The sequence below is a fragment of the Pseudomonas sp. B14-6 genome (assembly GCF_013260315.1).
In the GTDB taxonomy this organism is placed as follows: Bacteria; Pseudomonadota; Gammaproteobacteria; order Pseudomonadales; family Pseudomonadaceae; genus Aquipseudomonas; species Aquipseudomonas mandelii.
On record NZ_CP053929.1, the window covers coordinates 6,557,056 to 6,614,726 of the forward strand.

At 60.7% G+C, this 57,671-nt stretch carries 49 protein-coding genes (2 of these 49 only partly in view); 19 read left to right on the forward strand and 30 right to left on the reverse strand.

Features of this window, described 5'->3' with window-relative positions; all coding sequences use genetic code 11:
• The 5 genes from HP062_RS29955 to HP062_RS29975 form a co-directional block, all read right to left on the reverse strand.
• Nucleotides 1-359, reverse strand: partial view of a deoxyguanosinetriphosphate triphosphohydrolase gene (locus HP062_RS29955; protein WP_172792460.1) — the beginning only. Its footprint begins 973 nt before the window's first position; the window shows 359 of its 1,332 coding nt (coding positions 1-359); its start codon is at nt 357-359; its stop codon lies beyond the left edge, outside the window.
• Nucleotides 360-426: 67 nt separating this feature from the next.
• Nucleotides 427-1,590 carry an EAL domain-containing protein gene (locus HP062_RS29960; RefSeq protein ID WP_077747909.1) on the reverse strand — a complete coding sequence of 388 codons (1,164 nt, stop codon included), beginning with the start codon at nt 1,588-1,590 and terminating at the stop codon, nt 427-429.
• A gap of 126 nt (nt 1,591-1,716) precedes the next feature.
• Nucleotides 1,717-2,058 carry a hypothetical protein gene (locus HP062_RS29965; RefSeq protein ID WP_010461265.1) on the reverse strand — a complete coding sequence of 114 codons (342 nt, stop codon included), beginning with the start codon at nt 2,056-2,058 and terminating at the stop codon, nt 1,717-1,719.
• Complete coding sequence (locus HP062_RS29970; RefSeq protein ID WP_042932237.1) at nt 2,055-2,444, reverse strand: phage holin family protein; 390 nt, start codon at nt 2,442-2,444, stop codon at nt 2,055-2,057. Before HP062_RS29970 ends, HP062_RS29965 begins: the two co-directional genes overlap by 4 nt.
• Before the next feature lies 1 nt (nt 2,445).
• Complete coding sequence (locus HP062_RS29975) at nt 2,446-2,760, reverse strand: YqjD family protein (RefSeq protein ID WP_010461262.1); 315 nt, start codon at nt 2,758-2,760, stop codon at nt 2,446-2,448.
• Nucleotides 2,761-3,062: 302 nt separating this feature from the next.
• On the opposite strand from HP062_RS29975, the gene HP062_RS29980 reads away from it, so the two are divergent.
• Complete coding sequence (locus HP062_RS29980) at nt 3,063-4,271, forward strand: ammonium transporter (RefSeq protein ID WP_010461260.1); 1,209 nt, start codon at nt 3,063-3,065, stop codon at nt 4,269-4,271.
• Nucleotide 4,272: 1 nt separating this feature from the next.
• Here the strand turns inward: HP062_RS29980 and HP062_RS29985 are convergent, their stop codons facing one another.
• Nucleotides 4,273-5,985 (reverse strand): monovalent cation:proton antiporter-2 (CPA2) family protein, encoded by a 1,713-nt coding sequence (locus tag HP062_RS29985; protein ID WP_010461257.1) that lies wholly within the window; start codon nt 5,983-5,985, stop codon nt 4,273-4,275.
• Between the two features lie 206 nt (nt 5,986-6,191).
• Here HP062_RS29985 and HP062_RS29990 point away from each other — a divergent pair, with 206 nt between their 5' ends.
• The 3 genes from HP062_RS29990 to HP062_RS30000 all read left to right on the forward strand — a co-directional run bounded on the left by HP062_RS29990 (nt 6,192) and on the right by HP062_RS30000 (nt 7,876).
• Entirely contained in the window at nt 6,192-6,428 is a 237-nt protein-coding gene (locus HP062_RS29990; RefSeq protein WP_010461255.1) for a glutaredoxin family protein, read from the forward strand.
• A 168-nt stretch (nt 6,429-6,596) separates the two neighbouring features.
• Nucleotides 6,597-6,914, forward strand: a complete 318-nt coding sequence (locus tag HP062_RS29995; protein WP_010461253.1) for a transcriptional regulator — start codon at nt 6,597-6,599, stop codon at nt 6,912-6,914.
• A gap of 71 nt (nt 6,915-6,985) precedes the next feature.
• Nucleotides 6,986-7,876 carry a pseudouridine synthase gene (locus HP062_RS30000; protein WP_154503888.1) on the forward strand — a complete coding sequence of 297 codons (891 nt, stop codon included), beginning with the start codon at nt 6,986-6,988 and terminating at the stop codon, nt 7,874-7,876.
• Between the two features lie 69 nt (nt 7,877-7,945).
• Here HP062_RS30000 and HP062_RS30005 read toward each other — a convergent pair whose 3' ends face one another.
• Nucleotides 7,946-8,167: a YgdI/YgdR family lipoprotein gene (locus HP062_RS30005; RefSeq protein ID WP_010461249.1), complete on the reverse strand. Its 222-nt coding sequence runs from the start codon at nt 8,165-8,167 to the stop codon at nt 7,946-7,948.
• Nucleotides 8,168-8,243: 76 nt separating this feature from the next.
• Nucleotides 8,244-8,846: a molybdenum cofactor guanylyltransferase MobA gene (gene mobA, locus HP062_RS30010; protein WP_010461248.1), complete on the reverse strand. Its 603-nt coding sequence runs from the start codon at nt 8,844-8,846 to the stop codon at nt 8,244-8,246.
• 81 nt (nt 8,847-8,927) lie between these two features.
• Between mobA and moaB the strand changes: the two genes are divergently transcribed.
• A complete protein-coding gene (moaB, locus tag HP062_RS30015; protein ID WP_010461247.1) occupies nt 8,928-9,467 on the forward strand; it encodes a molybdenum cofactor biosynthesis protein B in 540 nt (179 codons plus the stop codon).
• A complete protein-coding gene (gene glp / locus HP062_RS30020) occupies nt 9,451-10,677 on the forward strand; it encodes a gephyrin-like molybdotransferase Glp (RefSeq protein ID WP_172792629.1) in 1,227 nt (408 codons plus the stop codon). Before moaB ends, glp begins: the two co-directional genes overlap by 17 nt.
• Nucleotides 10,678-10,743: 66 nt before the next feature.
• Here glp and HP062_RS30025 read toward each other — a convergent pair whose 3' ends face one another.
• The gene (locus HP062_RS30025; protein WP_010461243.1) at nt 10,744-11,052 is read right to left on the reverse strand and encodes a hypothetical protein; all 309 of its coding nucleotides are present in this window, start codon (nt 11,050-11,052) and stop codon (nt 10,744-10,746) included.
• 323 nt (nt 11,053-11,375) lie between these two features.
• Between HP062_RS30025 and yegS the strand changes: the two genes are divergently transcribed.
• Complete coding sequence (gene yegS, locus HP062_RS30030) at nt 11,376-12,293, forward strand: lipid kinase YegS (RefSeq protein ID WP_010461241.1); 918 nt, start codon at nt 11,376-11,378, stop codon at nt 12,291-12,293.
• On the opposite strand, the gene HP062_RS30035 is transcribed toward yegS, so the two are convergent.
• The 3 genes from HP062_RS30035 to HP062_RS30045 all read right to left on the reverse strand — a co-directional run bounded on the left by HP062_RS30035 (nt 12,277) and on the right by HP062_RS30045 (nt 14,696).
• Entirely contained in the window at nt 12,277-12,936 is a 660-nt protein-coding gene (locus tag HP062_RS30035) for a response regulator transcription factor (protein WP_010461240.1), read from the reverse strand. The genes yegS and HP062_RS30035 overlap by 17 nt on opposite strands.
• Nucleotides 12,933-13,826 (reverse strand): sensor histidine kinase, encoded by an 894-nt coding sequence (locus HP062_RS30040; RefSeq protein WP_077747904.1) that lies wholly within the window; start codon nt 13,824-13,826, stop codon nt 12,933-12,935. Before HP062_RS30040 ends, HP062_RS30035 begins: the two co-directional genes overlap by 4 nt.
• Nucleotides 13,827-14,225: 399 nt before the next feature.
• A complete protein-coding gene (locus HP062_RS30045; protein WP_010461234.1) occupies nt 14,226-14,696 on the reverse strand; it encodes a hypothetical protein in 471 nt (156 codons plus the stop codon).
• 462 nt (nt 14,697-15,158) lie between these two features.
• Here HP062_RS30045 and HP062_RS30050 point away from each other — a divergent pair, with 462 nt between their 5' ends.
• Together HP062_RS30050 and HP062_RS30055 are read left to right on the forward strand one after the other, a co-directional pair.
• Complete coding sequence (locus HP062_RS30050) at nt 15,159-16,094, forward strand: chemotaxis protein CheV (RefSeq protein WP_010461233.1); 936 nt, start codon at nt 15,159-15,161, stop codon at nt 16,092-16,094.
• 198 nt (nt 16,095-16,292) lie between these two features.
• Nucleotides 16,293-17,099, forward strand: coding sequence for an MOSC domain-containing protein (locus HP062_RS30055; protein ID WP_077747902.1), 807 nt, complete (start codon nt 16,293-16,295; stop codon nt 17,097-17,099).
• A gap of 71 nt (nt 17,100-17,170) precedes the next feature.
• Here HP062_RS30055 and HP062_RS30060 read toward each other — a convergent pair whose 3' ends face one another.
• The 8 genes from HP062_RS30060 to HP062_RS30095 all read right to left on the reverse strand — a co-directional run bounded on the left by HP062_RS30060 (nt 17,171) and on the right by HP062_RS30095 (nt 26,514).
• The gene (locus HP062_RS30060; RefSeq protein WP_010461229.1) at nt 17,171-17,455 is read right to left on the reverse strand and encodes a pyrimidine/purine nucleoside phosphorylase; all 285 of its coding nucleotides are present in this window, start codon (nt 17,453-17,455) and stop codon (nt 17,171-17,173) included.
• Between the two features lie 61 nt (nt 17,456-17,516).
• Entirely contained in the window at nt 17,517-18,065 is a 549-nt protein-coding gene (locus HP062_RS30065) for an exonuclease domain-containing protein (protein ID WP_172792461.1), read from the reverse strand.
• Nucleotides 18,066-18,136: 71 nt separating this feature from the next.
• A complete protein-coding gene (locus HP062_RS30070) occupies nt 18,137-20,098 on the reverse strand; it encodes an acetyl/propionyl/methylcrotonyl-CoA carboxylase subunit alpha (RefSeq protein WP_083374691.1) in 1,962 nt (653 codons plus the stop codon).
• 133 nt (nt 20,099-20,231) lie between these two features.
• Complete coding sequence (locus HP062_RS30075; RefSeq protein ID WP_010461220.1) at nt 20,232-21,029, reverse strand: enoyl-CoA hydratase/isomerase family protein; 798 nt, start codon at nt 21,027-21,029, stop codon at nt 20,232-20,234.
• Nucleotides 21,026-22,183, reverse strand: coding sequence for a citronellyl-CoA dehydrogenase (atuD, locus tag HP062_RS30080; RefSeq protein WP_083374689.1), 1,158 nt, complete (start codon nt 22,181-22,183; stop codon nt 21,026-21,028). Before atuD ends, HP062_RS30075 begins: the two co-directional genes overlap by 4 nt.
• A gap of 26 nt (nt 22,184-22,209) precedes the next feature.
• Nucleotides 22,210-23,826: a geranyl-CoA carboxylase subunit beta gene (atuC, locus tag HP062_RS30085; RefSeq protein WP_077747898.1), complete on the reverse strand. Its 1,617-nt coding sequence runs from the start codon at nt 23,824-23,826 to the stop codon at nt 22,210-22,212.
• 3 nt (nt 23,827-23,829) lie between these two features.
• On the reverse strand, nt 23,830-24,699 hold the full coding sequence (locus tag HP062_RS30090) for an SDR family oxidoreductase (RefSeq protein WP_083374688.1): 870 nt from the start codon (nt 24,697-24,699) through the stop codon (nt 23,830-23,832).
• 12 nt (nt 24,700-24,711) lie between these two features.
• On the reverse strand, nt 24,712-26,514 hold the full coding sequence (locus HP062_RS30095; protein WP_172792462.1) for an acyclic terpene utilization AtuA family protein: 1,803 nt from the start codon (nt 26,512-26,514) through the stop codon (nt 24,712-24,714).
• Nucleotides 26,515-26,692: 178 nt separating this feature from the next.
• Here HP062_RS30095 and HP062_RS30100 point away from each other — a divergent pair, with 178 nt between their 5' ends.
• The 3 genes from HP062_RS30100 (at nt 26,693) to HP062_RS30110 (ending at nt 29,320) form a co-directional block, all read left to right on the forward strand.
• Nucleotides 26,693-27,316 carry a TetR/AcrR family transcriptional regulator gene (locus HP062_RS30100; protein ID WP_010461210.1) on the forward strand — a complete coding sequence of 208 codons (624 nt, stop codon included), beginning with the start codon at nt 26,693-26,695 and terminating at the stop codon, nt 27,314-27,316.
• 95 nt (nt 27,317-27,411) lie between these two features.
• Nucleotides 27,412-28,206 (forward strand): ABC transporter substrate-binding protein, encoded by a 795-nt coding sequence (locus HP062_RS30105; RefSeq protein ID WP_172792463.1) that lies wholly within the window; start codon nt 27,412-27,414, stop codon nt 28,204-28,206.
• 100 nt (nt 28,207-28,306) lie between these two features.
• Nucleotides 28,307-29,320, forward strand: coding sequence for a GNAT family N-acetyltransferase (locus HP062_RS30110; protein WP_172792464.1), 1,014 nt, complete (start codon nt 28,307-28,309; stop codon nt 29,318-29,320).
• A gap of 156 nt (nt 29,321-29,476) precedes the next feature.
• Here the strand turns inward: HP062_RS30110 and HP062_RS30115 are convergent, their stop codons facing one another.
• Nucleotides 29,477-30,025, reverse strand: coding sequence for an RNA polymerase factor sigma-70 (locus HP062_RS30115; protein WP_010461205.1), 549 nt, complete (start codon nt 30,023-30,025; stop codon nt 29,477-29,479).
• Between the two features lie 378 nt (nt 30,026-30,403).
• Between HP062_RS30115 and HP062_RS30120 the strand changes: the two genes are divergently transcribed.
• Together HP062_RS30120 and HP062_RS30125 are read left to right on the forward strand one after the other, a co-directional pair.
• Nucleotides 30,404-43,387, forward strand: a complete 12,984-nt coding sequence (locus HP062_RS30120; RefSeq protein WP_172792465.1) for a non-ribosomal peptide synthetase — start codon at nt 30,404-30,406, stop codon at nt 43,385-43,387.
• Between the two features lie 218 nt (nt 43,388-43,605).
• Nucleotides 43,606-44,418: an alpha/beta fold hydrolase gene (locus tag HP062_RS30125; RefSeq protein ID WP_172792466.1), complete on the forward strand. Its 813-nt coding sequence runs from the start codon at nt 43,606-43,608 to the stop codon at nt 44,416-44,418.
• A gap of 115 nt (nt 44,419-44,533) precedes the next feature.
• Here the strand turns inward: HP062_RS30125 and dsbG are convergent, their stop codons facing one another.
• From dsbG to HP062_RS30145, 4 genes are all read right to left on the reverse strand, one after another.
• Entirely contained in the window at nt 44,534-45,304 is a 771-nt protein-coding gene (gene dsbG, locus HP062_RS30130) for a thiol:disulfide interchange protein DsbG (RefSeq protein WP_010461199.1), read from the reverse strand.
• A complete protein-coding gene (locus HP062_RS30135; protein WP_010461196.1) occupies nt 45,280-46,146 on the reverse strand; it encodes a TlpA disulfide reductase family protein in 867 nt (288 codons plus the stop codon). Before HP062_RS30135 ends, dsbG begins: the two co-directional genes overlap by 25 nt.
• The gene (gene dsbD / locus HP062_RS30140; RefSeq protein ID WP_172792467.1) at nt 46,146-47,882 is read right to left on the reverse strand and encodes a protein-disulfide reductase DsbD; all 1,737 of its coding nucleotides are present in this window, start codon (nt 47,880-47,882) and stop codon (nt 46,146-46,148) included. The genes HP062_RS30135 and dsbD overlap by 1 nt, the downstream gene beginning before the upstream one ends.
• A gap of 82 nt (nt 47,883-47,964) precedes the next feature.
• On the reverse strand, nt 47,965-48,663 hold the full coding sequence (locus HP062_RS30145; RefSeq protein WP_172792468.1) for a hypothetical protein: 699 nt from the start codon (nt 48,661-48,663) through the stop codon (nt 47,965-47,967).
• A 291-nt stretch (nt 48,664-48,954) separates the two neighbouring features.
• On the opposite strand from HP062_RS30145, the gene HP062_RS30150 reads away from it, so the two are divergent.
• The 5 genes from HP062_RS30150 to HP062_RS30170 all read left to right on the forward strand — a co-directional run bounded on the left by HP062_RS30150 (nt 48,955) and on the right by HP062_RS30170 (nt 53,452).
• Nucleotides 48,955-49,638: a response regulator gene (locus HP062_RS30150; RefSeq protein ID WP_010461191.1), complete on the forward strand. Its 684-nt coding sequence runs from the start codon at nt 48,955-48,957 to the stop codon at nt 49,636-49,638.
• Nucleotides 49,635-50,960 (forward strand): ATP-binding protein, encoded by a 1,326-nt coding sequence (locus tag HP062_RS30155; protein WP_077747886.1) that lies wholly within the window; start codon nt 49,635-49,637, stop codon nt 50,958-50,960. The genes HP062_RS30150 and HP062_RS30155 overlap by 4 nt, the downstream gene beginning before the upstream one ends.
• A gap of 207 nt (nt 50,961-51,167) precedes the next feature.
• The gene (locus HP062_RS30160; RefSeq protein WP_172792469.1) at nt 51,168-51,653 is read left to right on the forward strand and encodes a GNAT family N-acetyltransferase; all 486 of its coding nucleotides are present in this window, start codon (nt 51,168-51,170) and stop codon (nt 51,651-51,653) included.
• A gap of 77 nt (nt 51,654-51,730) precedes the next feature.
• On the forward strand, nt 51,731-53,143 hold the full coding sequence (locus HP062_RS30165; RefSeq protein ID WP_083374681.1) for an aspartate aminotransferase family protein: 1,413 nt from the start codon (nt 51,731-51,733) through the stop codon (nt 53,141-53,143).
• Between the two features lie 81 nt (nt 53,144-53,224).
• Nucleotides 53,225-53,452 carry an MbtH family protein gene (locus HP062_RS30170; protein ID WP_010461182.1) on the forward strand — a complete coding sequence of 76 codons (228 nt, stop codon included), beginning with the start codon at nt 53,225-53,227 and terminating at the stop codon, nt 53,450-53,452.
• Between the two features lie 187 nt (nt 53,453-53,639).
• On the opposite strand, the gene HP062_RS30175 is transcribed toward HP062_RS30170, so the two are convergent.
• The 5 genes in view from HP062_RS30175 to HP062_RS30195 are tightly spaced (at most 35 nt apart) and all read right to left on the reverse strand, a layout consistent with a single transcriptional unit that may run on beyond the window.
• Entirely contained in the window at nt 53,640-54,539 is a 900-nt protein-coding gene (locus HP062_RS30175; RefSeq protein WP_172792470.1) for a metal ABC transporter solute-binding protein, Zn/Mn family, read from the reverse strand.
• A complete protein-coding gene (locus tag HP062_RS30180; RefSeq protein WP_172792471.1) occupies nt 54,540-55,439 on the reverse strand; it encodes a metal ABC transporter permease in 900 nt (299 codons plus the stop codon).
• The gene (locus HP062_RS30185; RefSeq protein WP_145308593.1) at nt 55,439-56,296 is read right to left on the reverse strand and encodes a metal ABC transporter ATP-binding protein; all 858 of its coding nucleotides are present in this window, start codon (nt 56,294-56,296) and stop codon (nt 55,439-55,441) included. The genes HP062_RS30180 and HP062_RS30185 overlap by 1 nt, the downstream gene beginning before the upstream one ends.
• Nucleotides 56,293-57,219, reverse strand: a complete 927-nt coding sequence (locus HP062_RS30190) for a metal ABC transporter substrate-binding protein (RefSeq protein ID WP_077747882.1) — start codon at nt 57,217-57,219, stop codon at nt 56,293-56,295. The genes HP062_RS30185 and HP062_RS30190 overlap by 4 nt, the downstream gene beginning before the upstream one ends.
• A 35-nt stretch (nt 57,220-57,254) precedes the next feature.
• On the reverse strand, nt 57,255-57,671 hold the 3' portion of the coding sequence (locus HP062_RS30195) for a DUF6162 family protein (protein WP_154503909.1). Its footprint extends 156 nt past the window's final position; the window shows 417 of its 573 coding nt (coding positions 157-573); the start codon falls outside the window, past its right edge — the gene reads right to left on this strand; it ends in the stop codon at nt 57,255-57,257.

Genomic DNA, 57,671 nt, shown 5'->3' on the forward strand with positions numbered 1-57,671 from the left:
TCCTCGCCGGAATGCCCGAAGGGTGGATTGCCGATGTCATGGGCCAGGCAAGCCGATTGCACCACCATCCCCAGGTCGCTCGGTTCGCACCAGTCGGGCAAGGCGCTGCGAATGGTCTCACCGACGCGCATGCCCAGCGATCGACCCACACAGCTGACTTCCAGCGAGTGGGTCAGGCGTGTGTGGATGTGATCGTTGCTGGTGACCGGGTGGACCTGAGTCTTGCGCCCGAGGCGGCGAAAGGCACCCGAGAAGATGATGCGATCGTGGTCTTTGTGAAAAGGGCTGCGGCCGAGTTCTTCCGGGCTGTGCAGAGGCTTTCCGAGGCGTTCGCGGGTAAGCAGGGTTTGCCAATCCAAGGCTGGACTCTCCGTCAGGTGACTGAGCCTCTAGCTTCCGGGTTCGTGCCTGCGCCTGCAAGCAGTACTAGAGCCCGGCGGCGTCGATGTCGATGAGCAGCAGTCGCTCGCCGTTGTCGAAAAATTGCCCGGCGGTGAGGCAATACTGATTGCTGGTGGCATCGCGGTAGGTCGTGGACAATGTCAGGCGCCGCTCTTCCCAGCCCTCGGCCAGCAACTGATAGAAATAGGGTCGCCACGACCAGTTATGACCCAGGTAGCGGTTATCGGCCTCCCAGCCGTTGTTGCGCCATTCCAGATTGGGCGTCAACTGGGTGCCGTGACGGTCGCATTGATAGAAGCGCAATAGCCATGGAAACGCCTGCAGCTGTGGCAAGGCGCTCAGCGGCGCACGGGCCAGGGCCCAGGCTTGCAGGATCGCCATCAATTCGCAGAGTTGCTGGCGCATGATCATCAGTCGACCGCGTTCGCCCAGTTTCTGCTGAACATAACGCTGGCGCAGTTGCGCGAAACGTTCGACAAAGGCGTCGGTGGCGAAGAAGTCCTCCTGCGCCCGGGCAAAGAGAAATCCTTGTACGTAACGCGAGCCGCACTCCAGGGCGAAATTGAGCTGATCTTCGGTTTCCACCCCTTCGGCAATGATCCAGCACCCGGTTTTCTCGGCCATTTGCGCCAGGGCTTTCACCACGTCGCTACTGGGGCCGCCCAATGCCGCGGCCTGGAACAGTCGCATATCGAGCTTGAGAATGTCCGGTTGCAGGGCCAGCACGCGATCAAGTTGCGAGTAACCGGCACCAAAATCATCGATGGCGATCCGTGCCCCGGCGTGTCGATAGCGTGCCACGACGTCGGCCAGGCGCTGGATGTCGCCCCCCAGTTCGGTGATCTCGAAGACGATGCGTTGCGGATCGACGTTGTGTCGGCTCAATTGCTTGAGGCTCGGTAGAGCCTGGTCCGGCCGTAAGCGGTTGATCCAGCGCGGTGATATGTTCAGGCTCAGAAACCAGTCCGATGGCGCTTCATGCAAACGGCTCAGCGCGTTATCGCGGATCTGCCGGTCAAGGCGCCGAAGGGCGATGGCGGGTGTTCGCGGGTCGGCGAACAACGGCCCCACCGAAGCCAGTTGACCGTCGGCCTGTCGCAGTCGACCCAGCGCTTCCACACCCGCGATACGGCCCGTGGCGGTATCGATAAATGGCTGAAAGCAGGCGAGCGGTTGCCCGTCGATCACGAGGCCTCCTTAGTAAGGTCTTGTTTTTGGATTGAGCTGTTCGCCGGGTAGGCACACAGGATTGAACCTCTCGATAAAGAGGTTAATCCCGGTGGTGTTGCAAGAATGCAGCCAGATAGTGGCTATTCAGTCTTTGCGCGAAGAACCCTGCATGACCAATTTGATCAGGGGGCCCAGCGTTGTGCCCAGGCGAACCAGCCGGGTCAGGCTGCCGGTACCGCCGTTCTTGGCACCTTTACCGGTCAGAAAACCGAGCAGCGTCACGGCGGCCATGCCCCAGAGCGGGGCGTGCTTGATGCCGAAGCCATCGTGCAGGTTTTTCGTCATCCCGCGTACCCGCTGCAGGGGTTGCAGCAATTGCGCGGATTCGTGACGGATTTCCTGGCGATGCATTTCCATGCGCAGGCGTATCAGCGCCTTGCGCATTTCGGTGCGAGAGCTGTTATGGGGCAATTCAGGCAGGCTCATGGCAGCAGGCGCTCCCTATCGTTGGCCAATTCTTCCAGGGTGCCGTGGAAGGGTGAGGACTCATCGAAAATCGCTGCTTTCAGGCGCATGGCGCAGAAAACTGCAGCCAGGGTGTAGAACACACAGAGTCCGATGATCGCTGGCAGACGGTAGGTGTCCCAGAACAGAATCAGCACCAGCGTCGACAAGCCCACCAGCAACAGCAACGCAAAGACCAGCGCCAGGCCTGCAAACAGCAACAGGCTTACGGTGCGCGCTTTCTGTTCCTGCAACTCGATGCCGAACAGTTCGACATGGCTGTGCAACAGTCCAAGAAAAGCGGCACCCAGGCGCCGCGATGAAGAGCTTGTGCCCGTCGCGGACGAGCTGGATTCACCGATAGACATATCAGCGCCGAGTGGCCAGCAGGCCAATCAGAAAACCGACACCCGCCGCAATCCCGACCGATTGCCATGGATTGGTCTGTACGTAATCTTCGGCAGCGGTAACGGCAGCCTGGCCGCGTTCGCGCAGGGAGTCTTCGGTCAGCTTCAACGTTTCGCGGGCACGCAGCAGGCTGTCGTGGATCTGGGCGCGCAGCTCATCGGCCTGATCGCCAGCCAGGGTTGCGGTGTGTTCCAGCAACCGCTCGGTGTCGTTGACCAGAGTCTGAAAGTCGTTCATCAGGATATCTTGAGCAGTCTTTGCTTTGATGCGGGCCATTGGTGATCTCCGTAATTGGCTTCTGAAGCGTTCGAGTATGAGCGTTATGTGAAGGTTCAGTACAAATGACTGGTACAACTTTTGCTATGTCATGGTGCATCAGCCCGCGCCGTTGCGCTGTTGCCGGGCATGATTTCAGGAAAACCCTGATTCAAACAATTAAAACTCGCGTCTAGGTTTCAGCCTTGTGCGCCAAAGCGGTTCATGGGGATCAATGCCTTGATCCTGCGAGCCGCAACTTGGTGCACAAATTCTCTGCGCGAACCGCTTTGGTGCCTTTTAGCCTTCAGGTCTGCCAACCCATGGAAAATCTGCAAAGCGCTGTGGACAGTCTGGTCCATAGCTCCAATACGTTGTTCATTCTTATCGGTGCGGTCATGGTTCTGGCCATGCACGCCGGTTTTGCCTTTCTTGAAGTCGGCACAGTTCGACAAAAGAATCAGGTCAACGCCTTGTCGAAGATCCTCAGCGACTTCGCCATTTCGACCCTGGCCTACTTCTTTATAGGCTATTGGATTTCCTACGGGGTTACCTTCATGCAACCAGCGGCGGTGATCAATGCGGATCATGGCTACGGGCTGGTTAAGTTTTTCTTTCTGCTGACCTTCGCGGCGGCGATTCCGGCGATCATTTCCGGAGGCATTGCCGAGCGCGCCAGATTCGTTCCGCAGTTGTGTGCGACGGCGCTGATCGTGGCGTTCATCTACCCGTTCTTTGAAGGCATGATCTGGAACGGCAACTTCGGGCTGCAAGCCTGGTTGCTGGAACAATTTGGCGCCAGCTTCCATGACTTCGCGGGCTCGGTCGTGGTCCACGCCATGGGCGGATGGCTGGCCCTCGCGGCGGTGTTGTTGCTCGGCCCCAGGCAAGGGCGTTATCGCGAAGGGCGGCTGGTGGCGTTCGCACCGTCGAGCATTCCCTTCCTGGCATTGGGTTCGTGGATCCTGATCGTCGGTTGGTTTGGCTTCAACGTCATGAGCGCCCAAACGCTGCAAGGCGTCAGCGGATTGGTCGCGGTGAACTCGCTGATGGCCATGGTCGGCGGCACCGTGGCGGCACTGATCGTCGGACGCAACGACCCGGGGTTTCTGCATAACGGTCCACTGGCCGGGTTGGTGGCGATCTGCGCAGGTTCCGATCTGATGCACCCGGTGGGCGCGCTGGTCACCGGTGTGATCGCCGGGACCCTGTTCGTCTGGTGCTTCACCGCGGCTCAAGTCAAATGGCGCATCGACGATGTGCTGGGTGTCTGGCCGTTGCATGGTTTGTGTGGTGTCTGGGGAGGACTCGCCTGCGGCATCTTCGGTCAGAGTGCATTGGGTGGTCTGGGTGGGGTGAGCCTGATCAGCCAGTTGATCGGCACCTCGTTGGGTGTGATCGTCGCGTTGCTCGGTGGTTTTGTGGTGTACGGCGGGATCAAGGCGTTGCATGGTCTGCGCCTGAGCCAGGAAGAGGAGTATTACGGTGCGGACTTGTCGGTGCACAAGATCGGCGCCGTGAGCCAGGACTGATTCACTTTTCTTCATCGTCGCTCCCGGGATAAAAACCGTGCAGCAGACGATAACGGTCATGCCGTATCTGGTCGGCCCGCTCCTGTACCTGATGCGCGGGTAAACCCAGCATGATCAGGGCGTGGGAGGCGAGCATCAGGCTCGATTCCAACAGCTCGGGCACGACTTCGCTGGCGCCGGCCGCTTTCAACTCGGTCAGTTGGCTGTCGTCTCGAGTGCGTACCAGGATCGGAATCTTCGAGTTCAATCGGCGCGCTTCCTGGAGAATCAAGAGCGCGATGTCGGTCTGGTCCACGGCAATCACCAGCAGCCTGGCTCGCGCCAGCCCGACTGCGAGCAGCAGTTCACCGCGCCGCGAGTCGCCGTAATGCACACAGGTTTCATCCACGGCAGCTTCCTGGACACGCACCGGATCGGTGTCCAGCGCAAGGTAAGGTTGGCGCGCGTTGCGCAATGCGCGGCCGATCGACTGACCCACGCGACCGTAGCCACAAATCACAACGTGGTTGTGCAAGTCGGCGTTAAGCGCGCTGATTTCTGCCAGTTTTGCTTCTTCGTTGGGCTTGCGATGCAGGCGTGTCGCAATGTGGGGGGCGGCGCGCAGCAACAACGGTGTCACCAGCATCGAGCAGAATGTCGCGGCCAGCAGAAGACCTCCGAAGTCGGCGGGCATCAGTTTGTTTTGCTGCATCTGCGCCATCAAGGCAAAGCAGAACTCGCCACCCTGAGCCAATGCAAGGCCGCTGCGCCAGGCGGTTTCGCCGTCGCTGCCGCGCCATTTGACCAGCAGCGCGACCACTGTGCCCTTGATGAGCAGTAACCCAAGCGTCAGGCCGAGAACCATAAGGCCGTGGCTGACAAACAGCTGCAAGTCGATCAGCATGCCGATGCTGACGAAAAACAACCCGAGCAAGATGTCGCGGAACGGTCGGATGTCCGCCTCGATCTGGTGCCGATAGTGGCTTTCCCCCAGCAGCATGCCGGCGAGAAATGCACCCAGGGCAGGGGAGAGACCGAGCAGGTGAGTCAGCCACGCGGTCAGCAAAACGATGACCAGCGCCAGCAGCACGAACAGCTCCGGGGAGCGGGCGGCGGCAACTTCATGGAACAGGCGGGGCAACAACCATCGACTGGCCAGCAACAAACCACCGAACAGCACCAAGGTCTTGCCCAGCGTCAATGGCAATGCCCAATACCAGGCTTGATCGCTGTTGCCGGCGAACACCGGCACCAGGGTCAGCAACAGCACCGCCACCACATCCTGGAACAGCAACACGGCGATGGCATTCTGGCCGTGACTGCTGAATATCTCGCCGAGGCTGCTCAGCTCCTTGCTGACTATGGCCGTAGAAGACAGCGACAGACCGGCACCGAGTAACAACGCGGGCGTCGTCGGCATGCCGAACAGCATCAGCAATGCCCCCATCAAAATCCCGGACACCAACACTTGCAGGCTACCAAGGCCGAACACCACCCGACGCAGCTCGATCATCTTCGACAGGGAAAACTCCAGCCCAAGGGAGAACAGCAGAAACACCACGCCCAACTCGGCCAGGTCTGGCAACTCTTCGCTTTCATTCACCCAGTTGAACGCCGTCGGCCCGATCATCAGCCCTACGCACAGGTAGCCCAGCACCGGAGGCAAACGCAGGCGCTGGAACAATGCAATCACCACCAGGGAGGAGGCGAGAATGATCAAGAGGTTGGCGAACACGAAAAACTCCGGTGAGGGGCTGGCTACTCAAGCGTAGAAGTAAAAAAAACCTGAGCATCACGTAATTGGCCGCTGGAGCGACTGATATGCGTCAGGGTTTTACCGCCGCCCATTGCGATTTGTGCTCAAGGGCAGAAAATTCACTGGCTCGACGGCTTTTCGGAGCAAGCCTAGAATAGGTTCTTAATTTTTTAGGTTGAGCGCTCATGCTTCCTGAATGTCAGTTGTTCGGCACCCTTGGGTGCCACCTCTGTGAAGTGGCCGAAGCCATGCTGATGGAGTTTGTCGAACGTGGTCTGCTGGTGGAGCTGGTGGATATCGCTGAAGATGAAACATGGTTTGAAGCTTACAGCCTGCGTATCCCGGTGCTACGGCGGGTCGATACCGGCGCTGAACTGGGCTGGCCATTCAATGCCGACGAGGTGGTGGCGTTCCTGCGTTAAGCGGTTTTGTGGTTGGCGATGTCCCGTTTGTCGAACTTTGCGAATGATCCCCTTGGCTTAACCGATGCTCTTCGGATACTGTATGCGCATACAGTTATTCGTAATATTGCCGTTCGCCCCTGGTTTTCAGGTTCGAGCAGGCAGTATCGGGCGTGAGAGGGGAAGATCGTGGTCAATGTCGAACAATTGAAAAACAGCGTGAACCGGATGTCGGTTGATGTTGTGCGCGAGGCGGTCCTCGAATTGCGTCTGGATGGTCTGGTCACGGAAGGAAAAACACCCTTCAACAAACTGCACTTCAACACCTGCTTTGCCGAAATCGAAGCGTTGTTCCAGCGCGCGGGTTATCACCGCCAGCTCGATGTCGTGGGTTATCAGGGCTTGTTGTACGCGCTTTATGATCCAGGCCGCTGGGAAGCGGTCGATGTGCTGCGCTGGCTCAAGGAGTTCACCGAAGCGGCGGCGCGCAAGCAGATGCCGGCGTGAGGATTCTCTTCTAGGTTCGTTCCGGCCACTGTTGGATAATGCTGGCCTGTATTGAGGGTCAGAGCGTTTGTATGTCCACTTCATCTTTTTCTGCTTCGCACAACCAGGCCAGCACGCTCTATTTGCCGCCGGGTCCGTGGCAGACCGTGCTCGATTGCCTGTGCGACCACTTCAGCGCTATTGGTCGTGAACAATGGCTGGACAGGATTGCTCGTGGTCGCGTGCTTGACGGGCACGGTCAACCGATCGCTCTGGATCTGCGTTACAAGGAAGGCCTGCGGATTCATTACTTTCGTGAGGTGCCGGACGAAAAACCGATCCCGGTGGTCGAGTCGATCCTGTATGCCGACGAGCATCTGGTGGTGGCGGACAAGCCGCATTTTCTGCCAGTGACGCCTGCCGGGGAATACGTGGAGCAGACGTTGTTGCGGCGGCTGATCCGTCGCCTGGATAACCCGAATCTTGTGCCTTTGCATCGCATTGACCGGCACACGGCGGGACTGGTGTTGTTTTCAGCGAACCCTGAGAGTCGCTCGGCTTACCAGTCATTGTTTCCTACACGAAATATCGAAAAACGCTACGAAGCAATCGCCCGCGCATTGCCTGAACTCACCTTTCCACTGGTTCATAAAAGTCGGCTGGTCGATGGCGAGCCATTCTTTCGCATGCAGGAAGGTCCGGGTACCAGCAACACCGAGACGGCAGTTGAGGTTCGTGAGAAGAACGGCGATCTCTGGCGTTATGGACTTTATCCAGTGACCGGCAAGAAGCATCAGTTGCGGGTGCACATGACTGTTTTGGGCGCCAGTATCTGCAACGACCCGTTCTACCCGCAGGTGCTCAAGGATGTCGAGGACGACTATGCCAATCCCTTGAAGCTGCTGGCTCAGGGTTTGCGGTTTGTCGACCCGATCACAGGTCAACCACGTGAATTCGAGAGCACCATCACCCTGCAATGGTGATCACAGTGCATCAGGCACGAAAAAGCCCGCATCAAGCGGGCTTTTCTGTATCCGGTGGTGCCGTAACCATTACAACTCTTTAACGGTACGAACCTGATCCTTGTTGATGCGGGTGTGTTTGCCATCAAGCTGTTCGAACTCGTAGAAACCCGATTCGTCATCGTATTTTGGCGCGTCGACGGCCTGGATTTCGCGACCGTCATTCAAGGTGATCACTGTAGGCGATGCGCAACCGGCGAGGGTTGCAAGGCCCAGTGCGAGCATGAGAGTGGCGAGGGTCCGTTGAGTCATGAGTGTGTCTCCGAATATGAATTCTTTTGGTTACTGAGCTTGAGACGTATGCAACGCGCGCAAGTTCCTTCTCGTGTCAGTCTGACACAGTGTTGTGTGCACTTAACAGCTCCGGCGTGTTGAGGTTGGCCAGACGAGGATCGTTATCGGGACATTGCAGGGCGGTAGCGCCCAATTTGCGCATGAGGCGTCCCGGACTGCGTTCGCCCTCATTCCAGGCTCTTTCAAACGCTGCCGAAAGCGCCACCGGGATGATGCACAGCAACGGCTCCCAGTGTTCGTTATGGCGCAGCATCAGCGGTTTGTCCGGATGCTGGCGGGCGGTTTCGCGCATGCTCTGGAGCAGGGCCGCATCGATGCGCGGCACATCGCACGGCAACACCAGCAGACAGGCGTGGCGGGCGGCCCTGAGGCCGGCGCGAATACCGGCCAAGGGTCCCGGGAAGTCGCCTTCATCGTCATGGACCAACTGGTCGGCAAAAGGCGCATATTTTTCCAGGTTCCTGTTGCAGGAGATGATCAGATCATCACTCAGCGCGCGGGTCTTGCGATGCAGGTGCGCGATCAGTGGCTCGCCATGCCATTCCAGCAAACCCTTGTCCTGGCCGCCCATGCGTTGGCCTCGACCACCGGCCAGGAGCAGAATGGAGCAGGGCGGCAAATGTGTACTCAAGGTCATGGCACGTCTCCATGGGGGCGGCGAAAAAACGGAGCGCTGTGATATAACACCGGGCTGTTTATCCTACAACTGGACGAGCCTATGAAAGCCAAGGCTGAAGTACCTTTCGCGCCGCTCAACATCGCGGTGTTGACGGTCAGCGATACCCGCACCCTGGAAACCGATACGTCAGGGCAGCTTTTCGTCGACCGCTTGAGCGCTGCCGGCCATCACCTGGCCGCTCGGGTTTTGCTTAAAGATGATCTCTACAAAATTCGCGCGCAAGTCGCCAACTGGATTGCCGAGGATGTCGTGCAGGTGGTGTTGATCACCGGCGGTACCGGGTTCACGGGGCGCGACAGCACACCGGAAGCGGTGAGCTGTCTGCTTGACAAGCAAGTCGACGGTTTCGGCGAGTTGTTCCGGCAGATTTCGGTCGCGGACATCGGCACTTCGACTGTTCAGTCCCGGGCCCTGGCGGGTTTGGCCAATGGCACGCTGGTCTGCTGTTTGCCGGGTTCGACCAATGCTGTGCGCACTGGCTGGGATGGCATTCTCGCCGAACAGCTGGATTCGCGGCACCGTCCCTGCAATTTCGTCGCTCACCTTAAACAGGCGGCACCCTGTGAATCCCGTGGGTAAGCCCGGCAAAGCCGGTAGCTTGATGGCGGTCGAAGTCGCGCTGGCGCGTTTGCTGGAAATGGCTGAGGCATCAACGATAGGCGAGCGTGAGCGCTTGCCGTTGGCACAGGTTGAAGGTCGCATACTGGCCGATGACCTGGTCTCGACGCTTGATCTGCCGCCCTGGCCGAACAGTGCCATGGACGGCTATGCCTTGCGCGTCGCTGACTGGACGGGCGAACCCTTAATGGTCAGTCAGAAGATTTTCGCCGGCCAGGTACCCGAACCATTGAAGCCAGGTACCTGCGCCCGAATCTTTACCGGTGCGCCTGTACCGGCAGGTGCCGATTGCGTCGAGATGCAGGAGAACGCCGAGGTTCAGGCGGACGAGCGCGTCCGTTTTATCGAGGCAATGGCCCCGGGTCAAAATATTCGCCCGCAAGGCCAGGAAACTACCGTTGGCGAACTTGTTTTGCCGGCGGGCACCCGTCTGGGACCTATCGAGCAGGGCCTGGCGGCGTCGCTGGGATGTGCTGAGCTGAACGTGGTTCGCAAGGTTCGTGTCGCAGTCCTGTCAACCGGAGATGAATTGATAGAGCCGGGCCAGCCCCTCGGGCCGGGACAGATTTACAACAGTAATCGCGTGTTGCTGTGCAGTTGGTTGCAGCGCTTGGGCTGTGTAGTGATCGATGCCGGAATTCTTCCCGATGATTTAGCGGCCACTCGCGCCCGCCTTGGGGAATTGAAGGATGTCGATTTGATCCTTTCTACCGGCGGCGTGTCGGTGGGAGAAGCCGATTTTCTGGGCATTGCCTTGCGCGAAGAGGGCGAGTTGACCCTGTGGAAACTCGCCATCAAACCAGGCAAGCCGCTGACGTTCGGTCATTTTCGCGGCGTCCCCGTGATTGGTTTGCCCGGCAACCCTGCGTCGACGCTGGTTACATTTGCCTTGTTGGCCAGGCCCTATCTTTTGCGCCGCCAGGGTATGAAAGAGGTCGAGCCATTAAAGTTTCAGGTGCCTGCAGGGTTCGACTGGCCAAAGGCTGGTAATCGTCGAGAGTATTTGCGTGGACGCCTGGAGAATGGTCGGGCAATCATCTACAAGAATCAGAGCTCCGGGGTGCTCCGCAGTGCCGCTTGGGCTGATGGTCTGGTTGAAGTACTGGAAGACCGCACGTTGATCGAAGGCGATGACGTGAACTTCATTCCGCTGAGCGAAGTCCTGAGCTGATTCTGGCGAAAGTCTTGCCACGCAAGCCCGGTAGATCGTGCCGGAGCTTGCGTGTATGGCTAGCGTTTAACGAACCAGAAGTGACACGACCTGATCAAAGCGGCTGTTGGCGACCCAGCCCAGCAGCCCCAGGACCACGGCTGTTCCACCCGCAGAATAGGCCAGCCTGTGTTTGATGGATTTAACATCGCCACGGACCTCTTCCATGTCTCTTCGGATGTATTTGAGGTGTGTCTCGAGTTCAATGACGCGAGGTTCCATATCAACTCCTCCGGCGGATTTTGCGCTGTTATTGAATTCAGCCTGATGATTGGCGCGATTGCCTGCCGATGGCGCGACCTGACTGATCGGCAACCTGATGTCATGGCTTTGCATGGGCTGAAACGCTCCTTGCCTTCAAGCCCTTTGGATGGCCGACACTGGTGTTGATTGCGCTTTGTGTGGCCCTTGAAGAAGGTCTACTCATGGTTTTCACATCCCTGTGTATTGAATGTTGATGACTGATGCCGCGGACCTCAAGGTGTACCAATCGCCAAGGTTGGTCAATTGAGCCGATTCCGCACATGTTGTAAGAAAATTTCCCGCGCTGTAGGACCACAGGGCTGTACGGCTCAAAAAAATTCAAATCCCTGCGACTTTTATAGGCGGTGGTGAGGTCAACATCTCTCATACGGAGTCCAAACATGGGAGCGGCAATAATGAGTGAGCGCAAAGCGCTGTTGATTCTGCATGGCAAGCAGGCGCTCAACGAGGAGGTCCGTGCGGCCGTCGACGTTAAACGCCAGCAGGGCTGGGAGTTGGCCGTCCGACTGACCTGGGAGGCGGGTGACGCGCAGCGGCTGGTGGAAGAAGCCTTGAGCGCGGGCTATACGCAACTGATTGCCGGCGGCGGTGATGGCACCTTGCGTGATATCGCCGAGGCCATGGCAGCGCATTCGACGCAGGCCAGTCTGGTGCTGATGCCGCTGGGCACCGCGAACGATTTTGCGCGTGCCGCCGGTGTGCCGCTCGAACCCGCTCTGGCGCTGGACCTTCTGGAGGTTGCACCGCAAGCGATCGATCTGGGCGAGGTGGGCGGTCAAGTCTTTCTGAACATGGCCACCGGCGGCTTTGGCAGTCAGGTCACGGCGAATACCTCGGAAGACTTGAAGAAAGTCCTCGGGGGCGCGGCGTATCTGTTCACCGGGTTGTCGCGCTTCAGCGAACTGCATGCTGCCTACGGCGAGTTGCAGGGGCCGGACTTTCATTGGAGTGGTGAGCTTTTGGCGTTGGGTATCGGCAATGGCCGGCAGGCTGGCGGTGGTCATGTACTGTGCCCGGAGGCGCTGGCTGACGATGGGCTGCTGGATATCAGCATTTTGCCGGCGCCGCAGGAAGTGGTCGGTACGTTGAAAACGCTGCTGGCCGATGGCTTCGGCATCGACAACATGTTTGTGCGAGCTCGCCTGCCATGGGTCGAGATCAAAGTTGCGGAAGGCCTCTACATCAATCTGGATGGCGAACCTATCGAGGGCGAGAGCCTGCGATTCTCGGCGCGTCCAGCGGCATTGCGCGTGCATTTGCCGCAGAATTCGCCTCTGCTGAGCGCTTCGAAAACGGTCAGTCGTCCAGGCTGATGATTTGCTCGCGCACGGCAAACAGCACCAGGCCGGCCACGTCGTAGATCTGCAGGCGCTTCATGATCTGCGAGCGGTGGGTTTCAACGGTTTTGATGCTGAGGCCCAGGCCATTGGCGATTTCCCGGGTGGATTTGCCCCGAACAATCAGTCGCAGGATTTCCAGCTGGCGGGCCGTCAGGTTGTGTGAGTCCGCAGCCTCGGGTTGATGCTTCTGGTTACGGATCAGTGCCTGGTTGATAACTGTGTGGGCAATGGCCGGGCTCAGGTAACGCTCGTTGTTGCGCAAGGCATCCAGGGCATGTTCCAGCTCGGTGGCCGTGGTGTCTTTGAGCAAATAGCCATGAGCGCCGGACTCAAGCGCCTGCATGATCAGGGCCGGGTCGGTGTGCATCGACAGGATCAACACCTTGCTTTGCGGGCGGACCTGCTTGAGTCGCTGCAAGGCTTCAAGGCCGCCGGTCTGCTTCATGGAGATATCCAGCAGAACGATGTCAGGGGACAGCTTCTCGACCATCTCGAGTAGCTGCGAGCCGTCATTGGCCTCACCAATGACCGCGTAGCCGGGAATATCCAGCACCAGAGCGCGCACGCCTGCCCTGATAAGCGAGTGGTCATCCACCAGAAGTAAGTTACAAGTCAATGCATAACCTTATTCGTACTGGCCCGTTCGAGCGCACGGGGCGCCCAGGGAAAGAGTGCTTCGATTTGAGTGCCTTTGCCCGGCTCGCTGGTCACGACCAGGGTACCGCCCAGTTGATCGATCCGTTCCACCATCCCGGCCATCCCGCGTTGCCCCTCTCGACCGGGGTCTGCGGCTGGTGCGAACCCCAGGCCGTCGTCGCTGATCAGCAGCGCCAAACCCTGGGGCATGCGTTGCAGGCGGATCAGCAGGTTATTCGCTTTGGCATGGCGAAGAATATTGGTCACCGCTTCCTGGGTGATTCGAAAGGCGGCCACCGCCATTTCTTCCGGTATGCCGGTCAGGCGTTGATGGCATTCCAGGCTCCAGTGAATTGAAGTATTGGCCAGGGTCTTGAGCAAATGCGCACGCAGGCTGGCTTCAAGTCCGAGGCTGGCCAACTGCCTGGGATTGAGAATGGCCGAGACATCGCGAACCTTGGCAAGGGTTTCGTCCAGTGTGTCGCAGAGCACCGTGCACTGGCCTTGCATGTCTTCAGGCATCCGGCGTTTGAGCCATTCACTTTGAAGTTTTGCCGCGGTCAGCAACTGGCCGATGTCGTCATGTAGTTCCCTGCTGAGACGATGACGTTCATTTTCCTGGACCTCAAGTAGACGATCGGCTAGTTCTTGTGGCTGAAATTTTATTGATTTGCTCGACAGGAAATGTTGTACCCAGACGCAGCCAAGTGCCGCCATGTTCAGTACCAGCAGACTCATCGGCACTGAAGCAGACAAGCTGAAAACCAGCAGGCTGCCGAGTGCCGAGGCGGTGCACAGCAAAAGCGTTAACCGCCGCGCATTTTTTTGGGAGGGGAGCCGTGGGGTGAATGACTTGAGGCTGGCGTACATAGCGGATGGAGCCAATAGATGTTCGCTGCGGGCAGACCGGCCATCGTGGATGACGGGTCTCTGTCTGAAAGCTGTAGTGACTCGTCTCTAACCGTGCAATCCAGGGCGGGGGCTGACAGCACCTTCAAATTCGGCCTGCACTCGTCTGGAGTCACTTTGACATTAGAATGGCGTCAACTAATGGTCGGCATAATACCATTTAAGCTACCGTTGGTCGCGTTCGGTATATATGTCTATTCAGTCAGGAATTAGGGGTTTAGGACGATAGTTCCATAATGGAAAAAGTTTAACGGAGGGAATAGTTATTTGTATCGAGCTGTCGTTGACATGAGCACACCCCAATTAATGAGCGGCATCATGACAATGATATTACGCAATAAGGCTTGGTTATCTGGCGGATTAAGCTTGCCGCTCCGAATAGGAAACAAGCGTGAAGGGTTTGGAATTAACCGGAGGCTGGAAATGACTTTGTCCGACCTGAAACGCAAAGGCTTCAATCAGGGAAGTCTGTTCACTTTCATCCAGGCTGAGTTGGCCGGTGGTCTGATCGATGAGTTCGAGTTGCCAGGCCATCAACGTAAAGCAGTCCTTCAACGCACACAGGGCCTGGTCGTGCAGTTGCATGTGGCCTTGGGCGTGGTTCAACAAGCCATGGATGTGCAGCGAAAATTCAGAAACCGCCTCCAGGGCCAGGGCATCCGCCTTACTCGCTAATTTGAGCAGGCTGCTGAGCATGCAATCGATTGCGTCTTTGTCATTGCTGATCAACTGCAGATGGCTAAGGCACTCTTCCGATTTGGCCAGGAGTGTTTCAGCCTCGACGAGGAACTCCGGAAAGCGCTGAGCCCACTGTTTAGTGTCGTTCGGCATGGTTATCTCCACAACGTCATGTCAAATGAGGGGATGTCGTGTGTGTCGACGAAGACGTCCAGCGTCCCGACGCTGCCGTGCCGGCATGAGATCGCGCTCCGGCTGGCCTGGGCGCAGGCTGGGGAACTCGAGAGGGTGGATGGCCACTTACCTGCGATCGCACACAAAAGCCTGACTCCGTTCATGCAATGAGAATGGCGTCACATTAATGGCTATTGGATATTGCGAATATCAGGTTGGGCCTGATTGTTACTAGGGGAATCCCTTACACAGGGGAACCTAACGTGCAAACCGAGGTCGCGCCGCAGGGGATGAAGCAGATGAAATCGCTGCGCCAGTAAAGCATGATGTTAATGTGACATCAATGCCCGATCATGGCATTTTGTCTCAGGGTCAAGGTCTGGCCAAAACAGCCGATAACCCTCTTTAGTGAATTCATCAGAACAAGCCCAGGAGTCATTAATGGCCGGCATTCTCGACACGGTAGACCAACGCACACAACTGGTGGGTGAGAATCGCCTGGAAATTCTCATGTTCCGGCTGGCCGGTCGGCAATTGTTCGCGATCAACGTTTTTAAAGTGCAGGAAGTGTTGCAACTGCCGAAGCTGACCCTAATGCCCCAGCGCCATCCGTTTGTCTGCGGCGTGGTCAACTTGCGTGGGCAGACGTTGCCGGTGATTGACCTGTCCCAGGCCATCGGCATGCGTCCGCTGGTGCCTGGCCCTACCAGTACGATCATCGTCACCGAGTACAACCGTTCAGTGCAGGCGTTCCTGGTTGGCGGCGTAGACCGCATCGTCAACATGAACTGGGAAGCCATTCTGCCGCCGCCGGCCAGCGCCGGCCGCCAGCATTACCTGACCGCCATCAGCAAGGTCGACGATCAGTTGGTGGAAATCATCGACGTCGAAAAAGTCCTGGCCGAAATCGTGCCGTACAACGCCAAGGTCTCGCGCGAGAAACTCGACGACCCGGTGCTGGAGCGCGCCCGTGGTCGTGAAGTGCTGTTGGTGGATGACTCCAACGTTGCCCTGTCGCAACTGCGCGACACCCTGGGCCAGTTGGGCGTGAAGATGCACATCGCCAGCGACGGCTTGAAGGCGCTGAACATGCTCAAGGCCTGGGCCGATACGGGCGTGTCGATGACCGACAAACTGCTGATGGTCTTTACCGACGCGGAAATGCCGGAAATGGACGGCTATCGCCTGACCACCGAAATCCGCAACGACCCGCGCTTGCGTGGCCTCTACGTGGTGCTGCATACGTCGCTGTCGGGCAGTTTCAACGACTCTATGGTCAAGAAGGTCGGCTGCGACAATTTCCTCTCCAAGTTCCAGCCGGACAAACTCGTCGACGTAGTGCGTCAGCGCCTGATGCTCGACGAAGTGCCGGCCTGACACGATTTAGGCTGCACACGATCAACCTGTAGCGAGCCTGCTCGCGAAGAGGCCATCACTGTCAACATTGATATTGGCTGATACATCGCCTTCGCGAACAGGCCCGACCCAAAAGGTAAACAGAGATCGGTTTTCTGCCTTTGATTCGGCGACCAAGCTCGTATAGGGTGGCATTTTTTGCCCACCAGGGAGCTGGCCATGTTGCGTCTGAGCGCGCTTTACCGTTATCCGTTGAAATCCGGCAAGGCCGAGGCCCTGCAGCAGATTTGTCTCGACAAACTGGGGCTGGACGGTGACCGACGCTGGATGCTCGTGGACGAGGCCAATGGGCGCTTCCTGACCCAGCGCACGGTGGGGAAGATGAGCCAGCTGTCGGCGTTATGGAATGCTGACGGCGGCTTGACCCTCAGTGCACCCGGGCGCCCGGCAATCGATATTGCCTTGCCGGGTAGCGGCGCTGAACTGCGGGGCGTGACGATCTTCAAAGACAGCCTGCGCGTGCCCGATGCCGGCGATGAAGCCGGCGCCTGGGTCAGTGAGTTCATTGGAAAGCCGACGCGCCTGGTGCAAATTCCTCTGGATCGCGCGCGCACCACACAAGCGGGCTATGGCCGGAATGACGATCAAGTGGCGTTCGCCGATGGCTTCCCGCTGTTGCTGATCGGGCAGGCTTCCCTGGAAGATCTCTCGAAAAATGTCGGGCGCCCGCTGGAAATGCTGCGCTTTCGACCAAACCTGGTGATCGAGGGCAGCGAGGCGTTTGCCGAGGACAACTGGAAGCGTATTCGCATCGGGGATGTTGAGTTCCGCGTGGTCAAGCCCTGTTCGCGCTGCATCCTGACCACCATCGACCCGCAAACCGGTGAGCGCAGCAGTGATCGCGAGCCTCTGGCCACGTTGCAGAAATACCGTTCCCAGGCGGACGGTGCAATGTTCGGGCAGAACCTGGTCAACGACAGCAATGGTCAACTTGAAGTCGGCATGCCAGTGACGATCCTGGAATAAACACACGAAATGAAAAATGCCCGGGTCCCAAGGGGCCCGGGCATTTCTTTGTCGTTGTGAAAACCCGGGGTTTAGCCGCGGTATTCGCACAGGTAAGCGGTGTCGACGGCCACTTTCAGCTGGAACTTGCTGTTGGCGGGCACGTTGAACTGGCTGCCGGCGGCGAAGGTTTCCCAATCGGTGCTGTCAGGCAGTTTGACGGTGAGGGCACCGGTCACCACGTGCATGATTTCACGCTGGCTGGTGCCGAATTCGTATTCGCCCGGAGCCATGACGCCGATGGTCGCAGGACCTTCAGCGGTGCCAAAGGCGATCGACTTGACGGTGCCGTCGAAGTACTCGTTGACTTTAAACATGGGCGATTCCTCGAAAAGGGCTAAAAAGGGCCGGCCAGTATGCACAAGGCCTTGAACGCCGTCACCTCTCTGGCGGGAGAACCTGTGGCAACAGGCGCGCCGTATTGCGCGCATCTTCCAGCGCTCGATGCTGTTGGCCATTGAACTGCATGCCCGCCAGTTGCAGCGCGCCGTTGAGCCCCAGCGGGCGTTCCAGGCGCCGGGCCTTGGCAAAGCGCTGTTTGAGATTCATGTGCGGCACTTTCTCAAGCACGCTGCACAGATGCAGTCGCTGCCATTCCTGAAGCAGTTGCTTGCGATCGTAATCGCCCCAACTGACCCAGCCCTCCAGCTCCGATTGATGGCGCACGAGCCATTGCTCGAATGACGGCCAGACCTCACTCAGCGTCTGCGCTGCGTCGACGTTGGCCTGAGTGATGTGCGTCAGCTCCCGGCAAAACGGCGTCAGCAAAGGCCGACGCAGTGGCCGAACAAAGCACTGGAAACAATCCACCTCGCGCCCTTTTCGGTCCACCAGGGTGGCTCCGATTTCGATGATTTCCATTTCCGTAACTGGCCAGCCACCGTCATCGGTGGTGGCTTCCAGATCGATCACCAGCCAGTGAGGCATCGCAGGGTTCCTGGTATCCGCGTCCTGATAGGGCTTGAGCGTAGCCAAAGCCGGCGGATCCGCCTAGCGGCTTATTCGACCTCCAACAAAATTTGACGATTCTTGACCTGATCGCCGACTCGCACCTTCAAACGTTTAAGCACGCCGTCGATCCCTGATTTGAGCGGGTGCTCCATTTTCATCGCTTCGAGGACCACCAGCAGTTGACCTTTGCTGACCGGGCTGCCCTCGCTGACCAGTACGTCGACGATCGCCCCGTCCATGGGTGCCTTTAGGGTGCCGGAGCTGACACTGGCCTGGCTGCTGACCAAGGCTTGGGTCCGATCGACCAGACGCAGGCTGCCGGGGCGGGTGAACAGCCAGAGTTGACCGCCCGCGAGGCGGTAGGCATGGCGTTGGCGGATGCCGTCGATCATCAGGGTTGCCCAGTGCCCGTCGCACTGAATGACCTTCAATTCGAGGGTTCGGCTGCCGACTTGCAAGCGGTACGGTGAGTCAGGCGCTGCGTTCAGTTCCACTGGCCAGTCCTGATCCTCCAGGCCGATTCGAAGATGCAGGGGCACGCTGGCGTTGTTTCGCCAACCGGCCAGCGGGGCACGGTGAGCCTGCGCCGAGGCGTGATAGAACAACGCCGCCGCAATGACCAGTTCTTCGGCGCTCGGCACCTTCGGATGCAGACAAGGATGGTCGGCGAAACAGCTCGGGATAAACCCGGTGCTGAACTCGCCGCTGATGAACTGCGGGTGTTGCAGCAGGCTGGCGAGCAAGCGCTGATTGCTTTGCACGCCCAGCAACACGCTGTCCTGCACCGCCCGCAGCAGTTTGCGCCGCGCTTCTTCACGGGTGGCTCCGTGCGCAATGATCTTGCCCAGCAGCGGATCGTAGAACGGGCTGATGTTCTGGCCTTCGATCAAACCGTGATCGATCCGCACACCGTCTTGCAACGCCAGCTCCCACGCCTCGACTCGCCCGGTTTGTGGCAAAAAGCCCTGGGCCGGATCTTCGGCGTACAAACGCACTTCCATGGCATGCCCGTTGAGCTGCACTTCTTCCTGGCTCAACGGCAGCGGCAGGCCCTCGGCGACGTGCAGCTGCCAGGCCACCAGATCAAGGCCGGTGATCAATTCGGTCACCGGGTGTTCCACTTGCAGCCGGGTGTTCATCTCCAGAAAGTAGAACTGCCCGCGCGCGTCCAGCAAAAACTCAACGGTGCCGGCGCCCACGTAATTCACCGCTCGCCCAGCCTTCAACGCCGCTTCGCCCATGGCCTGGCGCAACTCGGTGGTCATCACCGGGCAGGGTGCTTCTTCGATGACTTTCTGGTGGCGACGCTGGATCGAACAGTCGCGTTCGCCGAGGTAGATCAGGTTGCCGTGCTGGTCGCCGAACACCTGGATTTCTACATGGCGCGGATCGATCAGCGCTTGTTCGAGAATCAGTTCGTCGCTGCCGAACCCGTGCAGGGCTTCGGAGCGCGCGGTTCGCAGCTGTTCCAGCAAATCGTCGGCGCTGTGCACCAGGCGCATGCCGCGTCCGCCGCCGCCGGCGCTGGCCTTGATCATCAGCGGATAGCCGATGCGTGCGGCTTCGCGGCTCAGGGTCGCATCGTCCTGTTCGGCGCTCTGATAGCCTTTGATGCAGGGCACGCCGGCCGCGAGCATGGCGAGTTTCGACAGGCGCTTGCTGCCCATCAATTCGATTGCTTCGGGGCTCGGGCCAATGAAGGTGATACCGGCGTTTTGGCAGGCGAAGGCGAATTCGGCATTTTCCGAGAGGAAGCCGTAGCCGGGGTGTATCGCGTCGGCACCGCTGCGCCGGGCGGCGTCGATGATCGCCGGGATGTTCAGGTAGGACTGCTGCACCGGGGCCGGGCCGATGTTGACCGCTTCGTCGGCCATTTGGACGTGCAGGGCGTCGGCGTCGGCATCGCTGAATACGGCGACGGTGCGGTAGCCCAGGGCGTGGGCGGTGCGCTGGATGCGGCAGGCGATTTCACCGCGGTTGGCGATGAGGATTTTGCTGAGTCCGGGCATGGGTTGTTCCCTTGTTATTGCGGTGAATGTGATGGCCTCTTCGCAGGCAAGCCTCGCTCCTACAGGTACCGCGATTGCCGCGGGATTGGGCTCGGCACAAAACCTGTAGGCGCGAGGCTTGCCCGCGAAGCTTTTAGAGGGCCCACCCCGGTTTACGTTTTTGCACGAAGGCCATCGTCCCCTCGACCCCTTCAGCCCCGGTCACCGCTTCGCTGAACCACCCGGCGGCTTCATCCAGCAACGCGTCCGAAGGCTGCCCCGCACTCGCCAACAACAGTTTTTTGGTCGTGGCATTCGCCCCCGGCGCGCAGCACAACACATGGGCCAGAATTTCATCGAGGCGTTCGGCCAAGGCTTGCGCGTCATGCTCGACGAAATGCACCAAGCCCATGCGCCGTGCCTGGGTGCCATCGAAGCGTGCGGCCGTCAGTGCCAGTCGACGCGCCTGGGTCAAACCGATGCGCTGCACCACAAACGGCGCGATCTGCGCGGGCAACAGACCGAGGCTGGTTTCCGGCAGACCGAACTGCGCCAGGTGATCGGCCAGCGCGACATCGCTGACGCAGGCCAGTCCCAATCCACCGCCGAGCACCGCGCCTTGCAGCACCGTGATGACCACTTGCGGCGCGTGTTGCACCTCTTGCAGCAGCGCGCCGAACGCTCGGTTCAAATCGCGATAGGCGTCCGGGCCTTGAGCCCGTGCATTGGCCATGTCCTTGATGTCGCCGCCGGCACAAAAATGCCCGCCGGCACCGCCGATCACCAGCGCACGAACGGCTCGATCGTCACGCACCGCGGCGAGCACCGCACGCAGTTCGGCAACCATCTGCAAGCTCATGGCGTTGCGGCTTTCCGGGCGGTTGAGGGTGATGTGCAGTACGCCGTTATGGGATTCGAGCAGCAAGGTCTGGCAAACCGGCAGGGCGCTCATTTCTTTTTCCCCGGCAGGATGCCCATGAGTTTGCAGATGATGCCCAGCATGATTTCGTCGGCCCCGCCGCCGATCGACACCAGCCGCACGTCACGGTAAGCGCGGGCCACCGGGTTGTCCCACATGAAGCCCATGCCCCCCCAATATTGCAGGCAGCTGTCGCTGACTTCGCGACCCAGGCGACCGGCCTTGAGTTTGGCCATCGACGCCAGGCGCGTGACGTCCTGGCCTTTGATGTACTGCTCGGTGGCCTGATAGACCAGCGCCCGCAAGCATTCGATTTCGGTTTGCAGTTCGGCCAGGCGAAAGTGAATGACCTGATTGTCGATCAGCGCGCTGCCGAAGGTCTTGCGCTCCTTGCAGTACTCGATGGTGCTGTCGACGCAGTATTCCAGGCCCTTGATCATGTTCGCCGCGCCGAACAGGCGTTCTTCCTGAAATTGCAGCATCTGCATCATAAAGCCCGCGCCTTCATGGCCGATGCGGTTGCGCTGCGGCACGCGCACGTTGTCGAAAAACACTTGGGCGGTTTCCGAACTGCGCATGCCGAGCTTGTCCAGGTGCGAACTGAGGCTGATGCCCGGGGTGTTCATCGGCACCATGATCAGCGATTTGTTGACGTGCGGTTTGTCGTCGGAGGTGTTGGCCAGCAGGCAGATGAAGTCGGCGCTCGGCGAGTTGGTGATCCACATTTTGCTGCCGTTGATCACGTAGTCGTCGCCGTCCTTGCGGGCGCTGGTTTTCAATCCGGCGACGTCGGAACCGGCACCGACTTCGGAGACGCCAATGCAACCGACCTGTTCACCGGTAATCGCGGGACGGAGGAATTCTTCGCGCAATTCATCGGAGCCGAAGCGGGCGAGGGCGGGCGTGCACATGTCGGTCTGCACGCCAATGGACATCGGAATCCCGCCACAATGAATCGTGCCGAACTCTTCGGCCGCCACGATCGAATAGCTGTAGTCGAGTCCCATCCCACCGAATTTTTCCGGTTTGGAAATCCCCAGCAAGCCGAGGTCGCCGGCCTTGCGGAAAATCTCGTGGATGGGAAAGCGCCCGGCCTTTTCCCATTCTTCGACGTGGGGATTGATCTCGTGATCGACGAATTGGCGGACCGTGCGACGCAGTGCTTCGTGTTCCTGGGTGAAGATCATTTTTATTGTTCTCCTGTGATCCGCGATCAGAATCTCGCGACGCCAAAACTGTTGGTTTGCAGTGGCCGCACTTCGGCCTCATGACAGATGTCCAGCAAGTAACCGAGCAAGGTCCGGGTATCCCGCGGGTCGATCAGCCCGTCGTCCCACAGGTTGGCGCTGCCATACAGCGCGGTGGACTGGCTGTCGAGTTTCTGCGCGGTCACCTGTTCCAGCATGTCGAGCATTTTGGGGTCCGGCACCAGGCCGTCCTTGAGTTGTTTGGCCTCGGTGACGATGCGCAGCACCTTGCCGGCCTGGGCACCACCCATGACGGCGGTGCGGCTGTTGGGCCAGGCGAAGATGAAACGCGGGTCGAGGCCGCGGCCGCACATCGCGTAGTTGCCGGCGCCGTAGGAGCCGCCGACGACGATGGTCAGTTTAGGCACCCGGGCGTTGGCCACCGCTTGAATCATCTTCGCGCCGTGCTTGATCACGCCTTGCTGTTCCGACTCGGTGCCGACCATGAACCCGGTGGTGTTGTGGAAAAACAGCAGCGGCGTCCGGCTCTGGTCACACAGCTGAATGAATTGCGCCGCCTTGCTCGCCCCCTTGGGCGTGATCGGGCCGTTGTTGCCGATGAATCCGCAGGCGCGGCCCTGAATGTGCAAATGGCCGCAGAGGGTCTGCTGATCGAACTCACCCTTGAACTCGAGGAAGCTCGAACCGTCGGCAATCCGCGCGATGATTTCGCGCACGTCATAGGGCTTTTTCGGATCGTCGGGAATCAGCCCGAGCAACTCGTCGATCGGGTAGAGCGGGTTTTCCCAGTACCGGGCGGGCGCCACCGGCAGCCGTGAATTCCACGACAGCAGACTGACAATCTCGCGCACCTGGCGCACGCCATCGGCATCGTTCTCGGCCAGGTATTCGGCGGTGCCGGCGGTTTGTGCGTGCATCTCGGCGCCGCCCAGTTCTTCATCGGTGGCGACTTCTCCGGTGGCGGCCTTGAGCAGCGGCGGGCCGGCCAGAAACAGCTTCGCCTTGCCGCGCACCACCACCACATAATCCGAGAGCCCCGGCTGATAAGCTCCGCCCGCTGTGGCCGAGCCGTGGACCACGGTAATCTGCGGCAGCCCCATGGCCGACATCCGCGCCTGATTGGCAAAGCTGCGCGCGCCTTCGACGAAAATCTCCGCCGCGTAATTGAGATTGGCGCCGCCGCTCTCGGCGAGGGTGATCACCGGCAGTTTGTTTTCCATGGCGATCTGTTGCAGGCGCAGGGACTTTTTCAGACCGCTGGGGGAAATGGTCCCGCCCTTGATCGCACTGTTATTCGCCACCACCAGCACCCGCACGCCGGACACGTAGCCGATCCCGGCGATCAAGCCGCCGCCGGCCGAGCTGCCGTCCTTGTCGTCGTGCAGTTTGTAGCCGGCCAGGCTCGCCAGTTCGAGGAACGGCGCGCCGGGGTCGAGCAGCAGATTGAGGCGTTCACGGGGCAGCAACTGGCCGCGTTTGTCGAATTTTGGCTTGGCTTCGGCCGCCTTGTTCAGCAGGTTTTGTTCGAGCTGGCGGACCTGCTCGATGCCGACCAGCATGGCCGTGCGGTTCTGGGCGAACTGTTCGCTGAACGGGTCTACCTGGGACTGGATCACCGGCATGGTTTATTCCTTGTCCTTGAGCACATCAGGAAGGTAGGCGCGGTGAAAACCGTTGTACGACTCACTGTTCGTCGCCTTGTGAATCGGCCACGCCCGACCGCCGAGACTCGCGGCGCCGTCGATGCGCAACGTGCTGCCGCTGATGAACGTGGCGGCCGGGCTGAGCAGGAACACGATTGCCGCGCTGACTTCGGATTCCGTGCCGATGCGCTTGAGCGGCACGTGCTCGCGCAAGGTTGGAATCACCGCTTTGAACGCACCTTCGTAGGTGTCCATACCGCTCGATGCCACCCAACCCGGCGCCACCGCGTTGACCCGCACCCCGGCATAACCCCATTCGAAGGCGGCAGTCTTGGTGAGGTTGTCCATGCCCGAGCGCGCCGCGCCCGAGTGGCCCATGCCGGGCATGCCGCCCCACATGTCGGCGAGCATGTTGACGATGGCGCCGCCGTGTTTGCTCATGGATTGGTTGAACACTTCCCGGGCCATCAGGAAACCGCCCACCAGGTTGGTGCGCATCACGGTTTCGAAACCCTTCTGATTGATCGAGGCCAGCGGCGACGGGTATTGGCCACCGGCATTGTTGACCAATCCGTGGATCGGGCCGTGCTGGCGGATCAACTCGCTGACCAGATGCCTGACCGCTTCTTCTTCACGAATGTCGCAGGTGGCCCAGTCCGCCTTGCCGCCGTCTTCGGCAATCTCGGCGGCAACGTTTTTCAACTTGTCGGCCTTGCGCCCGACCAGCAGCACACGGGCGCCAAGTGCCGCCAGCTCATGGGCGGTGCACCGGCCGATGCCGCTGCCGCCACCGGTGACGATGATGGTTTGGCCTGCAAACAAACCGGCTTTGAAAATCGAATCGTAGGCCATGGCGACCGTCCTCTAGTTGACCTGGTCGGCGATGCCCTGGGGCACCGGAATCTGGATGTCCAGCAACTGCTGGGCGAAGGCTTTGCCTTGCGGATCGATTCGCAGGCTGGCCACGCCACCGCCGCCGAGGGCGTTCTCCAGGAGAAAATTGAAACTGTGGGTGCCGGGCAAATACCAACGCTCGACACGTCCGTGGATCGGGTCAAGGACATGGCTCATCCAGTCGACCATCACCTCAGGCGTCAGGGCTTCGGCGATCCATGGCAGATACTCGGCTTCCCGGGCCATGACGCCGATGTTGCTGTGATTACCCTTGTCGCCGGAGCGCGCGACGGCGAGTTTGACCAGGGCCACGCTGGCATCGGCGCGGCCTGTGGGTTGCGGCGGGTCGAACGGAACGGGCAAGTCATCCGGGTCGAGCACATCGACGGCGGGCAGGGCGCACGGGTGGCGTTGGCCCTGCAGATCAATTTCCAGCGTGCAGGCGGTTTTGTCGATGAGGAACGAGAACAGCCGGATCAGCGGATACACCGTCGGCCGTCCACCGACAATCCCGGTCAGTCCCGGCGCCATGCCGGTGGCAGCCTGGGCGATTTCCCGGGAGAACACGATCAATGCCTGTTTGTTCGGATGGCGCACCGCGAGTTTGATCACCACTTCGCGGCTGTCCTGGCGTTGGCCGTGGGCACCGTAAGTGGCCTCGCTGCCCAGGAGTTCGATGTTCACTTCGCTGTAGGGCGCCCAGCCGCGCTGGCTGAAGATCTCCGAGGTCTTGTTGATGATCGCCTGGCCGACCCGTTCGGCCTTGGCCACGGCATCGATCCCGGCGATCAGGCAACTGGCGGTGCAGCGGAAACCGTCCGGGTAGGTCGCGCTGACCTTGTATTGATCGGTAGGCGGCAAGCCTTTGGCGCCATGCACCTGAACTGCGTTTTTACCTTGTTGCACGAGTTTGACCTGGGTGAAATCGCAGACCACGTCAGGCAGCAGGTAGGCTTGGGGGTTGCCGATTTCATAGAGCATTTGTTCGCCGACGGTCAGCGGCGTGACCAGGCCGCCTGAGCCCTCGGGTTTGCTGACGATGAACTGGCTGTCGGCGCTGACTTCGACGATGGGGAAGCCAATGTGTTCGTAATCGGGCACATCGCGCCAATCGGTGAAATTGCCGCCGGTGCACTGGGCGCCACATTCGATGATGTGCCCGGCCAATGCGGCCTGGGCCAGTTTGTCGTAGTCATGCCAGGACCAGCCGAATTCATGGACCAGCGCGGCACTGACGACCGCGCTGTCGACGACGCGTCCGGTAATGACGATGTCGGCACCCAATCGAAGGGCTTCGACAATGCCCGGTGCGCCGAGGTAGGCGTTGGTCGAGACGCACATCGGCGGCAAGGGCGCGCCGCTGAACATTTCATGCAGGCCACGGCTGCTCAGCTGTTTGAACTGCGGTTGCAGGTCGTCGCCCAGCAACACGGCGATTTTCAGTGCCACCCCGGCCTTGTCACATGCCGCTTGCAAGGCAGCGGCGCAGGCCTGTGGATTGACCCCGCCGGCATTGCTGATGACGCGGATGTTTTGTTCGGCGAGTTGCCCAAGCAGTGGGCTGAGGACTTCGATGAAGTCGCCCGCATAGCCCGCCTGCGGATCTTTCATCCGTGCGCCGGCCATGATCGACATCGTGATTTCTGCCAAATAGTCGAAGACCAGATAGTCCAGACGCCCACCGTGCACCAGTTGCGCAGCAGCGGTTGAGGTATCGCCCCAGAACGCGCTGGCGCATCCGATGCGAATCGTTTCTGGCGCAGTCCTTTCCATAACCACCTCCGATAGAAGTGCATCGAGACTACCAAGCAAGCGCTTGGTTTGTAAACGACTGAAATATCTTCTGCCCGAGCGCTTGCTTGGTTGTCGTCGCCAGCTTAAATTGCCCGCGCAACCCCGCTGTTTTAGCGGCGGGCGGCGCATTTGATTGATCGACTGTAGGAGAGAATGGGTGGACGAGCAAAAAGCCCTGGGGGTCATGCGCGAATTGGTCGACAGCGGCCAATTGACCGACCCTGACAGCGCCCGCGGCAAACTGCTGCAAGTGGCGGCTCACCTGTTCCGTAACAAAGGGTATGAACGCACCACGGTGCGCGATCTGGCTGGCGCCGTGGGCATTCAGTCGGGCAGCATTTTTCATCACTTCAAAAGCAAGGACGAGATCCTGCGCGCGGTGATGGAAGAGACCATCCGCTACAACACGGCGTTGATGCACGCCGCCCTGGCCGAGGCCGGCAATGTACGCGAGCGGGTGCTGGCGCTGATTCGCTGCGAATTGCAGTCGATCATGGGCGGCAGCGGCGAGGCCATGGCGGTGTTGGTGTACGAATGGCGTTCGCTGTCCGAAGACGGTCAGGCGCAGGTGCTGGCGCTGCGCGATATTTACGAAGCGCTTTGGCTGCAGGTGTTGGGTGAAGCCAAGGACGCCGGTTTTATCCGCGGCGATGTGTTCATCACGCGTCGTTTTCTGACAGGGGCGTTGTCCTGGACCACCACCTGGTTTCGTGCCGGCGGCAGCATGAGCCTCGATCAATTGGCCGATGAAGCATTGATTCTTGTGCTCGAAGAGAAGTAATAAGGTGTCATGAGCCAGCAGGAAACTGGCTAAGTGGCCGAAACCGCCTAGCTTGAATGCATTGATGGGTATTTTTTGGGGAGTGGGTTGTTTTGATGTCTTCGCCAATTAGGACGGCCACGCGGCTTTTGCTGGCGTCGCTCGCGGCGGTTTGGGTATTGCCGTCCCAGGCTGCACAACTGGTGCGTGTCGGTGCCGCACATTTCCCGCCTTATACCGTGCGCCCGGAATCCGGTGCCGACACTGGCCTGCTGCCGCAATTGGTAGAAGCCTTGAATCAATCGCAGAGCGACTATCAGTTCGTCCTGGTGCCGACTTCGATTCCGCGGCGATTCGGTGATTTCAAGCAAGGTCGGGTCGACATGGCCATTTTCGAGAACCCGGACTGGGGCTGGAAGGACATTCCCCACGTCAGCGTCGACATGGGGCTTGAAGACGCCGAGATTTTCGTCGCGCAACGCGAGCCCGAGCGCCAGCAAAGTTATTTTGCCGACCTCACCGGCAAGCGTCTGGCGCTGTTCAGCGGCTATCACTACGAGTTCGCCAACTTCAATGCCGACCCGAAATTCCTCGCGCAGAACTACGACGCCACGCTGACCTATTCCCATGACAGCAACCTGCTGATGGTGCTGCGCGGGAGGGCAGACATTGCCTTGGTGACGCGTTCCTACCTGAGCGATTACCTGCTGCGCAACGAGCTCGTGGCCGATCAGCTGCTGGTGTCGCAGCGCGTCGATCAGGTGTATCACCACTACGCGATCCTGCGTCCGTCCGCGCCCATCAGCGGCGAGGCGTTCGGCAAGTTGCTGCAAGGGTTGCGGGACAATGGGCAGATGCTGAAGATTTTCGATCCATACAAGATTGCGGTGGTGGCGGTGCCCAAGCCCTGAATGACACCGCAGGTCGCGCCAATTCGCGACTTCACTTAAATTTCCTGCCCCGGCTCACGTCACAGGGTTGAACTGTCGACGATTATCGTGAGCCCGACCCATGCCCAATCTGAATGACCTGACTGCCCTGGCCTTGCCCAACGGAAGCCGTCTTGTAGCTGATGAAACCCAGAGTCGCCTGCACCTCAGCCTGGAAGGGCAGCCGCTGATCGAGCTGCGCCTGACCCGCGAGCCCGATGTGCAGGTGCAGGTCGAAAAGCGTTTCGACACGCCTGAAAGTCAGGCGCTCTGGGCCACCTGCTATTGGCTGTTTGCCCGTGATCCGGCGTGCCAGCACCTGACGTTTCAACTGCAGCAATCGCCTGCCGACGCCTTGGCGAGCGGTTTGCTGATTCCCACCGACACCGCCGGCCAATACCGTTGCAAACGCACGCTGTTCTGGCAGTTGCCCCAGCCGTGGCTCAGTCAGGCGCAGGCCGACACTTATCCGCAGCAAATGGTCATCAGTGGCGGCAAGCGTCATCCGCTGCGCCCGCTAAAACCACGCGGTGAAGTTTATCGTCGCTTCGATGCGCGGCTCGGTGGCTGGATTTCCCTGCGCACGCTGGATATCGATCTGGACCTGGGACGTTTCAATCGCTGGCAGAACAGCCCGCGGGTCGCGAGTTTCTGGCAGGAAGAGGGCAGTCTTGAGCAGCACCGCGAGTACCTGAGCAAACTCGAAGCCGATCCTCACACCCTGACCCTGATCGGTTGTTTCGATGATCAGCCGTTTGCCTATTTCGAAGCCTACTGGGCCAAGGAAGATCGCATCGCGCCGTTCTATGACACCGGCGATTACGACCGTGGTATCCACATGCTGGTGGGTGAAGAAAATCACCGTGGCCCGCACAAGGTGGCGAGCTGGTTATCGGCGTTGACGCACTACCTGTTTCTCGACGATCCGCGCACCCAGCGAGTCGTCGCCGAGCCTCGCGCCGACAACGGGAAGATGATCAAGTACATGCAGGATCAGGGTTACCACTGTGAGAAAGAGTTCGACTTTCCGCACAAGCGCGCGGCGTTGATGATGCTGGGGCGGGAGCGGTTTTTTGCTCGGTGCAAGTTGGCGTGATGCTTATGGCTCAAGGTCTGCACTGACCTTGAGTGCCCCATCGCGAGCAGGCTCGCTCCCACATTGAATCTCCAGTGAACACACAATCGGTGAACACCCAAGATCAAATGTAGGAGTGAGCCTGCTCGCGATCGGGGTCACCGAAAATTTGAGCTTTTAGCGACGGGCAAAGGTATCTACACGATTGCCCGACACCTTGCGGCAGTGCACCAGCGCATCGCGAATCATGAAGTTCACCAGGGTCGGCGAGACGCCGAGTTCCTTGGCGATGTCCTTTTGCGGCACGCCGTGCAGGCGGTACATCTCGAAGGCGTAACGGGTACGGCTCGGCAGCTCCGTCAGCGCATCGGCGATGTTTTCCAGGGTCGAGAAATTGATGTGCGAGGTTTCCGGCGAAGCGCCCTGAATCACCACGTTCAGACCTTCCTCTTCCGGCCCGGAGTATTTCTGCTCCAGCGCCTGCTTGCGATAGTGGTCGATCGCCAGGTTGCGCACGATCTGGAACAGATAACTGAGCTGAGCCTTGAAGGATGACGTGATTTGCGGCGCCGATTGCAGCCGGAAAAACGCATCCTGGACCACGTCTTCAGCACGCGACCGGCAACCGGTAATCCGCGCTGCAATCTTGACCAGAATCAGTCGGTTGTCGACAAAGGCCTGAAGTAGCGGTGAATCGCACCTGCTTGTGGATACTTGTTCCGTCATGGAAATCACCTTGCTGCCAATAGGTTGGTGGGGCGGTGGGGGGTGGCCGTCCTACACATCGAGCGACAAATTATGCTGAATGATAATGATTGTCAATTGAGAAAGAGAACTAATGCTCCTCAGCGGTGCAGAGTGAGAACTGCGACACGCTGTCGCACTCGCGTGCAGCACTTGGTTCCGTTGCCGATCGACCCTGCCGACTAATTATTTCAAGACGTCATCCGTTCTCATTGGTGAAAGGTGCCGGGTAAATCCCGGCCAAAACCGCACTCCCTATGCCTTGCGCAGTCGGCGAAGACCGCGTCCTGCATGCCCTTTAGTGGGCGTGACGTAAGAAAACCGATTCCATTTGCAAGCCGAATTCAGGCAGGAAACCTCATGACCGACGCGTTCGAACTCCCAAGCAATCTGGTCCAAGCCCTCCAGCGCCGAGCGGCCCTGACGCCGGATCGGGTGGCCTTGCGTTTTCTCGCCGAAACCCCGGAGCAGGCCGTGGTCCTCAGTTATCGCGAGCTGGATCAGCGGGCGCGAACCATTGCCGGTGCGTTGCAGGCCGAGGCTGAGTTCGGCGATCGCGCCGTGCTGCTGTTTCCGAGCGGCCCGGATTACGTCGCGGCGTTTTTTGGTTGCCTGTACGCCGGGGTGATCGCGGTGCCGGCTTATCCGCCGGAGTCGGCTAAACGTCATCACCAGGAACGTTTGCTGTCGATCATCAACGATGCCGAGCCGCGTCTGCTGCTGACCAGCGCCGGCCTGCGTGACGCCTTGCAGCAGATTGAAGGTGCGCCGCCGCTGCTGTGCGTCGACACCCTCGACGGTGCCTTGGCCGCCAGCTGGGTCGCGCCGAACCTGGCCGGCGACCACATCGCCTTTTTGCAATACACCTCCGGTTCCACCGCGTTGCCCAAAGGCGTGCAAGTCAGCCACGGCAACCTGGTGGCCAATGAACTGCTGATCCGTCATGGCTTCGGTATCGATCTGAACCCGGATGACGTGATCGTCAGCTGGCTGCCGCTGTACCACGACATGGGCCTGATCGGCGGTCTGTTGCAGCCGGTTTTCAGCGGCGTGCCGTGTGTGTTGATGTCGCCGGCGTATTTCCTCGGCCGGCCGTTGCGCTGGCTGGAAGCGATCAGCGAATACGGCGGCACCATCAGCGGCGGCCCGGATTTCGCCTATCGCCTGTGCAGCGAGCGCGTCAGTGAGTCGGCGCTGGAACGCCTCGACCTGAGCGGCTGGCGCGTCGCGTATTCCGGCTCCGAACCGATTCGTCTCGACACCCTGGATCGTTTCGGCGAAAAGTTCGCGGTGTGCGGTTTCACCACTGACAGTTTCATGGCGTCCTACGGGTTGGCCGAAGCCACCTTGTTTGTCGCCGGAACCCCGCGCGGTCAGGGCATCGGCAACCTGCGCGTGGACGATCAAGCCCTGGCCCAAAACCGCGCAGAGCCTGGCGAGGGCAGCGCGATCATGAGTTGCGGCATCAGCCAGCCGGATCACGCGGTGTTGATTGTCGACCCGGTCGCGCTCAACGAACTCACCGACAACGCCGTCGGCGAAGTGTGGGCTGCCGGGCCTAGCATCGCCCATGGCTACTGGCGCAACCCCGAGGCCAGCGCCAAGACCTTCGTCCAGCACAACGACCGGACCTGGCTGCGCACCGGCGACTTGGGTTTCATGCGTGACGGTGAACTGTTCATCACCGGGCGCCTGAAAGACATGCTGATCGTTCGCGGTCACAACCTGTACCCGCAAGACATCGAACAGACCGTCGAACGCGAAGTGGAAGTGGTGCGCAAAGGTCGTGTCGCGGCCTTCGCGGTCACTGTCGATGGCCAGGAAGGCATCGGCATCGCCGCGGAAATCAGCCGCAGCGTGCAGAAAATCCTCGCGCCCGACGCGTTGATCAAAGCCATCCGCCAAGCGGTGGCCGAGGCGTATCAGGAAGCGCCGAGCGTGGTGGTGCTGCTCAATCCGGGCGCATTGCCCAAAACCTCCAGCGGCAAACTGCAACGTTCGGCCTGCCGCAATCGTCTGAAGGACGGCAGCCTCGACAGCTACGCGCTGTTCCCTTCGGCGGACGTTCAGGGCGAATCCGGCACAGCGTCGGGTTCCGAACTGCAAGCCTTGATCGGCCAGATCTGGAGTGAGCAACTGCAGGTCAAACAGGTTAACGCCGACGATCACTTCTTCCTGCTCGGCGGCAATTCCATCGCCGCCACTCAAGTGGTTGCGCGACTGCGTGAAACACTCGGACTGGAGCTGAACCTGCGCCTGCTGTTCGAAGCGCCAACCCTCGGCGCCTTCACTGCCGCTGTCGCTCAGCTGCAACAGGACGGCGGCCTGGCCCAAGGCGTGATTACTCCGCTGTCGCGTCACGAACCGATGCCACAGTCTCTGGCGCAAAACCGCCTCTGGATTACCTGGCAACTCGATCCGCACAGCAGCGCCTACAACATTCCCGGGGCCTTGCGCCTGCGTGGCGAGCTGGACGAAAACGCCTTGCGCGCCAGTTTCCAGCAGCTGATCGAACGTCATGAATCCTTGCGCACACGCTTCTTCGAACGGGACGGCGTGTCGCTCCAGCAGGTCGATGCGGCGGGCGAATTCAACCTGCAATTGATCGACATCAGCGAACTGCCCGCCGAGGAGCGCGAAGCCCGCGCGCTGCACATCCGTGAGGACGAAGCCCGCACCCAATTCGATCTGGAGAAAGGCCCGCTGCTGTGGGTGACGCTGGTGCGCCTCGACGACGATGACCATCAACTGCTGGTGACGATGCATCACATCATTGCCGATGGCTGGTCGCTGAACGTGCTGATCGACGAGTTCTCGCGCCTGTACGCCGCGGCTTCCCAGGGACAAAAGGCCACGCTTCCCGCATTGCCAGCCCAATACGCCGATTACGGCAGCTGGCAGCGTCAATGGCTGGCGCAAGGGGAGGGCGAGCGTCAACTCGCCTACTGGAAAACGCAGTTGGGCGAAGAGCATCCAACGCTGAACCTGGCCACCGATCATCCGCGCTCGGCGAAGCACGTTCACAGTGCTGCCCGCCACTCGATAAAGCTCGCCGCGACCCTGAGCGATGCCATTCGCCAGACCGCCCAGGCGCATGAGTCGACGCCGTTCATGCTGTTGCTCGCCGCCTTCCAGAGCCTGTTGCACCGCTACAGCGGCCAGCGCGACATCCGCATCGGCGTGCCGAATGCCAACCGCCCGCGCCTGGAAACCCAAGGGCTGATCGGCTTCTTCATCAACACCCAGGTGCTGCGTGCCGACGTGGATTCGCGCCTGCCATTCGTTGAGCTGCTGGCGCAAACCCGCCAGGCCGCGCTGGGGGCGCAAGCGCATCAGGATCTGCCGTTCGAACAACTGCTCGAAGCGTTCCCGCAAGCGCGCGAACAAGGCTTGTTCCAGGTGATGTTCAACCACCAGCAACGGGACTTGAACGCGCTGCGCCGCCTGCCGGGATTGCTCGCCGAAGAACTGCCGTGGCACAGCCGCGAAGCCAAGTTCGACCTGCAACTGCACAGCGAAGAAGACCAGAAGGGTCGCTTGAGCCTGTCCTTCGACTACGCCAGCGAGCTGTTCGACGCGACGACCATCGAGCGCCTGGCCGAGCATTTCAGCCACCTGCTGCGAGCCATTTGCGAGCAACCGTCCACCGCCATCGGCGACCTGCCACTGCTGAGCGCAAGCGAACACGACCAACAATCGTCCTGGAGCGCCGCGCCGTGCACACCGGCCAGCCAATGGTTGCCGGAACGGCTCAACGAGCAAGCGCGCCAGACCCCGGAACGCACCGCGCTGATCTGGGACGGCGGCAGCCTCGATTTCGCCGAACTGCACACCCAGGCCAACCGCCTGGCCCATTACCTGCGCGACAAAGGCGTCGGCCCGGACGTCTGCGTGGCCATCGCCGCCGAGCGTTCGCCGCAGTTGCTGATCGGCCTGCTGGCGATCATCAAGGCTGGTGGTGCCTACGTGCCGCTGGACCCGGATTACCCGGCCGAGCGCCTGGCCTACATGCTCAGCGACAGCGGCGTGGAGTTGCTGTTGACCCAGACCCAATTGCTCGAACGCCTGCCGGCCACCGATGGCGTCAGCTTCATCGCCATGGATGCGCTGCATCTGGAGAACTGGCCAAGCCAGGCGCCGGGCCTGCACCTTCACGGCGACAACCTCGCCTACGTGATTTACACCTCCGGTTCCACCGGTCAACCCAAGGGCGTCGGCAACACCCACGCGGCGCTCGCCGAGCGCCTGCAATGGATGCAGAACACCTACGGGTTGAACGACACCGACGTGCTGATGCAAAAAGCCCCGATCAGTTTCGACGTGTCGGTGTGGGAGTGCTTCTGGCCGCTGATCACCGGCGCCCGCTTGCTGATTGCCGGCCCCGGCGAGCACCGCGATCCGCATCGCATCGCGCAGCTGGTTCAGCAATACGGCGTGACCACGCTGCACTTCGTGCCGCCACTGCTTTCGTTGTTCATCGACGAGCCGCTGACCGCCGAATGCACCAGCCTGCGCCGGGTCTTCTCCGGTGGCGAAGCCTTACCCGCCGAGCTGCGCAACCGCGTGCTGGAACAACTGCCGGCCGTACAATTGCACAACCGCTACGGCCCGACCGAAACCGCAATCAACGTCACCCATTGGCACTGCGTCCGCGCCGATGGCGAGCGCTCGCCGATTGGCCGTCCGTTGGGCAACGTGGTGTGCCGCGTGCTCGACAGCGACCTCAACCCGGTGCCGGCCGGGGTGCCGGGTGAGCTGTGCATCAGCGGCATCGGCCTTGCTCGTGGTTATCTGGGCCGTCCGGGACTGACCGCTGAACGTTTTATCGTCGATCCACTGGGCGAGCAGGGCGCGCGTCTGTACCGCACCGGCGACCGTGCGCGCTGGACGGCGGATGGGGTGATCGAATACCTCGGTCGCCTCGATCAGCAGGTCAAACTGCGCGGCTTCCGTGTCGAGCCCGAAGAAATCGAAGCGCGCTTGCTGGCCCAGGAAGGCGTTGCCCAAGCCGTGGTGCTGGTGCGCGAAACCGCCGCCGGTGGCCAATTGATCGGTTACTACACCGCCACCGATTCCATTGAACAGGTTGATGTTCAAACCGCACGCCTGAAAGCTGCACTGGCGGCTGAACTGCCGGAATACATGGTCCCGGCGCAGCTGATGCGCCTGGACGAAATGCCCCTGAGCCCGAGCGGCAAACTCGACCGTCGTGCCTTGCCCGAACCGCAATGGCAAGTGCGCGAACACGTCGAGCCGGTCACAGCGCTTGAGCAGCAAATCGCCGGCATCTGGCGCGAAGTGCTGTGCCTTGCGCAGATCGGCCTGCGTGACGATTTCTTCGCCCTCGGCGGTCATTCGTTGCTGGCCACGCAAATCATTTCCCGCACCCGTCAGGCCTGCGACGTTGAGTTGCCGCTGCGGGCACTGTTCGAAAACAGTGAGCTGGGCGCGTTTGCCGAACAGGTGCAACTGATCCAGGCCAGCGGCAAGACCAACCAGCAACCGCCCATCGAGAACGTCGACCGCCGCCAACCGGTGCCGCTCTCTTATTCCCAGCAACGCATGTGGTTTCTCTGGCAAATGGAGCCGGACAGCCCGGCCTATAACGTCGGCGGCATGGCACGGTTGCGCGGTGTACTCGATGTCGGGCGTTTCGAAGCGGCGTTGCAAGCGCTGATCATGCGCCACGAAACCCTGCGCACCACGTTCCCGAGCATCGACGGCGTGGCCCGCCAACAGGTCCATGCGCAAACCGGCATGCGCATGGACTGGAAGGACTTCTCGGCGCTGGAGGCCGACAGCCGTGAGCAACGGGTGCAGCAACTGGCTGACGACGAGGCACATAAACCGTTCGATCTGGAAACCGGTCCGCTGCTGCGCGCCTGTCTGGTCAAGACCGCCGAGCACGAACACTATCTGGTGCTGACTTTGCACCACATCGTCACCGAAGGCTGGGCGATGGACATCTTTGCCCGTGAACTGAGCGCGCTGTACGAAGCGTTCGTCGATGACCGCGAATCGCCGTTGGCACCGCTGCCAGTGCAGTACCTGGATTACAGCGTCTGGCAGCGCCAGTGGCTGGAATCCGGCGAGCGCCAGCGCCAGCTCGACTACTGGACCGCGCAACTGGGCCGCGAACATCCGCTGCTGGAATTGCCCGCCGACCGTCCACGTCCGCCGGTGCAAAGCCATCAGGGCGAACTGTTCCGTTTCGACCTGAGCGATGACCTCGCCGCACGGGTACGCGCCTTCAACGCGCAAAACGGCCTGACCCTGTTCATGACCATGACAGCCGCACTGGCCGTGCTGCTTTATCGCTACAGCGGCCAAAACGACCTGCGCATCGGCGCGCCGGTGGCCAACCGGATTCGCCCGGAAAGCGAAGGACTGATCGGGGCGTTCCTCAACACCCAAGTGCTGCGTTGCCAGCTCGACGGGCAGATGTCCGTCGGTGAATTGTTCGAGCAGGTGCGCCACACGGTGATCGAAGGCCAGTCCCATCAGGACTTGCCATTCGATCACTTGGTTGAGGCCTTGCAGCCACCGCGCAGTGCCGCGTACAACCCGCTGTTCCAGGTGATGTGCAACGTGCAACGCTGGGAATTCCAGCAAAGCCGCACCCTGGCCGGCATGACCGTCGAGTACCTGGCCAACGATGCCCGGGCGACCAAGTTCGACCTCAACCTGGAAGTCACCGACCTCGATCATCGACTGGGTTGCTGCCTGACTTACAGCACCGATTTGTTCGATGAACCGCGCATTGCACGCATGGCGGGGCACTGGCGCAATCTGCTGGAAGCGCTGCTGAGCGATCCGCAACAGCGACTCTGCGAGTTGCCGTTGCTCGACGCCACGGAACAGCAAAAGCTGTTGGACAGCCTTGGCGTCGAACCGGGGGAGCATCGCCTCGATCAATGCATCCATCACCTGTTCAGCGAGCAAGCCCTCGCCCGCAAAGACGCACCGGCGTTGACGTTTGCAGGTGAAACCCTGAGCTACGCCGAACTCGACAGCCGCGCCAATCGCCTGGCCTGGATGCTTCGCGAACGCGGTGTCGGCCCGCAGGTTCGCGTCGGCCTGGCGCTTGAGCGTTCGCTGGAAATGGTCGTCGGCCTGCTGGCGATCCTCAAGGCCGGCGGCGCTTATGTGCCGCTGGACCCGGAATACCCGCTCGATCGCCTGCATTACATGATCGAGGACAGCGGCATCGGTTTGCTGCTCAGCGATGCGGCGATGTTCGACGCGCTTGGCGAATTGCCGGCCAGCGTTGGCCGTTGGTGCCTCGAAGAGGACGCCGCCGCGTTGGCCCATTACCCGGCCACCGAACTGCCCTTTATCAGCCTGCCGCAACATCAGGCCTACCTGATTTACACCTCGGGTTCGACCGGCAAACCGAAAGGTGTGGTGGTGTCCCACGGTGAAATCGCCATGCATTGCCAAGCGGTCATTGAGCGCTTCGGCATGCGCCCGGACGATTGCGAACTGCATTTCTATTCGATCAACTTCGACGCTGCGACCGAGCGTTTGCTGGTGCCGTTGTTGAGTGGTGCGCACGTTGTCCTGCGCGCCCAAGGCCAATGGGACGCGGAAGACATCTGCGGGCTCATTCGTCGCCACCACATCAACATCCTCGGCTTCACCCCAAGCTACGGCAGCCAATTGGCGCAGTGGCTGGCAACCCAGGGCGAAATCCTCCCGGTGCGCATGTGCATCACCGGCGGCGAAGCCCTGACCGGTGAACACCTGACGCGAATCCGTGCGGCGTTCAAACCAAGCCTGTTTTTCAACGCCTACGGCCCGACCGAAACCGTGGTCATGCCATTGGCCAGTCTCGCACCGGAACAGCTGGAAGAAGGCTTGGCCAGCGTGCCGATCGGCAGCGTGATCGGCGCGCGGGTCGCCTACATCCTCGATGCCGACCTGGCCTTGGTACCGCAAGGCGCGACCGGTGAGTTGTTCGTCGGTGGCGCCGGTCTGGCGCAGGGTTATCACCAGCGACCGGGCATGACCGCCGAACGGTTTGTGGCGGACCCATTCGCCGCCGATGGCGGACGTCTGTACCGCACCGGCGACCTGGTGCGCCAGCGTGCCGATGGCCTGGTGGAGTATCTGGGGCGCATCGACCATCAAGTGAAGATTCGCGGTTTTCGCATCGAGTTGGGCGAGATCGAAACCCGTCTGCTGGAGCATGAGTCGATCCGCGAAGCCGTGGTCCTGGCCCTCGACGCGCCGAGCGGCAAACAGCTGGTCGGCTATCTGGTGACCGAGGTCGCCGAGCAGGAGGAAACGCAACAAGCGGCATTGCGTGAAGCACTGAAGCATCACCTCAAATCGCAACTGCCGGATTACATGGTGCCGACGCACCTGATCCTGCTGGCCAGCATGCCGCTGACCACCAATGGCAAACTCGACCGCCGCGCCTTGCCAGCGCCGGACCCGGAACTCAACCGTCAACACTACGTGGCGCCAAGCAACGAGCTAGAGCTGACCTTGACCGGCATCTGGTGCGAGGTGCTGAACGTCGAGCAAGTGGGCCTTAACGACAACTTCTTCGAACTGGGCGGCGATTCGATTCTGTCAATCCAGGTGGTCAGCCGTGCGCGGCAGCAGGGCATTCATTTCAGTCCGCGTGACCTGTTCCAGCACCAGACCGTGCAAACCCTGGCCGCCGTGGCCACCCGCACCGAGCAGGTCACCGCCGAGCAAGGCCTGCTCAGCGGTGAGTCGCGTCTGACGCCGATTCAGCACTGGTTCTTCGACACGGACATTCCCGAGCGTCAGCACTGGAACCAGGCATTGCTGCTGGAGCCGACCGTCGCGCTGGAACCCCATCGCCTGGAGCAAGCGCTGCTGGCGGTAATCGAACAGCACGATGCCTTGCGGTTGCGTTTCAGCCAGACCGACACGCAATGGCGCGCCGAGCATCAGGCGATTTCCAACGTGCCGGTGCTATGGCAAGTTCGAGTTTCGTCCATGGACAAATGCGCCGCGCTGTTCGCCGATGCCCAGCGCAGCCTCGACCTCGAACAGGGGCCGCTGATGCGCTTGTTGCTGGTCGATGGTCCCGAGGGCGTACAACGGCTGTTCATCGCCATTCACCACTTGGTGGTGGACGGCGTTTCGTGGCGGGTGCTGCTCGACGATCTGCAAACCGTTTACCGTCAACTGGACGCCGGGCAGTCGGTCAAACTGCCGGCGAAAACCAGCGCCTTCAAGGATTGGTCCGCCCGTTTGCAGGCCTATGCCGGCAGCGAATCCCTGCGTGAAGAACTGAGCTGGTGGCAGTCGCAACTGACCGGGCCGAACGCCGAATTGCCCTGTAATCGTCCTGAGGGCGGGCGGCAGAACCGGCATGCGCAAACCGTCAGCGTGCGCCTCGATGCCGAGCGTACTCGCCAGTTGCTGCAACAGGCGCCGAGTGCCTATCGCACGCACGTCAACGACCTGCTGCTGACCGCGTTGGCTCGGGTGCTGTGCAATTGGAGCGGAGAGGAGTCGGCGCTGATTCAGCTTGAAGGCCACGGCCGCGAAACCCTGTTCGACGAGATCGACCTGACCCGCACCGTCGGCTGGTTCACCAGCGCTTATCCATTACGCCTCGTGCCGGCGAATGGGCAGGGCGCCTCGATCAAGGCGATCAAGGAACAACTGCGTGCCGTGCCGCACAAAGGCCTGGGTTATGGCGTGCTGCGTTATCTGGCCGATGATCTGAGTCGTCAGACCCTGGCCGCGTTGCCGGTGGCGCCGATCACCTTCAACTACCTCGGTCAGTTCGACCAGAGCTTCGGCGCGGACGCCTTGTTCCGTCCTCTCGATGAAGCGGTCGGTGCGGCCCATGATCCTCGCGCGCCGCTGCCCAATGAACTGAGCGTCGACAGTCAGGTGTATGGCGGTGAGCTGGTGCTGCGCTGGACTTTCAGCGCCGAACGCCACGATCCGCAAGCCATCACCGACCTGGCCAACGCTTATCTTGGCGAACTGCAAAGGCTGATCGAACATTGCCTGCGCGACGATGCGGGAGGCCTGACGCCGTCGGACTTCCCGTTGGCGAAACTGACCCAGCCGCAAATCGACGCGTTGCCAATCCCGGCCGCCGTCATCGAAGACGTCTACCCGCTGACCCCGATGCAGGAAGGCATGCTGCTGCACACCTTGCTGGAACCGGGCACCGGCCTCTACTACATGCAGGATCGCTACCGCATCAACAGCGAACTCGACCCGCAACGTTTTGCCCAGGCCTGGCAAGCGGTGATTGCCCGCCACGAAGCACTGCGCGCATCGTTCTGCTGGAACGTTGGCGAAGACATGCTGCAAGTGATCCACAAACCCGGCAGCACGCCGATCGAGATCCTCGACTGGACGCAAATTGCCGAAGCGGAGCAAGAGCCGAAACTGCAAGCGCTGCTCAAAAGCGAGCGTGAAGCCGGGTTCGATCTGCTCAATCAGGCACCTTTCCACCTGCGCTTGATCAAGGTCGGCGCGGCGCGTTACTGGTTCATTATGAGCAACCACCACATCCTGATTGATGCCTGGTGCCGCTCGCTGCTGATGAACGATTTCTTCGAAATCTACCCCGCCCTCGGCGAAGGCCGGGAAGCGCAACTGGCTGTGCCCCCGCGTTATCGCGACTACATTGGCTGGCTGCAACGCCAGAGCCTGGCCGAGGCGCGGCAGTGGTGGAAAACCAATCTGCAAGGTTTCGAACGGACCACGCCGATCCCGAGCGACCGGCCGTTCCTGCGTGAGCATGCCGGTGAAAGCGGCGGCATGATCGTCGGTGACCGCTACACAAGGCTTGATGCTCGTGACGGTGCGCAACTGCGCGAACTGGCGCAGGCGCATCAACTGACCATCAACACCTTTGCGCAAGCGGCGTGGGCCTTGGTGCTACGGCGTTTGAGCGGTGATCGTGACGTGCTGTTCGGCGTCACGGTGGCCGGGCGTCCGGTGGACATGCCGCAGATGCAGCGCACCGTCGGGCTGTTCATCAACAGCATCGCGCTGCGGGTGAAAATGCCCGAGGACGATCAGCGTTGCAGTGTGCGCCAGTGGTTGAGTGGTTTGCTCGACAGCAACATGCAACTGCGTGAGTACGAATACCTGCCGCTGGTGAGCATTCAGGAAAACAGCGAACTGCCCAAGGGCCAACCGCTGTTCGACAGCCTGTTCGTGTTCGAAAACGCCCCGGTGGAAGTCTCGGTGCTGGACCGTGCACAGAGCCTCAATGCCACGTCCGATTCGGGCCGCACCCACACCAACTTCCCGCTGACGGCGGTCTGCTATCCGGGGGATGACCTGGGGCTGCACCTGTCTTACGACCAGCGTTATTTCGACGAATCGACCGTCGAGCGCATGCTCGGCGAGTTCAAGCGATTGTTGCTGGCGCTGGTCGAAGGCTTCCATGGCGACATGGCCGATCTGCCGTTGCTGGGCGACGAGGAACAGGATTTCCTGATCCACGGCTGCAACCAGAGCGAGCACGATTACCCGCTGGAACAAAGCTATGTCGCGTTGTTCGAAGCGCAGGTCGCTCGGCATCCGCAGCGGATTGCCGCGAGTTGCCTGGATCAGCAACACAGTTATGTAGAACTGAACCGGCGCAGCAACCGGCTCGGTCATGCGTTGATCGCGGCCGGGGTCGGGCTGGATCAACCGGTGGCGTTGCTGGCTGAACGTAACCTCGATCTGCTCGGCATGATCATCGGCAGCTTCAAGGCGGGCGCGGGTTATCTGCCGCTGGACCCGGGGCTGCCGAGTCAGCGTCTGAGCCGGATCATCGACCTGAGCCGCACGCCATTGCTGGTCTGCACGCAAACCTGTCGTGAACAGGCGGTCGCGCTGCTGGAGGCGTTCAGTTGCGCCAACCGGCCGAAATTACTGGTCTGGGAAGAGGTGCAGGCGAGCGATGTATCGGTGGCGAATCCGGGTGTTTACAGCGGCCCGGACAACCTCGCCTATGTGATCTACACCTCCGGCTCCACCGGTTTGCCCAAAGGCGTGATGGTCGAACAGCGCGGCATGCTCAACAACCAGTTGAGCAAGGTGCCGTACCTGAATCTCAGCGATGTTGATGTGATCGCCCAGACTGCTTCGCAAAGCTTCGACATTTCGGTCTGGCAGTTCCTCGCCGCACCGCTGTTCGGGGCGCGGGTGGACATTGTGCCGAACACCATCGCCCATGACCCGCAAGGGTTGCTGGCGCACGTATCGGCCCAGGGCATTACGGTACTGGAAAGCGTGCCGTCGCTGATTCAGGGCATGCTCGCCCAGGAACGCATGAGCCTCGACGGCCTGCGCTGGATGCTGCCGACCGGTGAAGCGATGCCGCCGGAACTGGCGCATCAATGGCTGCTGCGCTACCCGGAGATCGGGCTAGTGAATGCCTATGGCCCGGCGGAATGCTCGGACGACGTGGCGTTCTTCCGCGTTGACATGGCCTCGACCCGAGGCAGTTACCTGCCCATCGGTACGCCGACCGACAACAACCGTTTGTACCTGCTCGATGGCGCGCTGGACCTGGTGCCGTTGGGTGCGGTGGGCGAGTTGTGCGTCGCCGGCACCGGGGTCGGGCGTGGTTACGTCAGCGACCCGTTGCGCACCGCCCTGGTATTTGTACCGAACCCGTTTGGCGCGCCGGGGGATCGTCTGTATCGCACCGGCGACTTGGCCCGACGTCGCAGTGACGGCGTGCTGGAATACGTTGGGCGTATCGACCATCAAGTGAAGATTCGCGGTTACCGCATCGAACTGGGTGAAATCGAAGCACGCCTGCATGAGCAACCAGAAGTGCGCGAAGCGGCGGTCGGTGTGCAGGAAGGCGTGAACGGCAAGCATCTGGTCGGCTATTTGGTCGCGGCGGATGCTTTGATCAAGCCAACGGAGCGACTCGAACGCATCAAGCAACGCCTGCGTACCGAACTCCCGGAGTACATGGTGCCGCTGCACTGGTTGTGGCTGGAGCGGATGCCGCTCAATGCCAACGGCAAACTCGACCGCAAGGCGCTGCCGGCGCTGGAGATCGGCCAGTTGCAGAGCCAGGATTACCAGGCGCCGCGCACCGAGCTGGAGCAGACACTGGCGAATATCTGGGCCAAGGTGCTGAAGGTCGAGAAGGTCGGCGCGCAGGACAACTTCTTCGAGCTGGGCGGGCATTCGTTGCTGGCGACGCAGATTGCTTCGCGGGTGCAGAAAGCCTTGCAACGGGATGTGCCGTTGCGGGCGATGTTCGAGTGCAGCACGGTGGCGGAGTTGGCCGAGTACATCAACGGGTTGGCGGCGAGTGACATCACCGAGGAGAAGGTGGATCGCCTCAATGACTTGATGGCGGAGTTGGAGGGGTTTTGATTCTTTAGCGTCTGTGCGGGGCCTTTCGCGGGCAAGCCTCGCTCCTACAGGATTTGTGTCGTTCGCGATTTTTATGATCGACACCAGACCTGTGGGAGCGAGCCTGCTCGCGATGGCGTCATTGAATTTGCGCGAATTTGCGCGTTGACTGCCGCTTCGGACCGGCTCAGGCTGCCTCTGCTTTTTTTGTTGAATTCCCTTCAAAAAGGAGACAGTTAATGCCCTTTGTAACGATTGACGGACAGCCCCTTCACTACATCGATCAAGGCACCGGCCCGGCCGTATTGCTGGCCGGCAGCTACCTGTGGGACCAAGCCATGTGGGCACCGCAGATTGCTGCGTTGTCGCAACACTATCGGGTCATTGCCCTGGACCTGTGGGGCCACGGTGAATCCGGGTCACTTCCCGAAGGCACGAAGTCGCTGGATGACATCGCCCGCCAGGCCTTGGCGCTGCTCGATCATCTGGACGTTGATCGTGTCACGCTGGTCGGTCTGTCGGTCGGTGGCATGTGGGGCGTGCGACTGGCGCTGTCAGCGCCACAGCAGATCAATGGCCTGGTGCTGATGGACACTTACGTCGGCGTCGAGCCGGAACCGACTCGCCAATACTATTTCTCGCTGTTCAAACAGATCGAAGACACCGGTGTGATCGCGCCGCAGCTGCTCGACATCGTGGTGCCGATTTTCTTCCGTCCGGGCATCGATCCACAGTCGGCCCTGTATCAGGATTTTCGCGCGAAACTGGCGGCGTTGCCGTCCGAACGTCTGCGTGAAAGCATTGTGCCGATGGGGCGGATTACGTTTGGGCGGGATGATCTGTTGCCGCGTCTGGGCGAGCTGAACCCTGCCACCACGCTGGTGATGTGTGGCGATCAGGACAAACCGCGGCCGCCGTCGGAAACGAAGGAAATGGCCGGGTTGATTGGCTGCCCGTATGTGCTGGTGCCGGAGGCGGGGCATATCTCCAATCTGGAGAATCCGACGTTTGTGACGGAGGCGTTGTTGAAGTTTTTAGCCGAGAGAAATTAGTCGGTCTTGCTGGCCCCATCGCGAGCAGGCTCGCTCCCACAGGGGAATGCATTCAAATGTGGGAGCGAGCCTGCTCGCGATGGGGCCGGTGTGGTCACCAAGTCTCTGCAGCAAACTACTTGGGCCCGAGAATCTTCATCAACTTGTCCGGCGAAGGCGCGCCTTGCTGCTGTTGCAGCTCGCCCTTGTCGTCCATGTAGAAAATCGCCGGGGTGGCCTGCAGTTCCAGGTCTTCCATCAACTGCATGTTCGCCGCCAATTTCGCCTGAATCGCTGGCGGCACGTCCTTCAGGGCTTTCAGCGAACTGCCCTTGCCGGATTTTTCGTGATCTTCCAGCGCCTTGCTCGGGTCCTTGGCGGCCAGCAGCGCAGCGGATTTGCCCGGGCTGTCTTCGCGAATGATCCCGACCATGATGTGCCGCAGTTGCACTTTGCCGGCATTGACCCACGGCCGAGCCTGTTCCCAGAACATGTTGCAGTAGGGGCAGTTCGGGTCGCTGAACAAGTACACGATGCGTGGCGCATCTTTTTTGCCGTCGGCGATCCAGTTGCTGGCTTCCATCTTGGCCCAGACTTCCTTGGACATCGGCGCGTAGACCAGTTTCTGCAACGGTGCACTGCTCAGGTCGTTGCCCTCGGCGTCGTACAGATTGCCCAGCAGTACATGCTTGCCGTCCGGGGTCAGGTACAGCGCGATACCGCGGTTCTGGTACTGGGCGGCGTAACCGCGCAGCCCGTCGGGTGCGTCGAACTGACCGACGATTTTCGCGCCCTTGGCTTCGATCTTCTTGATCGCTTCAGGCAATTCTTCGGCGGCCTGCACCGACGGCAGGTGCAGCAGCGCTGCGCCCAGAGTCAGCGTCAGCAGGTGGCGGAGGCGGGGCATGGCAGTTTCCTTGAAGAGGTGGCCGGTACGGCAGGAGAAGGGGTGTCGAAGTTTTCCAGGGCGCGGGCCAGGCTGGCATCCGAGAGTTCACCCAAATGGCTGCCCAGCAATCGACCGTCGGGGCTATAGAACAGCGTAGTCGGCAATGCCATGGAACCCACGGCCTGACCCAGTCGACCGCTGCCGTCGAACAGCACGTTGGTCAGGCTCAGGCCTTGGGTTTCGAGGAAGGTGCTGACGCTTTGCATGCTTTCGGCCTGATTGACGAACAGGAAGGTCAGGTCCGGGCGCTGTTGCTGGGCGTTTTCCAGCACCGGCATTTCCCGGCGGCACGGCGGGCACCAGGTGGCCCAGAGATTGATGACCAGCGGTCCACCCTTGTAGTCCGCCAGTTGCACGGTTTCGCCGGCGGCGTTGCGCAGGGCGATTTCCGGCAGGCGCGTGCCTTGTTCGTAAATACTCAGAGAAAAAGTCGCCAGCAGCCAGAATGCCAACCCGCTGGCTACGCCAAACCCCAGCGGGCGGCGCAGACCCGGTCGGCGCCAACCGCGATACAGCGCGGTGAGCAGCAGCACAATCACCCCGGGCCAGGCGAGGAAACCGCCATCGCGCAGGTCGATGATCTGCCACGGATCGTTGCGATAGTGGGCCCAGTAGACGCCGACGAACCCGACCCGCGCCGCCAGCATGCCCAGCAAAAAAAGGCTGAACAGCGCCGACTCAGGGTTCTCTCCACCGCGCTTCGCCACCCGCCAGCCGACAAACGTCGCCAGCGCCAGGGCACTGATCAGCAGCAGATGGTTAAGCGCGATGGCAAAAGTGCCGAGGGTAAAGGTCAGCATTAACGGGCGTCTCGGGTGGTGGTCCAGCGTTGCAGGAAGGTGTCGGCATCGACCTCGCCGGTGATGCGCTGACTGCGGCGCTCCTGGCCGTCTGCGCCGATCCACAGAAAACTCGGTGGCCCCGGCACTTTATAACGGCCGAGCAGTTCGCGGCTGTCGGCATTGTCGGCGGTGACGTCCAGCCGTAGCAAGCGCACATCGCTCATCGCTGCCATCACATGGGCTTTGCCGAAGACCTGTTTTTCCATGACCTTGCACGACACACACCAGTCGGCGTAGTAGTCCAGCAGCACCCATTGGCCCTGAGCCTGGGCGGCGTCCAGTTCCTGTTGCAGCGCTTGCGGATTGTTGATCGTGGTGAAGGCCTCATGGCCGGTCGGGCGAGCGGCATTGCCGGAAGAGGCGGAAGCGCTGTAGACCTGCAACGGTTTGAGCAAATCATCACTGCCCCCGGCGGCCCCGATCATCAGCAGACCGCCCCACATCCCGAGCAACAGTGCACTGGCGCCGAACAGATGGGCGACGCGGCCAAAACCTTCCGACTGTTTCCAGGCGCTATAGGCGGCAATCAGCAGCAAGGCGCCACACAAACCGATCCACAGCGATTGATCCAGCACCGGGCGCAGCATCAGCAGGGCGGTGGCGAGGAACAGGAAACCGAACACGCCTTTGAGCAGGTTCATCCAGGCGCCGGGTTTGGGCAGGAAGCGATTGCCCACGGTCACCAGCAACAACAGCGGCACACCGATGCCGATGCCCATTGCGAACAGAATCAGCCCGCCATGCAACGCATTACCGCTTTGTGCGATGTAGAGCAGGGCGCCGGCCAATGGCGCGGTCATGCACGGGCCGACCAGCAGCCCCGACAAGGCCCCGAGCACACCGGCACCGATCAGACTGCCGCCACGCTGATTGCGCGACACATTTTCCAGCCGATCACGCACCGCCACCGGCAGTTGCAGCTCGAAGAAACCGAACATCGGCAACGCCAGCAGGACAAATATCGCCGCGAAGCTGCCCAGCAGCCACGGGTTCTGCAACAGCGCCTGAAGGTTCGCACCAAGCAGCGCGGCCAGCACACCCATCGCCGCATACACCAGCGCCATGCTCACCACGTAGCTGGTCGCCAGGGCGAAACCGCGTTTGGGCGTGGCGCCGCTGCCGACGATCAACCCGGCCAGTATCGGCAGCATCGGCAACGAGCAAGGAGTGAAAGCCAGCAGCAGGCCCAGACCGAAGAACACCAGCAAGCTCCAGCCCAGCGCCCGTTGTTGCAGGCCGCTGGCCAGGGCCTGATCCGGTGCTTCGTTGGTTGCGCCCGCAACGTTGCCACCCAGGTCCACGACCTGGGTTTGCGGCGGATAGCACAATCCGGCATCCGCACACCCCTGGAAGCCCACCTTGATCTGACCGGTGGCGCCCGCCGGAATCTTCAGCTCCAGGCCTTGGCGATACACCGGTTGTTCGCCGAAGAATTCATCACTGTGCGCTTCACCTTCGGGTAATGGCGGCTGTTGCTCCGAGGGCAGCCCCTCGAATTTCAGGCGTTTCTGGTAAAGGTAATAGCCGTCGGTAATTTGCCAAAAGAGCTGTGTTTCACCCGATTCAAGGCGCTCGGAAGTAAAGACAAAGGCCTTTTCCACCGGTAAAAATTCAGGTTTGGTATCGAACGGATTGGTCCCTGCCTGGGCCACACCCGAGATCAAGAGAACAAAAAGAAGAAACAGTCGACGCATGGGTAAGCCTTATCCCTGTGCAAGTGAGGTGCACAATGGGAGGCGGCGATTAACCGATGATTAACCGCGAGTCGACGGATTCTCAGTCTCGTAGCAATCCGGGCCAATTCACCTCATTCACCGGGTGCGGACCAGAATGCATCCGATTCATTTGCAGGTTGTAGATGATGTATTCGTTGCCAGTCAGGAAGATGTAGAAATAATTGTCGTCACTATTACTGTCTTTTTGCACGCCGGTAATAATTCGGTCGAGGTAGGGGGACAGTCCGCTCCAGACGGTCGGGGAGGTGGAGGGTTGATTGTAATAGTTGCTTTTGTAGTTGAATTGGAAGTGCTTTCCGTCGCTCATGATGAACTTAAATATGTGGCCCGTTTCGTTTAGAGTCCACCACGTTACTGCGATGATACGATCGAAATAAGGAAGAATGGGAGCCCATCCAGTATTTTCCACAGGCTTTATATAACTGACTCTATCGGTGTCTTGATTATACTTACAGACGGTCGGTGTAGTGCCTTCGTAAAAAAACAACCATGTTGCGTCAGAGTCATAACCTTCAGACTCATTGATCAGATCAGTGGTGGTTAAGCCAAAGCGTAGGTTTTTGGCATGGGAGTGGAAGTCATTCCAGTTGCCGTATGAAATATCGCTCGGGTATCCCTTTGGAACTTGCCTGTCGCCAAGGCTGTAACGAGAGTATTTATTTATGTCTTTGAAGAAGAAATGAATTCCATCTTTGCCAGAGCGCCAGTCGACGGTGACAAAGTTTTTCAAGATTGGCATGTTGTTGTTCCTTTCAATAGTTAAACGTTTGTTGGTTGTTCAAGAGCAGGTTTGTGGTCGGGTTGTCATGTTTTGGTGTTGTGAATTAGTTGCGGACTGAGCTTATCGCTTTACGAAAATCAATAAGAGTTTTTTTTTGAGGTTGTTTGTGTCGCTTTGCAACTAAGGTGAATGAATAAGTTTGATTTGGTTGGGTGACAGAAAGCCGGGCTATTCGTCATCCCTCGCAATTGACATAATTGCGCCTTAATCCACATCTGCTTGACTCGCGTTTTTACTCATGGAGCGCCCATGCACGTACTGGTTTGTGAAGATGATGAGCTGATCGCCAGCGGCATTGTCGCCGGCCTCACCGCACAGGGCCTGACGGTGGAGCACGTCGCCACGGCATCGGCTGCCCGGGCGATGCTCAAAGTGGCTGAGTTCGACGTCATGGTGCTCGACCTTGGTCTTCCCGATGAGGACGGCCTGAAGTTGTTGCAGCAGTTGCGCCACAGTGGCCTGGAGATTCCGGTGCTGATTCTCACGGCGCGGGATTCGGTCACCGACCGCGTCGACGGTTTGCAGGCCGGCGCCGACGATTACCTGCTCAAACCGTTCGACCTGCGTGAACTCGCCGCCCGTCTGCACACCTTGTTGCGACGCGTGGCGGGACGCAGCGTCAACCTGATCGAACACGGCCGTCTGACCTACGACCCGAGCAGCCGGGAAACCATGCTCGGCGGCCAGTCCGTCGACCTTTCGCGGCGTGAACAGTCGCTGTTGCAAGCCTTGCTGCATAACCGTGGCCGAGTGCTGTCCACCGAACAATTGAAGGACAGCGTCTACGGTTTCAATGACGAACTGGAAAGCAACGCCCTCAACGTGCATATCCATCACCTGCGGCGCAAACTCGGCAACGGCATAGTCGAGACGGTGCGCGGCCTGGGTTATCGCCTGGGGCCCGCCGATGGTGGAGAGGAAATGAAAAAGTGATGAGCCTGCGTTTGCGCCTGAGCCTGACGCTCGGCGCCGCTTTTGCGCTGATCTGGGCCCTGGCGGCGGCCTGGATGCTCAGCGACCTGCGCAACCAAATGATGTTTTCCCTCGACCAGCGGCTGGTGGCATCGGCGCGCATGGTCGCCGGCCTGATGGAACAATTGCCCGCGTTGCCGAGCAAGGGCGAGGGCACCCATTTCAGCGCGGAACAACTGAATATTCCGGGTGGCATGGCCTGTCAGGTCAGCTCGTTGCGCGGCGAAATCCTCGCCCGCAGTCACACCGATCCGCAACAAACCCTGGAAGCCGAGAAAATGGGCTTCCACGATCAGATGATCGACGGCGCGCCGTGGCGCAGCTTCACCCTGGCTCGCGGTGATCTGCGCATTACCACGGCGGATCGGCAGATCGAGCGTGAGGCACTGAACATGTCGATCCTGCTGGCCGCTTCGGTGCCGGTGGGCGTGGCGTTGCTTGGCTGCCTGTGCCTGTTGTGGCTGGGGATTGGCCAGGGGCTGGCGCCGCTCAACCGGATGCGCGATGCCTTGATGCGCCGCAGCGCCGATTCGCTCGAACCCTTGCAGATCCAGCCGCTGCCCAGCGAGCTTCAACCGTTGCTGGACACCCAGAATCAGCTGTTCCAGCGCATCGGCAAGACCATCGAGCGCGAACGCCGCCTGACCGGCGACGCGGCCCACGAATTACGCAGCCCCCTGACCGCAATCAAAACCCATCTGCAAGTGGCGCGCATGACTGATGGCGCGGCCCGGGATCAGTCCCTGGCACGGGCAGAAGAGGGCGCCGACCGCATGCACCGCACGCTGGAGCAATTGCTGCTGCTGGCGCGGGTCGAGGGCAGTCTGTCGTTCGACGACGGGGTGCAATGCAGCGCCGAGCAAGTGGCGAAACTGGCGATTCAGGACGCGGCCAGCGGTGATCGGCGGCGGATCAAGCTGCACATGCCAGCGAAGTTCTCCGATGCCCCTGTGCAGATGCCCGCGGTGCTGTCGATCGCCGCATTGCGCAATTTGCTGGACAACGCCCTGCGCCATACCCCGGGCGACGGATCGGTGGAACTGAGCCTGGAAACCACTGGCAGTCGCGCACGCTTTCTGGTCCGCGACCACGGCCCGGGCATTGCCGATGACGACCTGCAACACCTGACCCAACGTTTCTGGCGCAACGGCCAGAGCACCGGCTGCGGATTGGGCCTGGCGATTGTCCAGGCGATTGTTCAGCGGTGCGGTTGCACCCTGCATTTCGACAGCCGGCCGGATGGGTTGCGGGTTGAATTGACCATGCCGCTACAGCCCCTCTAACCAACACCGCAACTTCTCCTGTGGGCGTGAGCCTGCTCGCGATGAGGCCATAACATCCTGACTGTTACACCGCCATCGCGAGCAGGCTCACTCCCACAAGGGAGGCTGTGTTGCACATCAAATGTAACTTCTCTCCATTAGTCAGCGACTCGCCACAGCGCTATCGTCCCCGGCAGCTTTTTCTCAATGGATTGAGGTAACAGCGCCATGGATGCATCGATTCACATCTGTAAGGCAACCCCCGCCGATGCCGGCATCATCAGTCGGATCGTCGAGCGCTCCATTCGTGTCGGCTGCGCGCTCGACCATCGCAACGACCCGAAAACCGTCGCCACCTGGACCCACAACAAAACCATCGAGCACGTGCAACCGTGGCTGACCGACCAACGGTTGTACCTGAACATCGCCCTGTTGCAGGACAAGCCGATCGGTGTCGCCATGGCGGCGATCAGTGGCAAGGTCGCGTTCTGCTATGTGCAGCCGGAATGGTTTCGTCGCGGTGCCGGAGAGGCGCTGGTTCACGACCTCGAAGGCTGGTTGATCAATCAGGGACTGGGCCAGGCTCGCCTCAACAGCACCCGCACCAGCGAGGCTTTTTATCGCCATTTGGGGTACCGGCCCTGCGCTGAAATCTTCATCGTGGCCGGGCTCCATGCCATTCCCATGCATAAGGCACTGACACCGCCTTCATAGAAAGCTGATCGAGGGTCTAAATCCTCGGCGCCCTGATGCGTTTCCAGAACAGGAAAACCTTATTGAGGGGTCGAGAGATGTCAGTCGCTACCAGCCTTATGGAAGATCAGTCGGCCCGGATCGCTCCGGCGCCGGTCGAGACGCTGTATCAGTTCAACGAATCGCCGTTGCTGGCCCGTCAAAACCAGCAGGAATCGAATGCCCGCAGTTACCCGCGACGCATTCCTCTGGCGCTCAAGCGCGCCAAGGGCATTTATGTCGAAGACGTCGAAGGCCGCCGTTTCATCGACTGCCTGGCGGGTGCCGGGACATTGGCCCTGGGGCATAACCATGCGGTGGTGATCGAAGCGATCCAGCAAGTGCTGAGCGATGAGTTGCCGCTGCACACCCTCGACCTGACCACGCCGGTCAAGGATCAATTCGTCCAGGACCTGTTCGGTTTGCTGCCGGCGGCGTTGGCTGCTGAAGCCAAGATCCAGTTCTGCGGCCCCACCGGCACCGACGCGGTGGAAGCCGCGCTGAAACTGGTGCGCACCGCCACCGGACGCAGCACCGTATTGTCGTTCCAGGGCGGTTATCACGGCATGAGCCAGGGCGCGCTGAGCCTGATGGGCAGCCTGGGGCCGAAAAAGCCGCTGGGCGCCTTGCTCAGCAACGGCGTGCAGTTCATGCCGTATCCCTACGACTACCGCTGCCCGTTCGGCCTCGGCGGTGCGCAAGGGGTGAAGGTCAACCTGAGCTACCTGGAAAACCTGCTCAATGATCCAGAGGCCGGCGTGCAATTGCCGGCGGCGGTGATCGTCGAAGCGGTGCAGGGCGAGGGCGGGGTGATCCCGGCCGATCTCGATTGGCTGCGCGGCCTGCGGCGCATCACCGAACAGGCCGGCGTGGCGCTGATCGTCGATGAAATCCAGAGCGGTTTCGCTCGCACCGGCAAGATGTTCGCCTTCGAGCACGCGGGGATCATTCCGGACGTGGTGGTCATGTCCAAAGCCATCGGCGGCAGTCTGCCGCTCGCCGTCGTGGTTTACCGCGACTGGCTCGACACCTGGCTGCCGGGCGCTCATGCCGGGACTTTCCGCGGTAATCAGATGGCCATGGCGGCGGGTTCTGCGGTGATGCGTTACCTGACCGAACACAAGGTCTGCGAGCACGCTGCCGCCATGGGCGAGCGCCTGAGCGAGCACCTGCGCATTCTGCAGCGGGACTTCCCGCAATTGGGCGACATTCGCGGGCGCGGCTTGATGCTCGGCGTTGAGCTGGTCGATCCGACGGGTGCGCCCGATGCATTGGGGCATCCGCCGATCTTCGGTCGCCTGGCGCCGCTGGTGCAGCGTGAATGCCTCAAGCGCGGGCTGATTCTTGAGCTGGGTGGGCGTCACGGCGGCGTGGTGCGTTTCCTGCCGCCGCTGGTGATTACCTCCGCGGAAATCGATCGGGTGGCCGAGATTTTCGGCCGGGCCATGGCCTCGGCCACCGCCAGCCTCTAAATTTTTTGCGCCGCGCAACGTTCCTTCTACATACCGGCTGCGCACGCCGCGCAGCCCACCCTACAGCGATGGAGACACAGCATGACGTCAGTATTCGACCGCGAGGACATCCTCTTTCAGGTCGTGGTCAACCACGAAGAGCAATACTCGATCTGGCCCGACTACAAAGCGGTGCCTGCCGGCTGGCGCACCGTGGGCAAGAGCGGCCTCAAAAAGGAATGCCTGGCCTACATCGAAGAAACCTGGACCGACATGCGTCCGTTGAGCTTGCGTCAGAAGATGGACGAGCAGGCGGCAGTGGCTAACTAAGGCACGACGCAAAAGGAAGCCCGCTGGACTGGTGGCAGTCAGCGGGCTTTTTCATGTCTGGAATGTGTCTCGCCTGTCAGGCCGCCTTCGCGAGCAGGCTCGCTCCTACATTGGATCTATGGCGTGACACAAATCCCCTGTGGGCGCGAGCCTGCTCGCGATGAACGATAACGCGGACTCACTGACGTTAAACCCCGCTCAACCCCTTGATCATCCGATCCACATTCACTTCCAGCTCAGCCACCGGATCCGCCGCGTCGACACTCAACACCACCAGCCGACTGCCTGCCTCTGCGATCACCGCTTTCACCGCCTCAGACGGCTGGCGATGATGCAACACCACCGCCACATCATTGTCCTTCAGCGTCGCGCCCAATTGCTTGAGTGCTTCAGGTGTCCACTCGGCGTCCGGCCGTGCATCGAGGCCGATCAGCTCCAGGTTCAACCCGCCGATCAAGTAGCCGAAGTGATCGCTCAGGCTCATTACAGTGAGGTTATCGGCACTGGCCAATTGCGCTTCGCTGTCCGCGCTGAGCTTGAGCAAGCGCTGTTTCAGTGCCGCCAGGTTAGCCTCGATCGCAGGCTTGACCTCGGGCGCCAGGCGCACCAGGTCCGCCGCCATCACATCCGCCATCCGCCCCATGTTGTTGCTGGAAAGCCACGGCTGGCTGTTCAAGCCGTCGACCTTATTGCCCGGCTGCACGGCGATGCCGGGCAGGGCGCCGTCCACCGGGCGGGCGGCGTCGACTTCAACGATACGAATGTTGCTGCGCCGGGCAATCGGGTACAGCGGATCGTCTGCCCACAGTGAGCGCAGACCGATCACCGCATCGGCGTCGGTCGCCAGTCTGGCCAGCGCCGGAGCGCCACGACCGGTGAAGTACGCGGTCTGACGGCTGCCCGGCAGGTTCGCCGGCGCAGCACGTTCAAGGGTGACGTCGGTGCCCTTGAGCAAGACCTCACCCAGCCCGTAAGTGATCGGCAAGGAGGCCAGCACGCGCAGGGGCTTTGTGTCCGCTGCAAAGGGGGTAGTGACCAGCCCGCACAGAGCGACGGCCAGGGTCAGTTGACGCAGAGAAAAAGACATTTATCCGATATTCCCTTTCAGGCTTGGGACAACACCACGGGCGATGGCGGCGAGGGCGAAGGCGATACCGGCGACCAGAATGATCGCGGCACCGGACGGAATGGGCAGGTCGAAGACGATCGGCGCGAGGATCCCGCACAGCGTGCTGACTGTTGCGATCAGCACCGAGCACCAGAAGAAACCCTTCAGTGACTGGCTGAGCAAGCGTGCCGCTGCGGCGGGAATCACCAGCAGCGCACCGACCAGAATCGCGCCGATGACTTTCACTGCGGCCACGGTGATCAGGGTCACCAGAATCACAAACAGATAATCCAGGGTCTTCACTGCCACACCACGAACCGCCGCCAGCTGCGGGTTGAAACTGGCCAGCATGATGCGGTTGTACAGCGGCAAGGCCAGCGCCATGACCAGCGAACCGACGATGGCCAGCACCAGCAGATCGTTACCGTTGACCGTCAGCACCGAACCGAACAGCACGTTTTCGAGGATGTGCACGTTGATCTTGCCCGCCAGGATCAGCAGCAGGCTCGCGCCCAGGGCCAACGACACCGAGAGGAACACACCGATCAACGTATCCGGCGCCAGCCCGGTGCGGTTGCGCAGGTAGTTGAGCAGGATGCCGAACAGCAGGCAGTAACCGAACAGGCTGCCGTAAGGCCCGGTGTAAGGTTCGCCGAGCAGGATGCCGACGGCCACGCCGGTCAATGCCGCGTGACCCACCGCTTCGGAGAAAAACGCGAAGCGCTTGACCACCACCAGCGTGCCCAGACCGCCCAGCACCGGGCCGATCAGTAAACCGGCGAGCATGGCGTTGACCACAAAACCATAGGCCAGCGCTTCAGGCAGATAACCCGAAGACGCCCAACCCTGAACCATCAAGCGAAAGGCTTCATAACTCATCAGGCAGCGCTCCGTGGATGGGTCGAGAACAGGGTCAGCAGGCGTTCCGGGGTCAGCGCCTGTTTCGGCGTGGCATCGAACAGCACCCGACGATTGAGTCCGGTCACCCGGTCGGCCAGACGCCCGACGGCTTCCAGATCATGCTCGATCCATAACACGGTGATGCCGCTCTGGCGCCAGTCGCCGAGCAATCGCTCGAACACTTGGATACCGGCCTCATCGAGGGCCGACATCGGCTCGTCGAGCACCAGCAACTGCGGCGCCGGGATCAACCCTTGAGCGAGCAACACGCGCTGACGCTCCCCACCGGACAACGCGCCCATGCGCCGCTTGCGCTTGTCCTGCAGGCCGACCCGTTCCAGCGCTTCACCAATCGCGGCTGCGTAATGCTTGCTCAAACCGAGGAACGCCGGACGACGCTGACACATCGCAGCCATGAAATCGTCGACGGTCATGGGCAGGCCGCGGTCGAATTCCAGCGCCTGAGGCACATAACCGATGGTCCCGGGTGTGCCCGGCCATTGCAGGCTCAAGCGACCTTGATGTGGCATCTGTCCGAGCAGGGTCTTGATCAGCGAGCTCTTGCCGCCACCGTTCGGGCCTACCAGCGCATGCACGCTGCCGGGCTGGACCTGGAAGGTCACGTTGTCGAGGATCGTCGTGCGCCCCAGCGTCAAACTGACCTGCGCAAAATCCAGCGTCGGCCCCGAAACCTGTGGGAGTGACGGCGCGACGATTCGACCTGCTCGCGATTGCGGTGGGTCATTTAGTGATGATGTCGAATGACTGGACACCTTCGCGGGCGTGGTCGCTCCCGCACCCACAGGCGACTCGCTGATGGTTTCTTTCGCCGTCATTTCCCCGACTCCTGAATCGCCCGAACCACGGTGTCGAGGTTGCCGGTCATTTCCTTTTCGTACTTGTCGGCGGTGTATTCGCCATAGGAAATGTGCGACAGCGGGTACAGCTTCACCCCGGACTCACGCTGGATGGTGTCGACGTAGCTGGACGGGAAATCCATCTCGGAGAAGATCACCTTCACGTCCAGTTCCCGCAGTTGATCGATGGTCTTTTTCAGCTGGCTTGGGCTCGGCTCGATGCCGTGGGCCGGCTCGACCACGGCGGTCACTTCGAGGCCGAATTCGCGCAGCAGGTAGTCATAAGCCGCGTGCACCGTGGCCACTCGCAGTTCGGCGTTCGGTGCCTGGGTCAGTTTCGCCAGGGCGTCGGCGCGCATTTGCCGCAGGCGCTTGCCGTAGGCGCGGGCGTTCTGGGTGTAGGTCTTGGCATTGGCCGGGTCGAGCTTGCCCAGTTCCCGGGCAATGTTGTTGACCTGGGCAATGGAGGCGCTGATCGACAGGAAGGTGTGCGGGTTCACCACCTTGCCGGCCCCGCGTGCGGCGGTGCCGGTGGCCGCCAGCAGCGGCACGTTTTCGTTGGCTTCGATCACCGGGACGTTCGGCGTTTCGCTGGCGGCGATCATGCGGTCGGCGAAGTCGTCATGACCGACGCCATTGAGTACGACCACGTCGAGCCCGCTGATGCGCTTGATGTCTTCGGCGCGGGGCTCATAGGCGTGCGGGTTGAAACCGGCCGGAATCAGCGGCACCACTTCGGCCTTGTCACCGACAATGTTGGCCACGTAGCTGTAATAAGGGTGCAGGGTAATGCCGATGCGCAGGCGCTTGGCATCCTCGGCGCTGGCCAGTGGCGTCAGCAATAAGGCAAGCAGGCCGACCAGCAGCGGGCGCAGGAATGAGCGTTGAGATGAAATAGGCATGGGAAAGCGGTCTTCTCTCGGGTGAAGGCGAGGGTTCAGTGCCGGTGCTGGCGGGTCACGCCGGCATCGAATTGCGCGACGATCTGCTGCCAGCCGGCGCTTTCCAGCGCAGCGTCAGTGAGATCGGTCGGGGCCGCGAGGGCTTTGTCGCGATTGAGCCAGACGTCAGGGGCATCGTCGCCAGCAGTCAGGCGCATCAGAAACGAACCGGCCACGGCGGGCGTCTGGCTTTGACCGAAATAGGCCTTGGCGTCGAGCAGCTGCCAGGCATGGCCGCCACGGCTGACGGAACTGGCGTCCTGGGCAAATGGTGCAAAGCCTTCATCGGCAAGCGTTGCGGGCGTCGGCAGCGCTTGCTGTTCCTGACGCAGCAGATGAATCTCGTCCAGCGTCACCCGCAGGTCGGCATAGATGCCTTGCTCGGATGCGCTCAGATCGCGACGGGCATCCAG

Bases quoted from the DNA above. Each gene is read 5' to 3' on its own strand.
- HP062_RS29965 (WP_010461265.1), bottom strand. From the start codon at position 2,058: ATGAGCCTGCCTGAATTGCCCCATAACAGCTCTCGCACCGAAATGCGC.
- HP062_RS29970 (WP_042932237.1), bottom strand. From the start codon at position 2,444: ATGTCTATCGGTGAATCCAGCTCGTCCGCGACGGGCACAAGCTCTTCA.
- HP062_RS29975 (WP_010461262.1), bottom strand. From the start codon at position 2,760: ATGGCCCGCATCAAAGCAAAGACTGCTCAAGATATCCTGATGAACGAC.
- HP062_RS29980 (WP_010461260.1), top strand. From the start codon at position 3,063: ATGGAAAATCTGCAAAGCGCTGTGGACAGTCTGGTCCATAGCTCCAAT.
- HP062_RS29990 (WP_010461255.1), top strand. From the start codon at position 6,192: ATGCTTCCTGAATGTCAGTTGTTCGGCACCCTTGGGTGCCACCTCTGT.
- HP062_RS30000 (WP_154503888.1), top strand. From the start codon at position 6,986: ATGTCCACTTCATCTTTTTCTGCTTCGCACAACCAGGCCAGCACGCTC.
- HP062_RS30005 (WP_010461249.1), bottom strand. From the start codon at position 8,167: ATGACTCAACGGACCCTCGCCACTCTCATGCTCGCACTGGGCCTTGCA.
- mobA (WP_010461248.1), bottom strand. From the start codon at position 8,846: ATGACCTTGAGTACACATTTGCCGCCCTGCTCCATTCTGCTCCTGGCC.
- moaB (WP_010461247.1), top strand. From the start codon at position 8,928: ATGAAAGCCAAGGCTGAAGTACCTTTCGCGCCGCTCAACATCGCGGTG.
- HP062_RS30025 (WP_010461243.1), bottom strand. From the start codon at position 11,052: ATGCAAAGCCATGACATCAGGTTGCCGATCAGTCAGGTCGCGCCATCG.
- yegS (WP_010461241.1), top strand. From the start codon at position 11,376: ATGAGTGAGCGCAAAGCGCTGTTGATTCTGCATGGCAAGCAGGCGCTC.
- HP062_RS30040 (WP_077747904.1), bottom strand. From the start codon at position 13,826: ATGTACGCCAGCCTCAAGTCATTCACCCCACGGCTCCCCTCCCAAAAA.
- HP062_RS30045 (WP_010461234.1), bottom strand. From the start codon at position 14,696: ATGCCGAACGACACTAAACAGTGGGCTCAGCGCTTTCCGGAGTTCCTC.
- HP062_RS30050 (WP_010461233.1), top strand. From the start codon at position 15,159: ATGGCCGGCATTCTCGACACGGTAGACCAACGCACACAACTGGTGGGT.
- HP062_RS30055 (WP_077747902.1), top strand. From the start codon at position 16,293: ATGTTGCGTCTGAGCGCGCTTTACCGTTATCCGTTGAAATCCGGCAAG.
- HP062_RS30060 (WP_010461229.1), bottom strand. From the start codon at position 17,455: ATGTTTAAAGTCAACGAGTACTTCGACGGCACCGTCAAGTCGATCGCC.
- HP062_RS30065 (WP_172792461.1), bottom strand. From the start codon at position 18,065: ATGCCTCACTGGCTGGTGATCGATCTGGAAGCCACCACCGATGACGGT.
- HP062_RS30070 (WP_083374691.1), bottom strand. From the start codon at position 20,098: ATGCCCGGACTCAGCAAAATCCTCATCGCCAACCGCGGTGAAATCGCC.
- HP062_RS30075 (WP_010461220.1), bottom strand. From the start codon at position 21,029: ATGAGCGCCCTGCCGGTTTGCCAGACCTTGCTGCTCGAATCCCATAAC.
- atuD (WP_083374689.1), bottom strand. From the start codon at position 22,183: ATGATCTTCACCCAGGAACACGAAGCACTGCGTCGCACGGTCCGCCAA.
- atuC (WP_077747898.1), bottom strand. From the start codon at position 23,826: ATGCCGGTGATCCAGTCCCAGGTAGACCCGTTCAGCGAACAGTTCGCC.
- HP062_RS30090 (WP_083374688.1), bottom strand. From the start codon at position 24,699: ATGGCCTACGATTCGATTTTCAAAGCCGGTTTGTTTGCAGGCCAAACC.
- HP062_RS30095 (WP_172792462.1), bottom strand. From the start codon at position 26,514: ATGGAAAGGACTGCGCCAGAAACGATTCGCATCGGATGCGCCAGCGCG.
- HP062_RS30105 (WP_172792463.1), top strand. From the start codon at position 27,412: ATGTCTTCGCCAATTAGGACGGCCACGCGGCTTTTGCTGGCGTCGCTC.
- HP062_RS30110 (WP_172792464.1), top strand. From the start codon at position 28,307: ATGCCCAATCTGAATGACCTGACTGCCCTGGCCTTGCCCAACGGAAGC.
- HP062_RS30115 (WP_010461205.1), bottom strand. From the start codon at position 30,025: ATGACGGAACAAGTATCCACAAGCAGGTGCGATTCACCGCTACTTCAG.
- HP062_RS30120 (WP_172792465.1), top strand. From the start codon at position 30,404: ATGACCGACGCGTTCGAACTCCCAAGCAATCTGGTCCAAGCCCTCCAG.
- HP062_RS30125 (WP_172792466.1), top strand. From the start codon at position 43,606: ATGCCCTTTGTAACGATTGACGGACAGCCCCTTCACTACATCGATCAA.
- dsbG (WP_010461199.1), bottom strand. From the start codon at position 45,304: ATGCCCCGCCTCCGCCACCTGCTGACGCTGACTCTGGGCGCAGCGCTG.
- HP062_RS30135 (WP_010461196.1), bottom strand. From the start codon at position 46,146: ATGCTGACCTTTACCCTCGGCACTTTTGCCATCGCGCTTAACCATCTG.
- dsbD (WP_172792467.1), bottom strand. From the start codon at position 47,882: ATGCGTCGACTGTTTCTTCTTTTTGTTCTCTTGATCTCGGGTGTGGCC.
- HP062_RS30145 (WP_172792468.1), bottom strand. From the start codon at position 48,663: ATGCCAATCTTGAAAAACTTTGTCACCGTCGACTGGCGCTCTGGCAAA.
- HP062_RS30150 (WP_010461191.1), top strand. From the start codon at position 48,955: ATGCACGTACTGGTTTGTGAAGATGATGAGCTGATCGCCAGCGGCATT.
- HP062_RS30160 (WP_172792469.1), top strand. From the start codon at position 51,168: ATGGATGCATCGATTCACATCTGTAAGGCAACCCCCGCCGATGCCGGC.
- HP062_RS30165 (WP_083374681.1), top strand. From the start codon at position 51,731: ATGTCAGTCGCTACCAGCCTTATGGAAGATCAGTCGGCCCGGATCGCT.
- HP062_RS30170 (WP_010461182.1), top strand. From the start codon at position 53,225: ATGACGTCAGTATTCGACCGCGAGGACATCCTCTTTCAGGTCGTGGTC.
- HP062_RS30175 (WP_172792470.1), bottom strand. From the start codon at position 54,539: ATGTCTTTTTCTCTGCGTCAACTGACCCTGGCCGTCGCTCTGTGCGGG.
- HP062_RS30180 (WP_172792471.1), bottom strand. From the start codon at position 55,439: ATGAGTTATGAAGCCTTTCGCTTGATGGTTCAGGGTTGGGCGTCTTCG.
- HP062_RS30185 (WP_145308593.1), bottom strand. From the start codon at position 56,296: ATGACGGCGAAAGAAACCATCAGCGAGTCGCCTGTGGGTGCGGGAGCG.
- HP062_RS30190 (WP_077747882.1), bottom strand. From the start codon at position 57,219: ATGCCTATTTCATCTCAACGCTCATTCCTGCGCCCGCTGCTGGTCGGC.